Annotated in this window: 54 protein-coding genes (2 of these 54 running past the window's edge); 25 read left to right on the forward strand and 29 right to left on the reverse strand. The window is 60.9% G+C overall.

Features of this window, described 5'->3' with window-relative positions; translation table 11 throughout:
• Positions 1–47 carry the 3' portion of a molybdopterin oxidoreductase family protein gene (locus tag ACM6IM_RS24735; protein ID WP_414866557.1) on the forward strand. 2,059 nt of this gene lie to the left of the window's left edge, so 47 of the gene's 2,106 nt are visible here — the last part of the coding sequence; its start codon lies off the left edge, out of view; the stop codon is at positions 45–47.
• 97 nt (positions 48–144) lie between these two features.
• A complete protein-coding gene (gene grxD, locus ACM6IM_RS24740; protein ID WP_192305341.1) occupies positions 145–477 on the forward strand; it encodes a Grx4 family monothiol glutaredoxin in 333 nt (110 codons plus the stop codon).
• A 138-nt stretch (positions 478–615) separates the two neighbouring features.
• Here the strand turns inward: grxD and bfr are convergent, their stop codons facing one another.
• Entirely contained in the window at positions 616–1,089 is a 474-nt protein-coding gene (gene bfr / locus ACM6IM_RS24745) for a bacterioferritin (protein WP_192305343.1), read from the reverse strand.
• Between the two features lie 200 nt (positions 1,090–1,289).
• Positions 1,290–1,508, reverse strand: a complete 219-nt coding sequence (locus tag ACM6IM_RS24750) for a bacterioferritin-associated ferredoxin (protein WP_093430580.1) — start codon at positions 1,506–1,508, stop codon at positions 1,290–1,292.
• Between the two features lie 313 nt (positions 1,509–1,821).
• On the opposite strand from ACM6IM_RS24750, the gene ACM6IM_RS24755 reads away from it, so the two are divergent.
• On the forward strand, positions 1,822–2,424 hold the full coding sequence (locus ACM6IM_RS24755) for a peroxiredoxin (protein WP_192305345.1): 603 nt from the start codon (positions 1,822–1,824) through the stop codon (positions 2,422–2,424).
• 159 nt (positions 2,425–2,583) lie between these two features.
• On the opposite strand, the gene rnt is transcribed toward ACM6IM_RS24755, so the two are convergent.
• Positions 2,584–3,258, reverse strand: a complete 675-nt coding sequence (gene rnt / locus ACM6IM_RS24760) for a ribonuclease T (RefSeq protein WP_414866558.1) — start codon at positions 3,256–3,258, stop codon at positions 2,584–2,586.
• Positions 3,255–4,301 (reverse strand): dihydroorotase, encoded by a 1,047-nt coding sequence (gene pyrC / locus ACM6IM_RS24765; protein ID WP_201194092.1) that lies wholly within the window; start codon positions 4,299–4,301, stop codon positions 3,255–3,257. Before pyrC ends, rnt begins: the two co-directional genes overlap by 4 nt.
• Before the next feature lie 170 nt (positions 4,302–4,471).
• Here pyrC and ACM6IM_RS24770 point away from each other — a divergent pair, with 170 nt between their 5' ends.
• The gene (locus ACM6IM_RS24770; RefSeq protein WP_414866559.1) at positions 4,472–5,389 is read left to right on the forward strand and encodes a flagellar protein MotY; all 918 of its coding nucleotides are present in this window, start codon (positions 4,472–4,474) and stop codon (positions 5,387–5,389) included.
• Between the two features lie 129 nt (positions 5,390–5,518).
• Positions 5,519–6,736 (forward strand): argininosuccinate synthase, encoded by a 1,218-nt coding sequence (locus tag ACM6IM_RS24775; protein WP_093226480.1) that lies wholly within the window; start codon positions 5,519–5,521, stop codon positions 6,734–6,736.
• A 132-nt stretch (positions 6,737–6,868) separates the two neighbouring features.
• Here the strand turns inward: ACM6IM_RS24775 and ACM6IM_RS24780 are convergent, their stop codons facing one another.
• The gene (locus ACM6IM_RS24780) at positions 6,869–7,504 is read right to left on the reverse strand and encodes a hypothetical protein (protein ID WP_414866560.1); all 636 of its coding nucleotides are present in this window, start codon (positions 7,502–7,504) and stop codon (positions 6,869–6,871) included.
• A 486-nt stretch (positions 7,505–7,990) separates the two neighbouring features.
• Between ACM6IM_RS24780 and ACM6IM_RS24785 the strand changes: the two genes are divergently transcribed.
• Positions 7,991–8,617, forward strand: coding sequence for a response regulator (locus ACM6IM_RS24785; RefSeq protein WP_368555063.1), 627 nt, complete (start codon positions 7,991–7,993; stop codon positions 8,615–8,617).
• An 89-nt stretch (positions 8,618–8,706) separates the two neighbouring features.
• Here the strand turns inward: ACM6IM_RS24785 and ACM6IM_RS24790 are convergent, their stop codons facing one another.
• From ACM6IM_RS24790 to metG, 8 genes are all read right to left on the reverse strand, one after another.
• Positions 8,707–8,886, reverse strand: a complete 180-nt coding sequence (locus ACM6IM_RS24790) for a PA3496 family putative envelope integrity protein (RefSeq protein ID WP_192305355.1) — start codon at positions 8,884–8,886, stop codon at positions 8,707–8,709.
• Between the two features lie 107 nt (positions 8,887–8,993).
• Complete coding sequence (nth, locus tag ACM6IM_RS24795; RefSeq protein WP_192305357.1) at positions 8,994–9,632, reverse strand: endonuclease III; 639 nt, start codon at positions 9,630–9,632, stop codon at positions 8,994–8,996.
• 25 nt (positions 9,633–9,657) lie between these two features.
• The gene (locus ACM6IM_RS24800; RefSeq protein WP_414866561.1) at positions 9,658–10,167 is read right to left on the reverse strand and encodes an Rnf-Nqr domain containing protein; all 510 of its coding nucleotides are present in this window, start codon (positions 10,165–10,167) and stop codon (positions 9,658–9,660) included.
• Positions 10,160–10,771 (reverse strand): RnfABCDGE type electron transport complex subunit G, encoded by a 612-nt coding sequence (locus ACM6IM_RS24805; protein WP_414866562.1) that lies wholly within the window; start codon positions 10,769–10,771, stop codon positions 10,160–10,162. Before ACM6IM_RS24805 ends, ACM6IM_RS24800 begins: the two co-directional genes overlap by 8 nt.
• On the reverse strand, positions 10,768–11,757 hold the full coding sequence (locus tag ACM6IM_RS24810; RefSeq protein ID WP_414866563.1) for an RnfABCDGE type electron transport complex subunit D: 990 nt from the start codon (positions 11,755–11,757) through the stop codon (positions 10,768–10,770). Before ACM6IM_RS24810 ends, ACM6IM_RS24805 begins: the two co-directional genes overlap by 4 nt.
• Entirely contained in the window at positions 11,744–12,970 is a 1,227-nt protein-coding gene (gene rsxB / locus ACM6IM_RS24815) for an electron transport complex subunit RsxB (protein WP_414866564.1), read from the reverse strand. The genes ACM6IM_RS24810 and rsxB overlap by 14 nt, the downstream gene beginning before the upstream one ends.
• Positions 12,967–13,536 (reverse strand): Rnf-Nqr domain containing protein, encoded by a 570-nt coding sequence (locus ACM6IM_RS24820; RefSeq protein ID WP_414866565.1) that lies wholly within the window; start codon positions 13,534–13,536, stop codon positions 12,967–12,969. Before ACM6IM_RS24820 ends, rsxB begins: the two co-directional genes overlap by 4 nt.
• A gap of 141 nt (positions 13,537–13,677) precedes the next feature.
• The gene (gene metG, locus ACM6IM_RS24825) at positions 13,678–15,729 is read right to left on the reverse strand and encodes a methionine--tRNA ligase (protein WP_414866566.1); all 2,052 of its coding nucleotides are present in this window, start codon (positions 15,727–15,729) and stop codon (positions 13,678–13,680) included.
• Positions 15,730–15,914: 185 nt separating this feature from the next.
• Between metG and apbC the strand changes: the two genes are divergently transcribed.
• On the forward strand, positions 15,915–17,009 hold the full coding sequence (gene apbC, locus ACM6IM_RS24830) for an iron-sulfur cluster carrier protein ApbC (RefSeq protein ID WP_414866567.1): 1,095 nt from the start codon (positions 15,915–15,917) through the stop codon (positions 17,007–17,009).
• Positions 17,010–17,141: 132 nt separating this feature from the next.
• Here apbC and ACM6IM_RS24835 read toward each other — a convergent pair whose 3' ends face one another.
• The gene (locus tag ACM6IM_RS24835) at positions 17,142–17,900 is read right to left on the reverse strand and encodes an SDR family oxidoreductase (protein ID WP_201194073.1); all 759 of its coding nucleotides are present in this window, start codon (positions 17,898–17,900) and stop codon (positions 17,142–17,144) included.
• A gap of 164 nt (positions 17,901–18,064) precedes the next feature.
• Here ACM6IM_RS24835 and ACM6IM_RS24840 point away from each other — a divergent pair, with 164 nt between their 5' ends.
• The 4 genes from ACM6IM_RS24840 (at position 18,065) to groL (ending at position 21,576) form a co-directional block, all read left to right on the forward strand.
• Positions 18,065–18,796, forward strand: coding sequence for a HugZ family protein (locus ACM6IM_RS24840; RefSeq protein ID WP_414866568.1), 732 nt, complete (start codon positions 18,065–18,067; stop codon positions 18,794–18,796).
• 66 nt (positions 18,797–18,862) lie between these two features.
• Positions 18,863–19,339, forward strand: coding sequence for an FxsA family protein (locus tag ACM6IM_RS24845; protein WP_192305377.1), 477 nt, complete (start codon positions 18,863–18,865; stop codon positions 19,337–19,339).
• Between the two features lie 247 nt (positions 19,340–19,586).
• On the forward strand, positions 19,587–19,880 hold the full coding sequence (locus ACM6IM_RS24850; protein ID WP_192305379.1) for a co-chaperone GroES: 294 nt from the start codon (positions 19,587–19,589) through the stop codon (positions 19,878–19,880).
• Between the two features lie 49 nt (positions 19,881–19,929).
• On the forward strand, positions 19,930–21,576 hold the full coding sequence (gene groL, locus ACM6IM_RS24855; protein ID WP_192305381.1) for a chaperonin GroEL: 1,647 nt from the start codon (positions 19,930–19,932) through the stop codon (positions 21,574–21,576).
• A gap of 79 nt (positions 21,577–21,655) precedes the next feature.
• On the opposite strand, the gene ACM6IM_RS24860 is transcribed toward groL, so the two are convergent.
• Complete coding sequence (locus ACM6IM_RS24860; RefSeq protein WP_192305383.1) at positions 21,656–22,399, reverse strand: phosphatase PAP2 family protein; 744 nt, start codon at positions 22,397–22,399, stop codon at positions 21,656–21,658.
• 218 nt (positions 22,400–22,617) lie between these two features.
• On the opposite strand from ACM6IM_RS24860, the gene colR reads away from it, so the two are divergent.
• From colR to ACM6IM_RS24885, 5 genes are all read left to right on the forward strand, one after another.
• The gene (gene colR / locus ACM6IM_RS24865) at positions 22,618–23,301 is read left to right on the forward strand and encodes a two-component system response regulator ColR (protein ID WP_192305385.1); all 684 of its coding nucleotides are present in this window, start codon (positions 22,618–22,620) and stop codon (positions 23,299–23,301) included.
• On the forward strand, positions 23,291–24,568 hold the full coding sequence (locus tag ACM6IM_RS24870; protein WP_414866569.1) for a sensor histidine kinase: 1,278 nt from the start codon (positions 23,291–23,293) through the stop codon (positions 24,566–24,568). The genes colR and ACM6IM_RS24870 overlap by 11 nt, the downstream gene beginning before the upstream one ends.
• A gap of 149 nt (positions 24,569–24,717) precedes the next feature.
• Positions 24,718–25,386, forward strand: a complete 669-nt coding sequence (locus ACM6IM_RS24875; RefSeq protein ID WP_192305389.1) for a class I SAM-dependent methyltransferase — start codon at positions 24,718–24,720, stop codon at positions 25,384–25,386.
• A 4-nt stretch (positions 25,387–25,390) separates the two neighbouring features.
• Complete coding sequence (locus ACM6IM_RS24880) at positions 25,391–26,104, forward strand: lipopolysaccharide kinase InaA family protein (RefSeq protein ID WP_414866570.1); 714 nt, start codon at positions 25,391–25,393, stop codon at positions 26,102–26,104.
• A gap of 2 nt (positions 26,105–26,106) precedes the next feature.
• Entirely contained in the window at positions 26,107–26,334 is a 228-nt protein-coding gene (locus ACM6IM_RS24885; protein ID WP_192305392.1) for a hypothetical protein, read from the forward strand.
• 158 nt (positions 26,335–26,492) lie between these two features.
• Here the strand turns inward: ACM6IM_RS24885 and ACM6IM_RS24890 are convergent, their stop codons facing one another.
• The 5 genes from ACM6IM_RS24890 to ACM6IM_RS24910 all read right to left on the reverse strand — a co-directional run bounded on the left by ACM6IM_RS24890 (position 26,493) and on the right by ACM6IM_RS24910 (position 34,424).
• Positions 26,493–29,540: a multidrug efflux RND transporter permease subunit gene (locus ACM6IM_RS24890; RefSeq protein ID WP_414866571.1), complete on the reverse strand. Its 3,048-nt coding sequence runs from the start codon at positions 29,538–29,540 to the stop codon at positions 26,493–26,495.
• Between the two features lie 13 nt (positions 29,541–29,553).
• Positions 29,554–30,702 carry an efflux RND transporter periplasmic adaptor subunit gene (locus ACM6IM_RS24895; RefSeq protein WP_414866572.1) on the reverse strand — a complete coding sequence of 383 codons (1,149 nt, stop codon included), beginning with the start codon at positions 30,700–30,702 and terminating at the stop codon, positions 29,554–29,556.
• A gap of 90 nt (positions 30,703–30,792) precedes the next feature.
• Positions 30,793–31,890, reverse strand: coding sequence for a DUF1513 domain-containing protein (locus ACM6IM_RS24900; protein WP_414866573.1), 1,098 nt, complete (start codon positions 31,888–31,890; stop codon positions 30,793–30,795).
• Between the two features lie 14 nt (positions 31,891–31,904).
• Positions 31,905–32,969, reverse strand: a complete 1,065-nt coding sequence (locus ACM6IM_RS24905) for an imelysin family protein (protein WP_201194063.1) — start codon at positions 32,967–32,969, stop codon at positions 31,905–31,907.
• 27 nt (positions 32,970–32,996) lie between these two features.
• Positions 32,997–34,424 carry a di-heme oxidoredictase family protein gene (locus tag ACM6IM_RS24910; protein WP_414866574.1) on the reverse strand — a complete coding sequence of 476 codons (1,428 nt, stop codon included), beginning with the start codon at positions 34,422–34,424 and terminating at the stop codon, positions 32,997–32,999.
• A gap of 183 nt (positions 34,425–34,607) precedes the next feature.
• On the opposite strand from ACM6IM_RS24910, the gene ACM6IM_RS24915 reads away from it, so the two are divergent.
• Positions 34,608–38,903, forward strand: a complete 4,296-nt coding sequence (locus tag ACM6IM_RS24915) for a dermonecrotic toxin domain-containing protein (RefSeq protein ID WP_414866575.1) — start codon at positions 34,608–34,610, stop codon at positions 38,901–38,903.
• Between the two features lie 73 nt (positions 38,904–38,976).
• On the opposite strand, the gene ACM6IM_RS24920 is transcribed toward ACM6IM_RS24915, so the two are convergent.
• From ACM6IM_RS24920 to ACM6IM_RS24940, 5 genes are all read right to left on the reverse strand, one after another.
• Positions 38,977–40,332 (reverse strand): imelysin family protein, encoded by a 1,356-nt coding sequence (locus tag ACM6IM_RS24920; RefSeq protein ID WP_192305406.1) that lies wholly within the window; start codon positions 40,330–40,332, stop codon positions 38,977–38,979.
• Positions 40,333–40,564: 232 nt separating this feature from the next.
• Entirely contained in the window at positions 40,565–42,616 is a 2,052-nt protein-coding gene (locus tag ACM6IM_RS24925) for a putative bifunctional diguanylate cyclase/phosphodiesterase (RefSeq protein ID WP_201194057.1), read from the reverse strand.
• A 572-nt stretch (positions 42,617–43,188) separates the two neighbouring features.
• Positions 43,189–43,785: a superoxide dismutase gene (locus tag ACM6IM_RS24930; RefSeq protein ID WP_065949384.1), complete on the reverse strand. Its 597-nt coding sequence runs from the start codon at positions 43,783–43,785 to the stop codon at positions 43,189–43,191.
• A gap of 177 nt (positions 43,786–43,962) precedes the next feature.
• A complete protein-coding gene (locus ACM6IM_RS24935) occupies positions 43,963–44,565 on the reverse strand; it encodes a LysE/ArgO family amino acid transporter (RefSeq protein ID WP_192305410.1) in 603 nt (200 codons plus the stop codon).
• A gap of 6 nt (positions 44,566–44,571) precedes the next feature.
• A complete protein-coding gene (locus ACM6IM_RS24940; RefSeq protein WP_414866576.1) occupies positions 44,572–44,973 on the reverse strand; it encodes an ACT domain-containing protein in 402 nt (133 codons plus the stop codon).
• Positions 44,974–45,067: 94 nt separating this feature from the next.
• On the opposite strand from ACM6IM_RS24940, the gene ACM6IM_RS24945 reads away from it, so the two are divergent.
• The 4 genes from ACM6IM_RS24945 (at position 45,068) to ACM6IM_RS24960 (ending at position 48,941) form a co-directional block, all read left to right on the forward strand.
• Positions 45,068–45,961, forward strand: coding sequence for a LysR family transcriptional regulator ArgP (locus ACM6IM_RS24945; protein ID WP_201194051.1), 894 nt, complete (start codon positions 45,068–45,070; stop codon positions 45,959–45,961).
• Between the two features lie 54 nt (positions 45,962–46,015).
• Positions 46,016–47,008 (forward strand): NAD-dependent epimerase/dehydratase family protein, encoded by a 993-nt coding sequence (locus ACM6IM_RS24950; RefSeq protein ID WP_192305416.1) that lies wholly within the window; start codon positions 46,016–46,018, stop codon positions 47,006–47,008.
• 116 nt (positions 47,009–47,124) lie between these two features.
• Positions 47,125–48,000: an ATPase gene (locus tag ACM6IM_RS24955; protein WP_414866577.1), complete on the forward strand. Its 876-nt coding sequence runs from the start codon at positions 47,125–47,127 to the stop codon at positions 47,998–48,000.
• A 92-nt stretch (positions 48,001–48,092) separates the two neighbouring features.
• Positions 48,093–48,941 carry a cache domain-containing protein gene (locus ACM6IM_RS24960; RefSeq protein WP_414866578.1) on the forward strand — a complete coding sequence of 283 codons (849 nt, stop codon included), beginning with the start codon at positions 48,093–48,095 and terminating at the stop codon, positions 48,939–48,941.
• A 101-nt stretch (positions 48,942–49,042) separates the two neighbouring features.
• On the opposite strand, the gene ACM6IM_RS24965 is transcribed toward ACM6IM_RS24960, so the two are convergent.
• A complete protein-coding gene (locus ACM6IM_RS24965) occupies positions 49,043–50,497 on the reverse strand; it encodes an MDR family MFS transporter (RefSeq protein ID WP_414866611.1) in 1,455 nt (484 codons plus the stop codon).
• 356 nt (positions 50,498–50,853) lie between these two features.
• Here ACM6IM_RS24965 and ACM6IM_RS24970 point away from each other — a divergent pair, with 356 nt between their 5' ends.
• Positions 50,854–51,750 carry a helix-turn-helix domain-containing protein gene (locus tag ACM6IM_RS24970; protein WP_201194042.1) on the forward strand — a complete coding sequence of 299 codons (897 nt, stop codon included), beginning with the start codon at positions 50,854–50,856 and terminating at the stop codon, positions 51,748–51,750.
• A gap of 9 nt (positions 51,751–51,759) precedes the next feature.
• On the opposite strand, the gene ACM6IM_RS24975 is transcribed toward ACM6IM_RS24970, so the two are convergent.
• Both ACM6IM_RS24975 and ACM6IM_RS24980 read right to left on the reverse strand, forming a co-directional pair.
• Entirely contained in the window at positions 51,760–51,936 is a 177-nt protein-coding gene (locus ACM6IM_RS24975) for a hypothetical protein (protein WP_192305427.1), read from the reverse strand.
• A gap of 126 nt (positions 51,937–52,062) precedes the next feature.
• Complete coding sequence (locus ACM6IM_RS24980; protein WP_225606964.1) at positions 52,063–52,968, reverse strand: LysR family transcriptional regulator; 906 nt, start codon at positions 52,966–52,968, stop codon at positions 52,063–52,065.
• Positions 52,969–53,113: 145 nt separating this feature from the next.
• Between ACM6IM_RS24980 and ACM6IM_RS24985 the strand changes: the two genes are divergently transcribed.
• Positions 53,114–53,989 (forward strand): MBL fold metallo-hydrolase, encoded by an 876-nt coding sequence (locus tag ACM6IM_RS24985; RefSeq protein ID WP_414866579.1) that lies wholly within the window; start codon positions 53,114–53,116, stop codon positions 53,987–53,989.
• 34 nt (positions 53,990–54,023) lie between these two features.
• The gene (locus tag ACM6IM_RS24990) at positions 54,024–54,638 is read left to right on the forward strand and encodes an NAD(P)-dependent oxidoreductase (protein WP_414866580.1); all 615 of its coding nucleotides are present in this window, start codon (positions 54,024–54,026) and stop codon (positions 54,636–54,638) included.
• A 64-nt stretch (positions 54,639–54,702) separates the two neighbouring features.
• On the opposite strand, the gene ACM6IM_RS24995 is transcribed toward ACM6IM_RS24990, so the two are convergent.
• Positions 54,703–55,581 (reverse strand): LysR substrate-binding domain-containing protein, encoded by an 879-nt coding sequence (locus ACM6IM_RS24995; protein ID WP_192305433.1) that lies wholly within the window; start codon positions 55,579–55,581, stop codon positions 54,703–54,705.
• Positions 55,582–55,740: 159 nt separating this feature from the next.
• Between ACM6IM_RS24995 and ACM6IM_RS25000 the strand changes: the two genes are divergently transcribed.
• A protein-coding gene (locus ACM6IM_RS25000; protein ID WP_414866581.1) for a 5-guanidino-2-oxopentanoate decarboxylase crosses the window boundary here: on the forward strand, positions 55,741–56,048 show its 5' portion. Its footprint extends 1,330 nt past the window's final position; only the first 308 of its 1,638 coding nucleotides appear in the window; it begins with the start codon at positions 55,741–55,743; its stop codon lies off the right edge, out of view.

A 56,048-nucleotide genomic window follows, 5' to 3' on the forward strand; every position in this document is an offset into this window, starting at 1 on the left:
GCAACGCGGCGTTGAACGGTGTACCGGTCACTGTTGCCGCGGCTTGAACGGGTCCGTCGGAGAGGCCGAGCATGGCGCTCGGGTTTCCGTTACAATGCGCCACCGTGCCGACCCCTGAGTCGGAAAGTTCAGTCGAGGTGCTCCATGGATATCATCGAAACGATTAAAGAGCAGATTGCTAACAACACCGTTCTGCTTTACATGAAAGGCTCGCCGAATGCCCCGCAGTGCGGCTTCTCCGCGAAAGCTGCGCAGGCCGTGATGGCATGCGGTGAGAAGTTTGCGTACGTGGACATCCTGCAGAACCCGGAAATCCGCGCCAACCTGCCAAAATACGCCAACTGGCCAACCTTCCCACAACTGTGGGTGGCCGGCGAGCTGGTCGGTGGTAGCGACATCATGACCGAGATGGCTGCAGACGGTTCGCTGCAAACCACTATCAAGTCGGCTGTTGAAGCGGCGGCTGCCAAAGCCTGACCGACGCTTGCCTTCTCTCTTTGTGTAGGCGCGAGCGTGCTCGCTCCTGCAGTCCAAGAGGGAGCAACAAGCATGAAAAAGCCCCGCCTCTTCAAAGAGCGCGGGGCTTTTTATTGCGTCGAGATCAGCGGCGCAAACTTACTCGTCGCCCATCTGCGATTGCAGGTAGTTTTCCAGGCCGATCTTGTCGATCAAGCCCAGTTGGGTTTCCAGCCAGTCGATGTGTTCTTCTTCGGACTCGAGAATGTCTTCGAGCAGTTCACGGCTGCCGAAGTCACCCACGGTTTCGCAGTGCGCGATCGCGACTTTGAGGTCGGCGTGGCCGGTGCGTTCGATACGCAGGTCGCACTCGAGCATTTCCTTGGTGTGCTCGCCAATCTGCAGCTTGCCCAGGTCCTGCACGTTAGGCAGGCCTTCCAGGAACAGGATGCGCTTGATCAGCTTGTCCGCGTGTTTCATCTCATCGATGGACTCGTGGTACTCGTGCTTGCCGAGTTTGTTCAGGCCCCAGTCTTCATACATGCGGGCATGCAGGAAGTACTGATTGATCGCGACCAGTTCATTGGCAAGGATCTTGTTGAGATGCTGGATGACTGTAATGTCGCCTTTCATGATGGGGTCCTGCCCTGTATTAGCTGTCTATAAGGCAGAGTTTGAGCCGCATAATCAGGAGTGTCAAACCTAAGTTATTGAATAATATATGAAAATTAATCGGAATAAGAATGTTTGTGTTCCGCGTCTAGCCCGTAACCAATTGATTTGCAGACATAAAAAAACCGGACATCAAGTCCGGTTCTTTGGAAGTGGGGTGTTTATGCAGCGGTAAATTCTACCGGGTAGGGAATGGCGGCCTGGGCTGTCTGCAATTTGGTCAGGGTTTCGCGTACCACTTCCTTGGCCAGGCAGGCACATTTACCGCATTGGCTGGCTACGCCGGTAGCCTGACGGACTTCCTTGTAGCTGCAGCATCCTTCATAGATTGCATCGCGGATTTGACCGTCGGTGACGCCAGTGCAGAGGCAGACATACATAAGTGAAAACCGTCGCTGGTTGTGACTCAATTGCGATGGATCTTAATGTTAACGAGAATGATTGTCAAAGTGGTTTCTGACAGCTTTGCAGGATCGGGGGCCAGGACCGACGAACGGCTTTGTTCAGGCCATATGCCAGTCATCTTTGCGGCGCCCATTCAGCGCTCCGGTGAAAATCCGTTAAGGACAGCTTAAAAACGCAGTGTATGATGGCCGGTCCTTATGAAGGGGGTGAGTGTCACAGGGCTGTCGCCTGAGGGTGACAGGCTGGCACAAACCCGGAACTTCACGTTTTTACACCAGGAGATATTCAATGAGCGTACTCGTAGGCAAGCAAGCCCCAGATTTCACCGTACCGGCCGTCCTCGGCAATGGCGAAATCGTCGACAGCTTCACCCTGTCGTCGGCCATCAAGGGCAAATACGGCCTGGTGTTCTTCTACCCGCTGGACTTCACCTTTGTATGCCCATCCGAGCTTATCGCTCTGGACAACCGCATGTCGGACTTCAAGGCACGCAACGTGGAAGTGATCGCCGTTTCGATCGACTCGCACTTCACCCACAACGCCTGGCGCAACACGCCGGTCAACAATGGTGGTATCGGCGAAGTACGTTACACCATGGCGGCCGACATGAAGCACGAAATCGCCAAGGCCTACGACGTTGAGTCCGAAGGTGGCGTCGCGTTCCGTGGCGCGTTCCTGATCGACGACAAAGGCGTCGTTCGCTCGCAGATCATCAACGACCTGCCGCTGGGACGTAACATGGAAGAGCTGATCCGTCTGGTCGACGCTCTGCAATTCCACGAAGAGCACGGCGAAGTCTGCCCTGCCAACTGGAAGAAAGGCGACAAGGGCATGAATGCTTCGCCGGAAGGTGTTGCGGCCTACCTGACCGAGCACGCGGCTGCCCTGTAAGGCGCGTCAAGGCGTAAAAAAAACCGGCCATCATGGCCGGTTTTTTTATGGGCGGGAGAAACGCAGGTCCCTGAAGGAGCCGGCTTGCTGGCGATGAACGATGACGCGATCTGCATGTTAAACCGCGTCGCCTGCATCGCGAGCAGGCTCGCTCCCACATCAATCGTCGAAGTCTTCCCAGCCGCCCATTTGCTTCCAGCGATTGACGATGCCGCAGAACAGCTCGGCGGTCTTCTCGGTATCGTAGCGAGCCGAGTGAGCTTCCCGACCGTCGAAGTCGATGTCGGCTGCCTGGCACGCCTTTGCCAATACCGTCTGGCCGTAGGCGAGACCTGCCAGGGTGGCGGTGTCGAAGCTGGAAAACGGATGAAACGGGTTGCGCTTCATGTCAAGGCGCGCGACTGCGGCATTCAGGAAGCCCAGGTCGAAGCTGCTGTTATGCCCCACCAGGATTGCCCGCTTGCAGCCGTTGGCTTTCAACGATTTGCGAATGCCGCGGAAGATGTCCGTCAGTGCCGTTTCTTCACTCACGGCCATGCGCAGCGGGTGATCGAGCTTGATGCCGGTGAATTCCAGCGCGGCGGCTTCGATGTTGGCCCCTTCAAACGGCTCTACACGGAAGAAATAGGTGTGATCGGGATACACGAACCCTTTTTCGTCCATGCCGATGGTGGTCGCGGCAATTTCCAGCAAGGCGTCAGTGGCAGAGTTGAAACCGCCGGTTTCAACATCGACAACGACTGGCAGGTAACCACGGAAGCGCGCGGCCATCGGGTGGCGTGGACCGCTAGCGCCCGGACCGTCCTGTTCGTCGTCGAAATGGTCTTCACTCACGCGTTTTCCTCCAGCAGGCGCCAGCGCAGTTTTTCACCGGCGCGCAGCGGGATGACGGTCAGCTCGCCAAAGGGCAGGCTGGTTGGGGCGGTCCACTCGTCGCGGACCAGGGTGATGCGATCGGTGTTCGCCGGCAGGCCATAGAAGCGAGGGCCGTTGAGGCTGGCAAACGCTTCGAGCTTGTCCAGCGCGTTGCGTTGCTCGAACGCCTCGGCATACAGCTCGATCGCGGCGTAGGCGGTGTAGCAACCGGCGCAGCCGCAGGCCGCTTCCTTGGCATGCTGGGCATGGGGTGCCGAGTCGGTGCCGAGGAAGAATTTGTCGCTGCCGCGGGTGGCGGCGTCGAGCAGGGCTTCCTGGTGGGTATTGCGCTTGAGAATCGGCAGGCAATAGAAATGCGGCCGAATCCCGCCGACCAGCATGTGGTTGCGGTTGTACAGCAGGTGATGCGCGGTAATGGTCGCCCCGACATTGGCCGAAGCCTCGTTGACGAACTGCACGGCGTCGGCGGTGGTGATGTGTTCGAACACCACTTTGAGCGTCGGGAAACGCTCGACCACACGGCGCATGTGCTCATCGATGAAGATTTTTTCGCGGTCGAATACGTCGACATCGCCACGGGTGACTTCACCGTGGATCAGCAACGGCATGCCGACCTCGGCCATCGCTTCGAGCGCGGGAAAGATCTTGTCGATGCTGGTGACGCCAGAGTCCGAGTTGGTGGTCGCACCGGCCGGGTACAGCTTGGCGGCATGCACGAAACCGCTGGCCTTGGCCTCGCGAATCTCTTCGGGCTGGGTGCGGTCGGTGAGGTACAGGACCATCAACGGTTCGAAACGGCTGCCGGCCGGACGTGCAGCGAGAATCCGCTGGCGATAGCCGTCGGCTTCAGCGGCGTTGCGCACCGGCGGTACCAGGTTGGGCATGATGATGGCGCGACCAAAGGTGCGCGCGACATCCGCAACGGTATTGGTCAACACGGCACCATCGCGAAGATGAATGTGCCAGTCGTCGGGACGCAGCAGGGTCAGGCGGTCGGACATGAGGGGATTCCAGGCGGGTCAAACTGAGGGGAATGCTACCGGAAAAGACTCTCTCAGGCACTCGCTATCAAGTTTTGCCGCAAGCTTCCGATATCCAACAGGTATGCCGTAATTATGTATCGGTCTTTTTGTTGTAGAAGTCTTTTTTGTAAAAGCCAGTGGAGCCTCCCGTGCGCCAGCGTTATCTAGCCTTGCTCAGTGTGTTTGCCAGCCTTCCCGCGATGGCGCTCACTTTCCAGACCCGTCTGGAGAGCATCGAGTGGACGGTCGAAGGGGATAAGTTCGAGTGCCGCCTGACCCAACCGATCACCGATTTCGGTTCGGGTGAGTTCGTGCGTCGTGCGGGCGAGCAGGCCACGTTTCGCCTCAAAGCCTACAACTCGATGGTCGGCGGCGGTTCGGCGACCTTGCTGGCCGCGGCTGCGCCCTGGCAGCCGGGGCGTGGGGACATCAATCTCGGTTCGGTAAAGATCGGCAGCGGCAATGTGCTGTTCAACAGCTCGCAAGTCCAGGCGGGGCGCCTGATCAGTGGTCTCATGGACGGGCGCAGCCCGGTCGTTCGGCATTATTCGGGCGATGGCCGGGTGTCGGAAGTGCGGTTGTTGCCGGTCAAGTTCAGCAAGGCGTTCAACGACTATCAAGGTTGCGTGGCCAAGCTGCTGCCGAAGAATTTCGAGCAGGTCAGGCAATCGCAGATCGGCTTCCCGGGCGAAGGTATCGAACTCGATGCACACGCCAAGGCCCAGTTGCAGGTGATGCTTGATTTCATGAAGGCGGACCCGACGGTCAATCACATCGAGCTCGATGGTCACTCGGACAACAGCGGTAATCGCCTGACCAATCGTGAGCTGTCGCGACGCCGGGCGCTCGCGGTCATGGATTACTTCAAGGCCAACGGTGTTCAGGAATCGCAGATCACCCTGCGCTTCCACGGCGAACGTTACCCCTTGGCGCCCAACACCTCGGCAGCCAATCGGGCGAAAAATCGCCGGGTCAACGTCCATCTTGCGCGCGTGGCCCCCGTCGAGACGCCAGCGCCCCAGGTCACCGTGCCAGCGAGCCCGGCGAGCGCAGCGAAGACCTCCTGAGCGGCGCCTGATCGTCGCTCACTCGACATAATCTGTCGCTTCGTCGTCATAAGCTGTCGCGCCACTGTAAATTATTCTGCATGACCGGTAGACTTGACGGCTTTCCGTAGAACCCCGTGGAGTGATGGCATGGCGGACGTAAACAAGGTCGTTCTGGCGTATTCCGGCGGCCTGGACACTTCGGTGATCCTCAAGTGGCTGCAGGATACTTATAACTGTGAAGTGGTGACCTTTACCGCTGACCTGGGTCAGGGTGAAGAGGTCGAACCTGCTCGCGCCAAGGCACAGGCCATGGGCGTAAAAGAAATCTACATCGACGATCTGCGCGAAGAGTTCGTGCGAGATTTCGTGTTCCCGATGTTCCGCGCCAACACTGTTTACGAAGGCGAGTACCTGCTGGGTACTTCCATCGCTCGTCCGTTGATCGCCAAGCGCCTGATCGAAATCGCCAACGAAACCGGCGCTGACGCCATTTCCCACGGCGCCACCGGCAAGGGTAACGACCAGGTTCGTTTCGAACTCGGCGCCTACGCCCTCAAGCCGGGTGTGAAAGTGATCGCACCGTGGCGCGAATGGGACCTGCTGTCCCGTGAAAAGCTGATGGATTACGCCGAAAAGCACGCGATCCCGATCGAGCGTCACGGCAAGAAAAAATCCCCGTACTCGATGGATGCCAACCTGCTGCACATCTCCTATGAAGGTGGCGTGCTGGAAGACACCTGGACCGAGCACGAAGAAGACATGTGGCGCTGGACCGTCTCCCCTGAGAACGCACCGGACAAGCCGCAGTACCTGGAGTTGACCTATCGCAACGGCGACATCGTTGCACTGGACGGTGTCGAGATGACCCCGGCCACCGTGCTGGCGACCTTGAACCGAATCGGTGGCGAACACGGCATCGGCCGCCTCGACATCGTCGAGAACCGCTACGTGGGCATGAAGTCCCGTGGCTGCTACGAAACCCCAGGCGGCACCATCATGCTGCGTGCCCACCGTGCGATCGAATCGATCACCCTGGACCGCGAAGTGGCTCACCTCAAGGATGAGCTGATGCCCAAGTACGCCAGCCTGATCTACACCGGTTACTGGTGGAGCCCTGAGCGGCTGATGCTGCAACAGATGATCGACGCGTCCCAGGTCAACGTTAACGGCGTTGTGCGCCTGAAACTGTACAAGGGCAATGTGATCGTCACTGGCCGCAAGTCCGACGACTCGTTGTTCGACGCCAACATTGCGACGTTTGAAGAAGATGGCGGCGCCTACAACCAGGCCGATGCGGCGGGCTTCATCAAGCTCAACGCGTTGCGCATGCGTATCGCCGCGAACAAGGGTCGCAAGCTTTTCTGACTCGGTAGTCGAATGTGTGGCCTTGTGTTCGACAAGGCCACACATTAGAAAACAGGGATTTTCCTTCGGACATTGCGATTCATCTTTCTTCTTGTGTAAGAACAACTCCCGCCTGCTGCATTCCCGTTGATTCTAGAAAGCGACCGACCGTTGCACGTCAGAGGGGCGAGATTGCTCGATGAGCGTGACGTCCTGAGAGTTCAGGTTGTACGCGACGCAAAACGGCAATCCGCTGCGTTTCTTGATCTGTCTGAAAAAACTGAACGCCCCTTCTTTCAGGCCATTCTCCGATTCGCCACTGATGAGAAACACGACGACCCGTGCTGACTCCGCTTTGCCCGGATGCATGTTTTTCAGAAGCTCACGAAATTCCATCTTCCTGTTTATGCACCGCGCATCGACGATGTGCAGGTCTTTCAGGCGTTCCGGCAACTCAATGTGGTGCTGGACTGAAAGGTGTTTGCGTGGGCGCGTCCTGCCCTGTGGGCCTTGTGCCGTTTCCGGGCGCTCGGCCGTATCCAGTGCGTTGATGAAATGTTCTCCCTTTTCATAATCGGATGGCGCGTACAGCGATCGATAGTTGAAGTTGAGTGTGGCGAAGAACAGAAGCAGCAAGTAAAAAGGAAAGCTGATCAAAAACCAGATATAGACCTCTCGCTCTTCATTTTCGAGAAATGGCAGGGACACTGCCGCCGATGTTTCAGACAGTGTTGCGAATATGGCGATTACTGTCATGGGGTTGGTGATTCTTTGTTTTAAGTTCATCATGTTTTGCACTCATACAAGTTTATCTTTTCTCATTTTATTGATAGTGGGTGGGTTTATTGTTTTGCGGTCTTCATGTTAGCGGTGGATTTATAATTGTCATAGGGTTGCTTTGATTTTGTCCGGGTTATTGAAAGTCATTTGGTAAGCGTTCATGTGGGTGACGGGTAATGGACTGTGTTAATCGTGCACAGATGGGTATCATCAAGAGTAGCGTAACTATTGATGGGCGTTGCGCCGGCAGGGCGACTTATGAACGGGTTTGTGGGTTGGTAAATTGATACAAGAAATTGTTGAAGGGTGAAACGGCGTAAGGCAAATAAAGTTTCCAACGCGCAGGTTTCGCAGATTTCCTGTAAGAATATTCCGCGTTGTTTGTAGGGAATGTCTCTCGCTGCGGGTGGCCGGGGGGGGCGGCATGCCATGGGTGAAACGACTAGGCTATTGTGCGGGCTCTAAAAATTCGAACAGCGAAAATTGGACCTGCCCATGAATAAAGTGCTGATCGTGGATGATCACCCCGTCATTCGGCTTGCGGTACGTATGCTGATGGAGCGTCATGGCTACGAAGTCATTGCCGAAACAGACAATGGCGTGGATGCATTGCAACTGGCTCGTGAACATATGCCGGATATTGTCATTCTGGATATAGGAATACCGAAGCTGGATGGACTGGAAGTCATTGCGCGCCTGGTATCGGCAGCGTTGCCCATGAAAGTGCTGATATTGACTTCCCAGGCGCCTGGGCATTTTTCGATGCGTTGCATGCAGTCGGGGGCGGCCGGATATGTATGCAAGCAACAGGACCTCACTGAACTGCTCAGCGCAATAAAAGCCGTATTGTCAGGCTACAGTTATTTCCCCAATCAAGCGTTGCATACCGTTCGTTCCAGTTTGGGTAATGCCAGTGAAGCCGATATGGTGGATCGCTTGTCCGGGAGAGAGATGATGGTCTTGCAACAGTTGGCCCGAGGCAAGACCAATAAGGAAATTGCTGATGGAATGTTTCTCAGCAATAAAACCGTCAGCACTTACAAGACTCGCCTTTTATTGAAACTCAATGCGCGATCCCTGGTGGACCTGATCGAGTTGGCACAACGCAATGGGCTGGTGTGACGACACTCACGCATCAAGGGGCTTGCCGGGCGAGAGGTTCAAGATTTCCCACATAAAGAAAAGCCTCCGTTCAGGGAGGCTTTCAGGTGTCATAGGTCAAAATCGTAATCGGCCAATTGCTTTTGCAGTCGGCGCTCCTCCAGCAGGTTATCGATTGTGCGGCGTTTGCTCAGGTTGGTCTTTGCCACTTCAACCACAGGATCAGCGTCTTCGGCTTCACCCGGTGTGAAGTCGTCTTCTACGTCCAATTGCTCTTTACCAGTGCTCATAAGGTTAACTCCAGGCTTAGACTGCCTTTGGCGCTCCTTATATCGACAATCTCATTCCGGGTAAAAAAGATTTTTTCAATCGATAAATCAATAAACCTAATAGCGCTTCAATCGTCCGACGTCTTGTGCTTGTACTCGCACAGGTCTTCGATCCGGCAACTGCCACAGCGAGGCTTGCGGGCCAGGCAGACGTAACGCCCGTGCAGAATCAGCCAGTGATGGGAGTCGAGCAGGTACTCCTTCGGCACGAACTTCATCAGTTTGTTTTCCACCTCGACCACATTCTTGCCAGGTGCAATGCCGGTACGGTTGCTGACGCGGAAAATGTGCGTGTCCACGGCCATGGTGAGTTGGCGGAACGCCGTATTGAGCACGACATTGGCGGTCTTACGGCCCACGCCCGGCAGTGCTTCCAGTTCTTCGCGAGTCTGCGGTACTTCGCCACCATGACGCTCCACGAGCAGGCGGCAGGTCTCGATCACGTTCTTTGCCTTGCTGTTGAACAGACCGATGGTCTTGATGTACTCAGACAACCCCTCCACCCCCAGCGCATGGATGGCCGCAGGCGTATTGGCGACCGGGTACAGCCTGGCTGTCGCCTTGTTCACGCCGACATCGGTCGATTGCGCTGAGAGAATCACCGAGATCAGCAATTCGAACGGGGTGGAGTAGGCCAGTTCGGTCTTTGGTTCCGGGTTGTCTTCATGCAACCTGCGGAAAATTTCCAGACGTTTTGCAGCATTCATGGGCAGTGACTTTCCTCGAAAGCGATCAGTGTGAGGGGGTCGGGCGAGACCAGGCCTGCCAGGCGGCGATCAGCAGTCCCAACAAAATGAATCCACCGGGTACCAGGGCGGCCAGGTGCAGGCCGCTGTTGTCGAGCAGCTCGCGCAATACGCCCAACCCCAGCATCAAGGCACCGAACAGGCCACACAGGCGCAGGCGATCGCGCCATGGGGACTGGAAAAAGCCCGTGTGGTCCAGAACGACGCATTGCAGGGCGATCAACCCGGCATAGATCCCCGCGTGCCGATGCCACTGCAATGACCAGGCCTGTGCAGCAATTTCTGCGCACCCGGTCAATGTGGCTGCGAGCAGGACGCTGGCGATCAGGCGTGCAGGCGGGAGCAGCCTGTTGCGCAGGAGCTGCATGCCCAGGCCGAAGGCGCTGATGACCACGACGAACATCAAGTAGAGACCCAGCGCGGTCATCCAGGCGTCGGTAGCCCCTATGAGTGGGGTGAGCATCAGCGAATTCTGCAGTGTCGATGATTTATTCATGGAGGGGATCCCCGACCCACTGTTGCCGATGTTCGTCGAAATAGCGCAAGGCGTCGTGGATGGCGTTGATCACGGCGCGTGAAGTGATGGTCGCTCCGGCGATCTGATCGAACTGGCCCTGATCCTTTTTCAGTGCCCAGCCACTGTCGGCCGGCTCGCTTCGTGATTTGCCAGTAAATGCCTCGAGCCATGCATTGGGCCACTCGGCGATCCGCCCTCCCAGCCCCGGGGTTTCTGTTTGGCTGAGGGTTTTGACCCCGAGCAACCTGCCGTTTGTATCGATGGCGATCAGCAGGTCGATACTGCCCACATAGCCGGTTGCCTGGCTGCGCAGCAAAACGCTTTTCGGCTGGCCGGCCCGGGTCGCCAGGTAGCCACCCAGCAGTCGGCTGTTGGTCAACGCGGTATTGCCCAGTGGCAATGGCTGTTCAAGCGGTTGATTGTCGTAACTGTCGACCGGCAGCAGGTCCAGCAGGTTTCGGCTGTCGATCTCGCGTCGTTCAGCGGCGATGCGTGATGCGCTGACCTGTTGCGCAAGATAGGTCGCGCCCATTCCCAGGCTTGCCAGCAGCCCGACGATCACCACGCTCGACACTCGATTCATGGCGCCACACGCTCCTGTCTCGAGGCGACAAACCGCTCCAGCGCCGGTACGCAGAGGTTCATCAGCAGCACCGCAAATGCCACGCCGTCCGGGTAACCGCCCCATGTACGGATCAGGTACGTGAGCAATCCGACCCCGGCACCGAACAGCAGGCGGGCGCCGGGGCTTTTGGCGCCGGACACCGGCTCGGTGACGATAAAGAAGGCCCCGAGCAGGCTGGCGCCGCTGAGCAAGTGAAACAGCGGTGAACCGTGGGAGTCGGAACCGGAACCGTTCCAGCACACCAGGCTGATGATGAACAGGCTGGCGAGCATGCCGACCGGTGCATGCCAGCTGAACACCCGCCGTTGCAGAAGAAACAGGCCGCCGGCGAGAAACGCCAGGTTGATCCACTCCACACCGCGTGCGCCCAAATGGCCGAACGCCGGGCTGCGGGCGAAGAGTTCGTCGATGGTCAGGCTTTTGTTGATGCGCAGGCTGTCCAGGGCTGTGGCCTGCGCCCACGCATCCGGTGTCGGGCCGGGGATCAGACCGAACACTCGCTGCACGCTGCCGAACAGGTCCATGACGTGGGGCGACGGCCAATGGCTCATCGGCTGGGGGAATGTCACCAGCACCAGGGCCAGGCCGAGCATGGCCGGGTTGAACGGGTTTTTTCCGACGCCGCCATACAATTGCTTGCCGAACAGACCGAATGCCGCAGCGCAGACGGTCAGCCACCAGGGGCAATACGGCGGCAAGGCCAGGGCCAGCAGCGTTGCAGTGACCAGCGCACTGCCGTCGCTCAACACAGGAAGCAGTTCGCGCCCGCGCAGCTTCAGCACTGCCGCTTCAACGGCCAGTGCGGCCGTGCCTGCCAGTACCAGGTTGATCAGCACGCCCCAGCCGAACCACCAGAACGACACCAGAATGCCTGGCACAGTCGCCAGCAATACCAGTCTCATGGCCTGCTGGAGGCGTTCGTCGACCGGCTCAAGGGGCAACATAGCTATCCACCTGGCGCTCGGCTTCCTTCAGGCGAGCACGGGCCTTGTCCAGCAACTCGGCAGGGGTGTCGGTGCGTCGCTGCAGTTTGCTAACGTCGGCGCGCGCGTAGGCCAATTCGGTTTTCAATTGTCGAAGCCGGCTGTCAATGGGGCGCTTTTCGATGCGCACCAGATCCGGTATTGGCTGGTCGCTGGCGTCTTCCGTCGCATGCAGGTTTTTTTCGGCCTCGGCGAGGGCGCCTTCCAGGGCTTCGATCTTTACGGCGGGCGCATCGCTGGCTTGCGCTTTCTTGAGTTCGGCGCGGCGGGTGGCCAACTGGATTTTCGCCCGCTTCAACTCGGCATCCTTGGCTGGCGCTGGCGCTGGCGCTTCGGGTTTTGGCATTGACGGCAGGCTGTTCTCCAGTTGCAACAGGGCGTGTTCTGCGGCCTCGAACTGCTGTTGCAGGATGATCAGTTGCGACTGTTGTTCGAACGTCGGCGGATGCCCGAACGCCTTGAGCGATTTGTTCAGTTGCGTGCGGCTCATCGCCAGATCGATCCTGGCTTTTTTCAAGGCCGCGTCGGCATTCGCCGCTTTTTGTGCGCGGACCCTTTCCAGCGCCGCCTGAACCGGATTGAGTGCCGGTACATCGACCGGCTGAGTCACACGATTTGCCCGGGCGTGACGCTCGGCGAGTTTCTGCTCTTCCTCACGCTGCAGGCGGGCGTTGCGCCGTTCGAAGCGCTGGCGAGCGTGGTCGCGTTTGGCGGCCCGCGCCTGTTGCGCTTCAGGGCTGAAGGCCAGGCCTCCCACGATCGGAATCACGGTGGTCGCCGGCAACGGACGCATTTCGATGCAGTCCACAGGGCAGGGGGCTACGCACAGGTCGCAACCGGTGCATTCGTCGACGATCACCGTGTGCATCCATTTGGCCGCGCCGACGATGGCGTCGACCGGGCAGGCCTGGATGCACTTGGTGCAGCCAATGCACTCGGCCTCGCGGATATAGGCTATTTGCGCCGGGGCCGGGCCGCGGCTGACGTCCAGTTCCAGCACCGGGACTTTCAGCAGTTCAGCCAGGGCCGAAATGGTTTCGCTGCCGCCGGGCGGGCACTTGTTGATCGGCTCGCCCGAGGCAATGCCCTCGGCGTAGGGCTTGCATCCGGCGTGCCCACATTTGCCGCATTGGGTCTGCGGCAGCAGGGCGTCGATGCGTTGAATCAGACTCATGTTTTGATCAGTCCGTTGAATCCGAGAAAAGCCACCGCGATCAATCCGGCGCCGATCAGGTCGATTGGCAAGCCGCGAAAGGGCAGCGGAACATCGTTATCGAGGGTGCGCTGGCGCAAGTCGCAGAACAGACTCAGCACCAGCCAGAAACCCAGCCCGGCGCCAATACTCAGGGCCGTGGCGTAAAAAATGCCGTGGTCGTCACGGCTGTCGATCAGTGCCAGCCCCAACACGCCGGCATTACCGAGCAGCAACGGCCAGAGACCGTCGAACGACAACGTCGAAAACACTTTCGCCAATACCTTCAGCAGCGGCGCGATCAGCAGCACACTCAGGGGCAAAAACACGAACAACCGCAGCGAGTTCAGCCCCAGCGGCACCAACAGGCCAAAGTAGAGCGCATGGCCAAGCCCACCGACGATCAACATCAGGCAGGTCGTGGCAATCCCCAATGCATGGACCCGGCGTCGTTCGCTCGCCAGCAGCGAATCGACGCCCAACGACCAGTGCAACACGAAGTTGTTGATCAGGGCGGTGCTGATGAGTGTCAGAACAATCTCGGTCATGGTCGTGCCGGAAAAAGGAGGGCTTTTCAACGGGGTGGTCTAAAAAGCTTAGGCATTATCCGGCAAGGACGGAGGGTGGGCCAGATATGAAAATCCCACAGGCGCGCCAGGCACGACTGTGGGATCGGTCAGCGCAAGAACTTACTTGATGCGCTGGCCCGGCTTGGCGCCGCTGTCGGGGCTGAGCAGGTAGATTTCTTCACCGCCGGGGCCGGCCGCCATCACCATGCCTTCGGAGATGCCGAACTTCATTTTCCGTGGCTTGAGGTTGGCGATCATCATGGTCAGGCGACCGTCAAGCTTGGACGGGTCCGGGTAGGCGCTCTTGATGCCGGAGAACACGTTGCGTTGTTCGTCACCGATGTCGAGGGTCAGGCGCAGCAGTTTGTCGGCGCCTTCCACGGCTTCGGCCTTGACGATCAGCGCCACGCGCAGGTCAACCGCGGCAAAGGTGTCGAAGTCGATTTCCGGCGACAGCGGGTCCTTGGCCAGCTCGCCATTACCGGCCGGTGCGGCTTCGCCGGTGTCGGTCTGGCTGGCGGTCAGGTCTTCTTTCGAGGCGTCGGTCATGGCTTGTACTTTCACCGGATCGATTCGAGTCATCAGTGGCTTGAACTCGTTCAACTGATGGTTGCCGAGCAGGGTCGCGTGATCATTCCAGGTCAGCGGCGCGACGTTGAGGAACGCTTCGGCATCGGCGGCCAGCAGTGGCAGTACCGGCTTGAGGAAGATCACCAACTGGCGGAACAGATTGATGCCGGTGGCGCAGATGGCCTGGACTTCATCCTGCTTGCCTTCCTGTTTGTTCAGCGACCACGGGGCCTTGTCGGCGATCCAGGCGTTGGCGCGGTCGGCCAGGGCCATGATCTCGCGCATGGCGCGGGCGAAATCCCGGGCCTCATAGGCGTCGGCGATACCGGGTGCGGCAGCCAGGAAGGCTTCGGTCAGTTCCGGGGCCGCATTGCGGTCGACCATCAAGCCGGCATTGCCCTTGTGGATGAAACCGGCGCAACGGCTGGCGATGTTGACGACTTTGCCGACCAGGTCGGAGTTGACCTTTTGCACGAAGTCATCGAGGTTCAGGTCCAGGTCGTCGACGCCGCGGCTCAGCTTGGCGGCGTAGTAGTAGCGCAGGTATTCCGGCGACAGGTGCTCCAGGTAAGTCCGGGCCTTGATGAAGGTGCCGCGGGACTTGGACATTTTCTGGCCGTTGACGGTCAGGTAACCGTGCACGTTGATCCCGGTCGGCTTGCGGTAACCCGCGCCTTCGAGCATCGCTGGCCAGAACAGGGCGTGGAAGTTGACGATGTCCTTGCCGATGAAATGGTACAGCTCGGCGGTGGAGTCCTTGCCCCAGAACGCATCGAAGTCCAGCTCCGACGTACGGTTGCAGAGGTTCTTGAAGCTGGCCATGTAGCCGATCGGGGCATCCAGCCAGACGTAGAAATACTTGCCGGGTTCGTCCGGGATCTCGAAGCCGAAGTACGGCGCATCGCGGGAAATGTCCCACTGCTGCAGGCCGGCGTCCAGCCACTCGGCGATCTTGTTGGCCACGGCGTCCTGCAGGGTGCCGCTGCGGGTCCAGGTTTGCAGCATGTCCTGGAAGTCCGGCAACTTGAAGAAGAAGTGCTGGGAGTCCTTGAGCACCGGAGTGGCGCCGGAGATCGCCGACTTCGGGTCCTTCAGGTCGGTTGGCGCATAGGTCGCGCCGCACTTTTCGCAGTTGTCGCCGTACTGGTCCTCGGTGCCGCATTTCGGGCAGGTGCCCTTGATGAAGCGGTCGGCCAGGAACATTTTCTTTTCCGGGTCGAAATACTGCGTGATCGAGCGCGTGGCAATGTGCCCGGCGTCGCGCAGCTTCAGGTAGATCTGGCTCGACAGCTCACGGTTTTCTTCGGCGTGAGTGGAGTGGAAGTTGTCGAAGTCGACCAGGAAATCGGCAAAGTCGGCGCTGTGTTCGGCCTGGACATTGGCGATCAGCTGTTCCGGCGTGATGCCTTCCTTTTCCGCGCGCAACATGATCGCCGAACCGTGGGCGTCGTCGGCGCAGACATAAATGCATTGGTTGCCGCGGTGCTTCTGGAAGCGCACCCACATATCGGTCTGGATGTATTCCAGCATGTGGCCAAGATGGATCGAACCATTGGCATAGGGCAGGGCGCTGGTGACGAGGATCTGGCGTGGCTCGGACATGGGGCTCGGCTACTTGATGAAACGGAGGTCGGCCACTATAAAGCGCCGGCGACTATTTTTCACCCCCGGAACCGGACTCCGGGGACGGACAGCGCGCGTTCGTCACTTCCTGAAAGCATGCCGCGCGGACGTCAGAACAGGTACGATACCCGCCTGATTTTCCAGTCTTGCTATTGGAGTTGCCCATGAGCGCCGTCAATCGCGCAGCGGTGGAAGCCGTCCTTCGTCAATACACCGACCCTTATTTGAACCAGGACCCGGTCAGCGCCGGGTGTGTGCGCAGCATCGACATCCAGGGTGACCGCGTCAGTGTCCAGCTGGAGTTGGGCTATGCCGCCGGCCTGTTCAAGAGCGGCTGGTCGCAGATGTTGCAAATGGCCATCGAAGGCCTCGACGGCGTGGCCAGTGCCCGTGTCGAGATCACCAGCGTGATCGCCGCACACAAGGCTCAGGCACAGATTCCGGGCCTGGCCAACGTCAAGAACGTGGTCGCCGTGGCCTCCGGCAAGGGCGGCGTGGGCAAGTCCACCACCGCAGCCAACCTTGCGCTGGCCCTGGCTCGGGAAGGCGCCCGGGTGGGAATTCTGGATGCGGATATCTATGGTCCGAGCCAGGGCATCATGTTCGGCATTGCCGAAGGCACCCGGCCGAAGATCAAGGATCAGAAATGGTTCGTGCCGATCGAGTCCCATGGTGTCGAAGTGATGTCCATGGCCTTCCTGACCGACGACAATACGCCGATGGTCTGGCGCGGCCCGATGGTCTCTGGTGCACTGCTGCAACTGGTGACACAAACTGCCTGGGGCGATCTGGATTACCTGGTCATCGACATGCCGCCAGGCACCGGCGACATCCAGTTGACCCTGGCACAGAAAGTCCCGGTGGCCGGCGCGGTGATCGTTACCACCCCGCAAGACCTGGCGTTGCTGGATGCGCGCAAAGGCGTGGAGATGTTCCGCAAAGTCAATATCCCGGTGCTGGGCGTGGTCGAGAACATGGCCGTGCACATCTGCTCCAACTGCGGACATGCCGAGCATTTGTTCGGCGAGGGTGGCGGAGTGAAGCTGGCCGAGCAGTACGGCGTCGAGCTGTTGGCGTCGTTGCCGCTGTCGATGGTGATTCGCGAGCAGGCCGATGGTGGCAAGCCGACGGTCATCGCCGAGCCGGATAGCCAGATTGCCATGGTCTATCAGGAATTGGCCCGCCATGTCGGTGCGCGGATCGTGTTGCAGGAAGCCCTGTCGCCAGCCATGCCGAACATCAGCGTCAGCGACGATTGATCTTGACCGGTAAATGTTGAAAAAACGCTGGGAGCGAGCCTGCTCGCGATGTGAATCAACATTCAACAACCGTGTTGAATGGACTATAGCCATCGCGAGCAGGCTCGCTCCCACAGGAGGCTGATGCAGGATTTAGATGCGCAACCCGCCATCCATCTCCAGGATCCGCCCGGTGTAGTAGTCGTTTTCGAAGATGTACGCCGCCGAATGGGCGATCTCCTGCGGCTTGCCCATGCGCTTGAGCGGAATCCCGGCGGTCATCTTCTCCAGTGCTTCGGGCTTCATCCCCAGGGTCATTTCGGTTTCGATGAAGCCCGGCGCAATCCCCGCGACACGAATGCCGTAACGCGCCAGTTCCTTGGCCCAGGTCACGGTCGCCGCAGCGACACCGGCCTTGGCGGCGGAGTAGTTGGTCTGGCCGATGTTGCCGGCGCGGGAGATCGAAGAGATGTTGATGATGGCGCCGCCGTTTTTCAGCTCGACCATTTTCGCAGCGACTTCACGGGTGCACAGGAACACGCCAGTGAGGTTGACATCGATCACCGCCTGCCATTGCGCCAGGCTCATTTTGCTCATCTCGCCGTCCTTGACCTTGAGCAGCAGGCCGTCGCGCAGGATGCCGGCGTTGTTGATCAAGCCGTGGATCGCGCCGAAGTCTTCGGCCACCTGGGCAACCATGTGGGTCACCTGCTCTTCATTGGCGACGTTGCACAGGTAGGCGCGGGCTTCGACGCCCTTGGCCTTGCACGCGGCAACGGCCTGGTCGAGCTTTTCCTGGTTCAGGTCGACCAGGGCCAGCCGGGCGCCCTTGTCGGCGAAATACTCGGCCATGGAGCGGCCCAGACCCTGGCAACCGCCGGTGATAATGATTACTTTGTCAGTGAGTTGCATTGGCATGCCCCGGTAGCAGATGGAGTGGTTTTCCTTTCGAGCCAATCTCGATCTGCACCCTGCCGTGGCCTGGCTGCACATGAGAATTTGCCTCGATGGCGCCCTGGAACTTTCACCCGGCGCCTGTCCGTTTTTTCGACGGATTCTTTATAAGGAGTCATAAATTGAGCGTTGAAGCGGCCAAGAATGCCCGAGAATTACTTCTCAAGGAATACCGCGGGGTGCTCTCAACGCACTCCAAAGCCATGCCCGGCTTCCCGTTCGGCTCCGTGGTGCCCTACTGCCTGGACGAGCAGGGTCGCCCGCTGATCCTGATCAGCCGCATCGCCCAGCACACGCACAATCTGCAGAAAGATCCGAAATGTTCGTTGTTCGTCGGCGAACGCGGTGCCGAGGATGTGCAGGCCGTCGGTCGCCTGACTTACCTTGCCGAGGCGCAGCAACTGCAGGATGCCGCCCGGATCGACAGCGCGGCCGAGCGCTACTATCGCTACTTCCCGGACTCGCAGAACTACCACAAGGCCCACGATTTCGACTTCTGGGTGCTCAACCCGGTGCGCCACCGTTACATCGGCGGTTTCGGCGCGATTCACTGGATCGATCAACTGACCCTGGCGAATCCGTTCGCGGGCAAGGCAGAAGTCAGCATGGTCGAGCACATGAACGCCGATCACGCCAAGGCCATTGCCCACTATGTCGATCTGGCCGGCCTGCCGAAAAGCGAGCCGGCGCAACTGGCCGGCATCGACACCGAAGGCATGCACCTGCGCATCGGCCAAGGGCTCTACTGGCTACCGTTCCAAGCCCCATGTAATACGCCGACACAAGTGCGCGAAGCCTTGGTTTTCCTGGCTCACGCCGAGCAGTGGCCGAAAAATGCAGCGGTCGGCGCTTGAATTCACGAATCGGTGACGTCATCTAGGGAAGACTGGCAAGGCATTCTTGCGTTGAGGAACCATTTGATGCGCCCTTTTTTATTGCTCTTTGTACTGTTTCCGGTGTTGGAGCTGTTCGTATTCGTCAAGGTGAGCGGAGCGATCGGTTTTTTTCCGGCGCTGCTGCTGGTCATTCTCGGCTCGATGCTCGGCGTGTTCGTGCTGCGTATCGCCGGCCTGGCCACGGCGTTGCGTGCACGTGAAAGCCTGAACCGTGGCGAACTGCCGGCCCAGACCATGCTCGAGGGCCTGATGCTGGCGCTGGCAGGCGGCCTGCTGATCCTGCCGGGCTTCGTCACTGACGTGCTGGGCTTGATCCTGCTGCTGCCGTTCTCTCGCCGGTTGCTGGCCAACAAGATGCGTCAGCGCGCCGAAGAAGCGGCGGTCCGTCAGCGGGCCTTCGCCGATGACCTCCAGCCACGGGGCGGTCCTGCTCCGCGCGAGCCTCTGGGGCGTGAGCCGGAAGTGATCGAAGGCGAATTCGAACACCGTGACTCCAAGTAAATCGTTTCATCGGCACGGCACCTTCGGGTGCCGTGTTCGTTTTCGGGCCATCGATTAAAAAATTTCGTGTCCCGCCCTTGTAATAACCTTATGCGCCCTTATGTAACGGTCACCGCAAGGTTTCTGGCAATTGCGCCAGACAGACTTCAGCGGTTCGCTTGTCGAACCGCACCCGGCACCGCCGGACTTTGTTAAACCCGCCGGGACTACACCGGCCGATGAAAACCACAATTAGGAGAGATCGACAATGAAGCTTCGTCCTCTGCATGACCGCGTCGTCATCCGTCGCAGCGAAGAAGAAAAGAAAACCGCTGGCGGTATCGTCCTGCCAGGTTCGGCTGCCGAAAAAGCCAACAGCGGCGAAATCCTCGCCGTCGGCAGCGGCCGCGTTCTGGACAACGGTGAAGTGCGTGCACTGTCCGTCAAAGTGGGCGACAAGGTTGTGTTTGGTCCTTACTCCGGCAGCAACACTGTGAAAGTCGACGGCGAAGACCTGTTGGTAATGAGCGAGAACGAAATCCTCGCTGTTATCGAAGGCTGATTCCCCGCTCATTTTCCCGCTACTCCAAAGTATTTAAGGAATATCGATCATGGCTGCTAAAGAAGTTAAATTCGGCGATTCCGCCCGCAAGAAAATGCTTACCGGTGTCAACGTCCTGGCTGACGCGGTAAAAGCGACCCTGGGCCCGAAAGGCCGTAACGTGATCATCGAGAAGAGCTTCGGCGCTCCGACCATCACCAAGGACGGCGTTTCCGTAGCCAAGGAAATCGAGCTGGAAGACCGTTTCGAAAACATGGGCGCGCAGCTGGTCAAAGACGTTGCCTCCCGTGCCAACGATGACGCCGGCGACGGCACCACCACCGCTACCGTTCTGGCTCAAGCGATCGTCAACGAAGGCCTGAAAGCCGTCGCTGCCGGCATGAACCCGATGGACCTCAAGCGCGGTATCGACAAAGCGACCATCGCGATCGTCAAAGAGCTGAAGAACCTGTCCAAGCCATGCGCCGACACCAAGGCCATCGCTCAGGTGGGTACCATCTCCGCCAACTCCGACAACTCCATCGGCGACATCATTGCCGAAGCCATGGAAAAAGTCGGTAAAGAAGGCGTGATCACCGTTGAAGAAGGCTCGGGCCTGGAAAACGAACTGTCGGTTGTAGAAGGCATGCAGTTCGACCGTGGCTACCTGTCCCCATACTTCGTCAACAAGCCGGACACCATGGTGGCCGAGCTCGACGGCCCGCTGATCCTGCTGGTCGACAAGAAGATCTCGAACATCCGCGAAATGCTGCCAGTACTGGAAGCCGTCGCCAAAGCCGGCCGTCCACTGCTGATCGTGGCCGAAGACGTTGAAGGCGAAGCCCTGGCAACGCTGGTTGTGAACAACATGCGTGGCATCGTCAAAGTCGCAGCCGTCAAGGCGCCAGGCTTCGGCGACCGTCGCAAGGCCATGCTGCAGGACATCGCCGTTCTGACCGGCGGTACCGTGATCTCCGAAGAGATCGGCCTGAGCCTGGAAAGCACCACCCTGGAGCACCTGGGTAACGCCAAGCGCGTCACCCTGTCCAAGGAAAACACCATCATCGTTGACGGTGCTGGCGTACAGGGCGACATCGAAGCGCGTATCGCCCAGATCCGTGCCCAGGTGGCCGAGACTTCCTCGGACTACGACCGTGAAAAACTGCAAGAGCGTCTGGCCAAGCTGTCCGGCGGCGTTGCAGTGATCAAGGTTGGCGCTGGCTCCGAAGTCGAAATGAAAGAGAAGAAAGCCCGCGTTGAAGACGCCCTGCACGCTACCCGTGCAGCCGTTGAAGAAGGCGTGGTGCCTGGCGGTGGCGTAGCGCTGATCCGTGCCCTGCAGACCCTGGCCGACCTGAAAGGCGACAACGCTGACCAGGACGTGGGTATCGCTGTGCTGCGTCGCGCTATCGAAGCGCCGCTGCGTCAGATCGTTGCCAACTCCGGCGACGAGCCAAGCGTCGTGGTCGACAAGGTCAAGAACGGTCAGGGCAGCTTCGGCTACAACGCTGCAACCGGCGAGTACGGCGACATGATCGAAATGGGTATCCTGGACCCAACCAAGGTCACCCGTTCCGCACTGCAAGCTGCAAGCTCGATCGGCGGTCTGATTCTGACCACCGAAGCAGCGGTCGCTGATGCACCGCGTAAAGACGCTCCAGCTGGCGGCGGCATGCCAGACATGGGCGGTATGGGCGGCATGGGCGGCATGATGTAAGCCAGCCTTACCCCGTACAGAAAAACCCCGCCTGCGAAAGCAGGCGGGGTTTTTTATTGCTCCCTTTCCGATCAGCGTTTCAGGCGTTGGCGGGTGCGGCCTTGGTCACGGTTTCAACACGGGACGCCGGTCGGTACAAAATCCAGTAATACGACCCCAGGCAGATCAACCAGCAGAAAATCGCCGTCCACACGTTGTGCGAGAAAAAGTGCGCGCCTTGCATCATCCGGCTCACCGAAAACACCGTACCCAGTGCAAAGGCAAAGACGAAGGCCTGGCGGGCCAGGCGAGGACGACGGTCGCGCAGCACGAAGAACAGTGCAAACAGGGTGAAGCCGGTGGCGGCGTGACCACCGGGCCAGCAACGGCCGGGTTTGTCGGTAGGAGGGCGAGGGCTGAGCAATTCGCTGTATTTTTCGTGACCACCGAATTGCTCCAGGCTCCACGGACATTGCACTGCCGTCACCGCCTTGACCGGCGTGACGAACGAAGTCGCCAGGCCCAGGGACAACACCAGGCAGCCCAGTTCGCGTTTGAACGGTTTCAGCCGGGCGATGAAAAAGGCGCCGACGAAGCCGAGAATGGCGAACACCGAAAAGGCAATGACCAGTTGCTTGGCGCGGTCATGCAGGATGTCTTCGAGGAAATAACTGTGGCGCCCGATAAAGTCGCCGACGGTCGGGTCGTAGAACAGCGTGGCCAGGTCCATGTCCAGGGACGTCAGTTCGAGCAGCAGCAGAATGATCGCCGCAATGAGGGGAACGCCCAGGCACACCCGGAAATCCAGCGGGCGAGAGGCGGGGCGGGCGGAAGTCGAAACCATGGCAGTTCCTTGGTCGGTCAATGTTCTGGAAAGCGCAGCCGCGCGGAGTGTGAGCTGACGGGTGTCGCCTGTTTGTGAACCGATGGTGAAAAAGTCGTTAAGCGTCAAAAGGCCTGAAAAGGGGGCTTTTGCACTGCACGTGGTCCTAGCCCTGAGCCACACTTGGCCGTAAGCTGCGCGGGCCGAGACGGCCGTTACTGTGTACGGAGAAGGTGCCCATGCGAATTCTATTGGTTGAAGACAACCGCGATATCCTGGCCAATCTGGCTGATTACCTGGGGCTCAAAGGCTATACCGTGGATTGCGCGCAGGACGGTTTGTCGGGCCTTCACCTGGCGGCGACCGAGCATTACGACTTGATCGTGCTCGACATCATGTTGCCTGGCATTGACGGCTACACCCTGTGCAAACGCCTGCGTGAGGACGCCCGTCGCGACACGCCGGTCATCATGCTGACCGCCCGTGACCAATTGGACGATCGCTTGCAAGGCTTCAAGTCCGGTGCCGATGACTACCTGATCAAGCCATTTGCCCTCTCGGAGCTGGCCGCGCGGATCGAAGCGGTGATGCGTCGGGCCCAGGGCGGCGGTCGGCGCACACTGGAGGTCGGCGGGCTCAGCTATGACCTCGATACCCTGGAGGTCAGCCGCGAAGGTCGCCTGTTGAAGCTCAATCCGGTGGGCCTCAAGTTGCTGGCCGTGCTGATGCAAAAAAGCCCCCACGTCCTGCGTCGGGAGATTCTCGAAGAAGCCTTGTGGGGCGATGATTGCCCGGACAGCGACAGCCTGCGCAGCCATGTCCACCAATTGCGTCAGGTGATCGACAAGCCGTTCGCCAAACCGTTGCTGCACACCGTGCATGGTGTGGGTTATCGCTTGGCCGAGGGCCGTGATGGAGTTTAAGCAAAGCCTTGCTCAACGGATCATCATCGCCTTTGCGCTGATGAGCGCGCTGGTCGCCGGGGCCTTCGCCATGGGCATTGTCGCAACGGTTCACCTGGTGGAAGAAAAACTGATTTCCGCAGGCCTGGGCGGTGATTTGCAACGGCTGTTGCTGATGGACAGCGTCTCGGACTGGAGCCATCGCCCCGAGCCGGACCAGCTGTTCTATTTCAGCGGCGGGCCGGGCGACTTCGAGTTGCCCAAGGACCTGCGTCACCTCGATCCGGGTTTTCACGAAGTGTTCCGCGAGCAGCTGTCGTACCACGCGATGGTCGAAGTCGTCGACGGCCGGCGCTATGTGCTGCTGCAAGACCAGAGCGACTTCGAGGAGCGCGAGCGCGTGTTGTTCGCCGTTGTGCTGGTCGGCTTCGTGCTCAGCCTGGCGTTGGCGGTGTTTCTCGGCTGGATACTGGCACGCAAGGTGATGGCACCGGTGGTGCGGCTGGCGCGCCAGGTCCGTCACCGTGACCAGTTGCTGGGCCTGGCGCCACCACTGGCGCCGGATTATGCCGCCGATGAAGTGGGCGAGCTGGCGGTGGCTTTCGACGCCACGCTTGGTCGTTTGCGCCAGGCATTGACTCGGGAGCGCCTGTTCACCAGCGACGTCAGCCATGAATTGCGCACCCCCCTGATGGTGCTGGCCAGTTCCTGTGAGCTGTTGCTGGAAAATCCCGGTATTGATCAGCGCGGACGGGCACAGGTCGAACGAATCGCCCGTGCCTGTGAAGAAATGCGTGAACTGGTGCAAACGTTTCTGATGCTGGCCCGGGCTCAGCGCGAAGATGCCGGCATCGCGCCACAACAGTCACTGACCCAGGTCGCCGACGGGTTGCTCACTCTCTGGCGTGGGCCGATCGAAGCCAAGGGGTTGTCGCTGATCTTCGAGCCTGGCCATCCGCACGACACCCGTTACAACGCCACCCTGCTGCAGGCCGTCATGGGCAACCTGCTGCGCAACGCGCTGCACTACACCGAGCGCGGGTTTATCCGTTTGACCCTCACAGCCACGGGTTTCCGGGTCGAGGACAGTGGTGTGGGGATCCCGGAAGAGAAACGCGAAGCGATGTTCGAGCCGTTCGTGCGAGGCAATGAAAAACGCGGAGACGGTCTGGGCCTGGGCCTGTCGCTGGTACAGCGGATTTGCGAAAACCAGGGGTGGAGCGTCAGCCTGACTCAGATGGAGCCCAATGGCTGTCGCTTTCAGGTCGAGCTGGCCCCGGCGACCTGAAAGTTATGGCCCCCAGCCATCACGGACACCCTGTAAAACCTTGTAATAGTAAAGGGTTTTACATGACATTTTTTTCACAAAGGCATGACCTGTCGCTGACACGCCGCTCCCTAACGTAGGTGTCATCAGACGTTCAGGAGTGCCTGGTGATGGCCGGCCCGATAAAGCTCGATTTTTCCGAAAAGTACGACGATTCGCACGCGCAGAAATATTTGCGCAAACATCAGGACGGTTTGGGCCGTCGGTTGTCTCATTGGCGGGACGAACAACTGGCGCGCAAAGCATTGACCCTGGTCGGTGAACCCGGCCTGGTCCTTGATTTACCCTGCGGTGCCGGGCGTTTCTGGCCTTTGCTGGCGGAAAAACCCAACCGTGTGATCATCGGGGCGGACAACTCCGAGTCGATGATCAAGATCGCGCTCGAGGCGCAACCCGCCGAAGTGGTGAAACGGGTACGGCCTTTGCACACTTCTGCGTTCGACATCGATTTGCCTGATAACGCCGTCGACAGCATTTTTTGCATGCGCTTGTTGCACCACATCGGTGACGCCGAGCATCGACTGGCTATTTTGCGTGAATTCGAGCGGGTCAGCCGTGACAGTGTGATTCTGTCTCTATGGGTCGACGGTAATTTCAAGGCGTGGAAGCGCAAGCGTTCCGAGCTTAAGCGTGAGCAGGAAGGTTACCAAAATCGATTTGTGTTACCGGCTGCTACGGTTGAAAAAGAATTTGAGCAGGCGGGTTTCCGTATCCAGGAACAACTGGATTTTCTACCGCTCTATGCCATGTGGCGGGTTTATGTATTACGCAAGAGGTAACACAATGGCAGTGCAGTGTGCAGTAGAAGCAGACGTCGCCTCCGAAGATCGATTTGATCATTACTGGAATCAGCGCGGTGAATGGGTTGAAGAACCCAATGTTCGTCGTGGTGGTGAAAGCGGCGTACAGCGCGTCAAGGCAGCGGATGGCCAGTTGTTGTATGCCAAGCGTCAGACCGGGCATATCTACCGCAGCTGGCTGCACCCCTTCGGTCGCCCGACGGTTCTGCGTGAACGTGACGCGCTGATTGGCGTGAGCAAGATTGGCGTCCGTGTTCCCGAAATCGTTTTCTGCGGCGCGCAGCGCGATCCCGCCCACCAATGGCGCGCGCTGCTGGTGACCAAGTCGCTGGATGGTTTCGAGGAAATTGCCCATTGGTACGCCGGCGGCGGACGTGAGCGTCACGGTGACGCCGTGCATGACCGCGTGCTGAAGGACGTGGCCGAAAACCTGGCGCTCATGCACCTGGGCCGCTGGCAGCACAGCTGCCTCTACATGAAGCATATTTTTGTCCGGGTGACCGGGGAAGGCGAGGCGACCAAGGTTGAAACGGCTCTGATCGATCTGGAGAAGTGCCGTCAGCGTTTGACCGCCTATCGCGCGGCCTCCCATGACCTGAAGCAACTGCGCCGCCATTCGTCGTTCAGTGCGACGGAGTGGAAGAAACTCGTCTACTTTTACGAGACAGCGTTTGGCAGCGCTATCAAAGGTTTATAGCGATGAAACTAGAAATTGCGCGAGGTTTGTTCCTGCTGGGAGCCTTGGCAGTTGCTTCATTGGCGGTGGCGGCTTGGGAACAGCCGCGCACGCAGGTCCTCGGTTCAGTGAACGGGGACGCTCGATGCCCGCTGCCGCGGATTGCCAAGGCATCGGCTGCAACCCAACCCGATCATGATCTTCTGCTGTTCATGTTCGGACTCTCTCAAGGACTGAGGCCGCAAAGTTGACCCGATCGAAGCCCCCGAAAAGGCCTCGCTATTGCGAGGCCTTTTTTATGGTGCGCAAAAACACTTGGGAGCGAGCCCGCTCGCGAGGGTCGCCAACGATAAAGCGGGCTGGTTGATGGCCCGCCTTGTCTGGACGTTTCTCGCGAGCGGGTTCGTTCCTATGGATGGATTTGCGGATCAGTCGGTTTGTCCGGCTTGGCCAGCAGGGTATAGACGCACGGCAATACGAACAGGGTGAACAGGGTGCCGATCGACATCCCCGTGGCGATCACCGTGCCGATGTCGAATCGGCTGACGGCACCGGCGCCGGTGGCAATGATCAGCGGCACCATGCCGAACACCATCGCCGCGGTGGTCATCAACACCGGGCGCAGGCGGATCGACGCGGCTTCCTCGACGGCCTCGCGAGGCGTCAGGCCCTTTTCCTTGCGCAGCTGGTTGGCGAATTCGACGATCAGGATCCCGTGCTTGCTGATCAAACCGATCAGCGTCACCAGGCCGACCTGGGTGTAGATGTTCATGCTCGACCAGCCCAGGAACAACGGGATCAACGCACCGCAGATCGACAGCGGCACCGTCACCAGGATCACCAGCGGATCGCGGAAACTCTCGAACTGGGCCGCCAGGACCAGGAAAATGATCGCCAGTGCCAGGGCAAACGTCACCCACAGCGCACTGCCTTCCTGGATGTACTGTCGCGAGGCCCCGGCGTAGTCGACGGCGAAACCGGCCGGCGCTTCTTCCCGGGCGATCTGGCGCACCGCTTCGAGGGCTTCCCCCATGCTCACCAGCGGCACGCCGGAGAGAATCGCCGAGTTGAGCTGCTGGAACTGGTTCAATTGCCGCGGCCGTGCACGGTCGGTGACAGTGATCAGGGTCGACAGGGCCAGCAGTTCACCCTTTGTGTTCTTCACGTAGTAGTTGTTCAGCCAGTCCGGGTTGTCGCGGAAGGGCCGTTCGACCTGCGCGATGACCTTGTAGCTGCGGCCTTCAATGGTGAAGCGGTTGATTTCCGCCTCGCCCAGCAGTGTCGCCAGCGTCCCGCCAAGGTCCTGCATGGAGACGCCCATCTGTGCGGCCTTGGCGCGGTCGATGTCCACCACGACTTCAGGTTTGTCGAATGCCAGGTCAACGTCGACGAAGGCAAACTTGCCGGACTCCATCGCCCGCTTCTTCACCCGGTCCATCACTTGCAGCAACGACTCGTAATCGTTGGCGGTATTGATGACGAATTGAAACGGCAGCCCTTCGCCGGTGCCCGGCAGGGACGGCAGGTTGAAGCCGAACACCTGCAAGCCGGCAATGCCCTCGAGCTTGCCCTGGACCTCGGGCAGGATTTCCATCTGGGTGCGGTCGCGTTCGTTCCAGGGCTTGAGCAGGAAGCCGCCGACCCCCGATTGCACGCCGTTGAAGCCGTTGATCTGGAACGAGGAGTAGTACTCGGGAAACGCCTTGAAGATGTCGATGAATTCGTTGGTGTAGGCGTTCAGGTAGTCGAGGTTGGTCGGCTGCGGGGCATTGGCCAGCATGAAGATGATGCCCTGGTCCTCGTCCGGTGCCAGCTCCGACTTGGTGAAGGTGAGCAGCGCCGGAATCAGGCACAGCACGATGGCGGCAAACACCAGCACCACCGGGCGGGTGTTCAGCGTGCCGTGGAGCAGGCGCTGGTAGCGGCGTTTGAGGCTGTCGAAAATCAGGTCGAGGCGGTGTGCCAGGCCCGTGGGGTTTTCGTCGTGGCGCAGCAGCACGGCGCACATCATCGGTGACAGGGTCAGGGCGACGATGCCGGAGATCACCACCGCGCCGGCCAGGGTCAGGGCGAACTCCTTGAACAGCGCGCCGGTAAGGCCTGTCAGGAAGCCAATGGGCGCATAGACCGCCGCCAGGGTGATGGTCATCGAGACCACCGGCATGGCGATTTCCCGGGCCCCCTCGATGGCGGCATCCAGCGGCGTCTTGCCTTCCTCGATATGCCGGTGGATGTTTTCCACCACGACGATGGCGTCGTCCACCACCAGGCCGATGGCCAGCACCATGGCCAGCAGGGTCAGCAGGTTGATCGAGTAACCCATCATCTGCATGAAGAACATCACGCCAATCATCGACAGCGGGATCGTCACCACCGGGATCACCACCGAGCGCAGCGCACCGAGGAACAGGAACACGACGACTATCACGATCAGCACTGCTTCGAACAGGGTCTTGACCACCTCGTCGATCGAGGCCTGGATGAACAAGGTCGCGTCGTAGGCGATCTCGCCCTTGAGGTTCGGCGGCAACTGGGCCTCAAGGTCGGGCATGATCTTGCGCACTTCCTTGATCACGTCCAGCGGGTTGGCGCCGGGCGTGGCCTTGATGCCGATGTACACCGAGGGCGTGCCACCGAAGGAGCTGATGCTGTCGTAGTTCTCCGCGCCCATTTCCACGCGTGCGACATCGCTGAGCAGCACGCGGCTGTCACCCTCGACCTTGAGCGGGATCGCCGCAAAGGCCTCGGCGGACTTGAGTTCGGTGTTGGCGTTGATGCTGGTGACCACGTACTCGCCTTTCACTTCGCCGGCGGCGGAGAGGAAGTTGTACTGGCGCACCGCGTTGGTGACGTCGCTGGCGCTCAGGCCGAAACCGGCGAGCTTCACCGGGTCCAGCCACAGGCGCATGGCGAATACCTGGTTGCCAAGGATTTCGGCTTCGGCCATGCCTGGCAGCGTGGCCAGTTTGGGCTGGATGACCCGTGACAGGTAGTCGGTGATCTGCGGGTTGCTCAGTTCCTTGCTGAAGAAACTGATGTACATCAGTGCCGAGGCGTCGGCCGCTTCCTTGCTCAGCACCGGGTCTTCGGCGTCCTGGGGCAACTGGTTCTTCACCTCGTTGGCCTTGGCCAGAAGTTCGGTGAACAAACGGTCGCTGTTGGAACCGATGCGCGCGTAGATCGAAATCACCGAGAAGTTCTGGCGACTGACCGAGGTCATGTAGTCGATGCCTTCGGCGCTCGCCAGGCTCTGTTGCATCGGTTGGGTGATGTAGCCCTGGATGGTTTCGGCGTTGGCGCCGGGGTACGCGGTGGTCACCGTGATCAGGGCGTTTTCCATTTGCGGGTACTGGCGCAGCGGCAGCTTGCTCCAGGCCTGGAAACCCAGCAGCACAATCAGCAGGCTGACCACGGAGGCGAGCACCGGGCGGCGGATGAACGGGTCGGTAAAAGCCATGGGAATTCCTTGATCAGTCCGCACGCGGCGGGCTGTTCTTCTCGCCTAGGGTCTTGTCGTCGCTGATGGCAATGTGCGCGCCGTTGTCCAATTTGATCTGGCCGGCCGTGACCACTTGCTCGCCGCTGTGCACGCCCTTGGTAATCATCACCACGCCGTCGCGGCGTTCGCCGGTTTCGATGAAGCGACGTTCGGCGATCAGGATCGGTTCACCCTTGTCGTTTTTTTCCAGCTGGCCGTCTTCGGACTTTTTCTGCGCGACGATGTACAGCGAGTTGCCGTACAGCGTGTAGGTGATCGCGCTTTCCGGCACCACAACGCGCGGCTGCGGGTCGGGCAGCATCACCTGCAGGTTGGCGAACATCCCCGGCAACAACTTGCCGTCGGGGTTGGCCAGGGTGGCGCGGACCTGAACGTTGCGTGTGCTGTTTTCGACCTTGGGGTTGATCGCGCTGATGGTGCCGGGGAAGGTCTGGGCCGGGTAGGCCGCGACGATGATCTCCACCGGTTGACCAACGCCGATTTTCGGCACCGACTGCTCGGGCACGAAGAAATCGACATAGAGGCTGCTGAGGTCTTGCAGGGTGGCGATCACGGTGCCGCTGGCCAGGTAGTCGCCGATGTCGACCTGGCGAATGCCGATGGTTCCGGTGAAGGGTGCGGCGATACTCTTTTTGCCGAGGGCCGCCTTGAGCTGGTTGACCGTGGCCTTGCTTTTTTTCAGCACCGCCGACAGTCGGTCGAATTCGCCTTTGGAAATGGCCTGGCTGCCGACCAGTTGACTGCCACGACCGTAGTCGAGCTGGGCCAGCCCGAGATCGGCCTCGGCCGTTTCGAGCAGAGCCGATTCCACCTTGCTGTCGAGTCGCAGAAGCAGTTGGCCAGCCTTGACCTTCTGCCCCGACTCGAACTGCAAATCGATGACCGTGCCGTCGGTTTCCAGGCTCAGGTCCACACCCTGCAACGCCTTGAGCGTGCCGACCGTCGGCAATCGTGCCTGCCACGGCTGCTCGACAGCAGCGGCCACCGCGACACTGATCGGCGGCTTCGGCGCGGAGAAAGCCTGGATCATCGTATAGATGGAGAAGGCTTTGTAACCGGCCAAGACCAGCACGATCAACAGAACAATACCCAACATGATCAGCATGCGGCGACGCAGCATATTTCCATTTCCTTGGAGAAAATCAGGTGAGACAGTCCGGCACATTACTCCCTGTGCGAAGGCTATTCCAGTGACCGCAAAACGGCGTCTTCAGACCAGATGCAAATGGTTATCCCAAAGCCCCGCCGGCAGCTCCAGCGGTTTTGCAACAAGGTTTGTCTGGCGGCAATCGTAGTAGCGGCAGCGACCTTGTCCGGAGGTCACGACAAAGCCATCGGCCACTGCACCGACCCCGGCACAGTCAGGCAGTGGCGCATCCAGGCGCACGTCACCGCTGTCCAGGTCCCAGATGAAAAAGCGGTTGCCCCGGGGCGCCGTCAATGCCACCAGGCGCAGGTCGCTGTGCACCGCGACGCTGGCGGTGTAATGCCCCATGGCCTGCAATTGATGCTCGGGCACCGGGAACGCCACGAACGGCTGGCCGGGACGCTTGATGGCCAGCAACTCCGACGATTCGTGAGACGGGCCCATGAACTGCTGGCCGGCGACGATGGTGCCGTCGCTGGCAATGCCCAGGTGGCGCACGCTGTTCATCTGCTGCGCGAGGGTTTCCTTGCTCAGCAGAGTGCCATCGCGTTGCATCAGCACCAGGCTCGGCTCCATGGCATCGAGGTTCATCTCGACCCGGCTTTCGGCCTCGGTGCGAATGCCACCGTTGGCCACCACCAGGGTTTCGCCATCGGGCAGCCACGACACCTGGTGCGGTCCGATGCCATGGGTCGATATCTCGCCGCTGTGCACCAGACGTTCACCTTCGAACCGGTACACACCGAGCAGACCGCGCCCCGGATCGGACGTGTCGTTCTCGGTGGCGTAGAGCCAGTCGCCGCTGTTGTGAATCACCGCGTGGCCGTAGAAATGCCGGTTCGGCTGCGAGGTCACCGTCTGCAACAGCGTGCCGTCGCGCAGGTCGATCAGGTAGCTTTCGGTGCCGGGGCGCCGGGCGACGAACAGGGCAATCGGCCGTGTCGGGTGATCGATGATGTCATGGCAGCGCTGGCCGACCTGGGTGGCGAACACCCGGGTGCCGTCCAGCCGATAGCCGACGGCGTAATGCCTGCCATCGCCATCGTCCCGCGCCGAGAGCAGCAGCGGGCCGTGATCCTTTTGCTTGAACAGCTTCCAGCCGCCCAGGGTCACTGCGCCCAGCAGCAAACTACCTAACGTCAGAGCCTGTCGTCGCAGCATGGCACTCGCCCTCATCAGTCACCGTCGTTGGCGTTGAAGCCCAGTTGGATGCCCAGCGCCTTGGCCAGTTCGCCTTCGTGCAGGCGATGGACGACGTTGAGGCTATCGTAGATGTCGTTGAGTTGCTGGCGACCGGCATCGTCGCCGAGCATTTCGGTCAGCGAGCGCTGGTTGCTGGCGAACAGTTTCAGGGACGCGGCGTAAGCGGCATCGATCTTGTCGGCCAGGGGTTTCTGCTCGCTCGGCAACAGGCCGCGCAGGCCTTTGTTGTCCACGCCTTCCCACACGGTTTTGGCTGCGGCGAGGCTGGCTTCAAGGCCGGTCAGGGACGACTGGCTGCGCCAGGCATCGGCCTGGAACGGTTGCGGCACGCCTTTGGTCTGGCGGCCCATCGGCGTGCCGAGTTTCTTCTTCAGGCTGTCGAGCGCGGTGACCTGCACCCGCAGCAGGTCGGCGATGGCTTCGTGGGAATCGGCGTAGCGCTGGTTCGGAAACTTGCTCATCTGCGCGAGCATGCCATCGGTGTTGTTCCAGCTTTTGAGGATCTCTTCAGCCAGTTGTTTCTGACGCTCGCCGATGGCGATCAGCAGTGGGCAGTAGCGGGCTTTCTGTTCGGCGTTGGCCACATCGGGCTTGCTGTCGAACAGGATGTATTCGTAGGCGGACAGCCCTTGAACCACCACGCTGGACTTGGCGAGGGCCGCGGCATCGATCTGCGGCTGGGCGCTGACCAGTTGTTCGACCTGACGACCGACGAGGTTTTTCTTGTCCGGCCAGAATTGCACCTGCCAGGCGCGATTGCCCTCGGCCAGTGGACCGATCAGCAGCGGTTGCAGCTCGGCCCAGGCTTTTTGCGCGTGGAGGAAATCGGCGCGGGCGGTGTCGAGGCTTTCCTTGCCTTCGCAATAGGCCAGTGCACTGACGGCCAACTGCCGGTCAGCCTCGACCCAACGGGTGTAGGTCGGCAGGATCACCGATTTGGCGATGGCCGCCGAGGTGACGGCCTGCGGATCCTGGGGTGAGCACGCGCCGAGGGCGAGGGCGGCAAGGCTGGTGAACAGTAACTTGGGACGGAACATGTGAGGCTCCCGCTGATTCAATGCGTATTAAAGGGAATTCAAAAAGGCCAGCAACGCGGCGCGCTGCTCGGCATTGAAAGACAAAACCTGTTGCTGCGCCGCCTTCGCTTCGCCGCCATGCCAGAGCACGGCTTCGAGCAGGTTGCGGGCGCGGCCGTCATGCAGGAACTGGGTGTGGCCACTGACCGCTTGCGTCAGACCGATGCCCCATAACGGCGGGGTGCGCCAGTCGCGGCCACCGGCCTTGAATTCGCTGCGGTTGTCAGCCAGGCCGTCGCCCATGTCGTGCAGCAGCAGATCGCTGTAGGGGCGAATCACCTGATTGGCCAGTTCAGGCTCGGCGGCGTTGGCGGCGGTGGTGTACTGGGGGGTGTGGCAGGACTGGCAACCGGCCTGGAAAAACAGGTTTTTGCCGGCCAGCACGTCAGGCGCGCCGACGTCGCGGCGGGCCGGTACGGCGAGGTTGCGGCTGTAGAACAGCACCAGGCGCAGGATGTTGTCGCTGACTTCCGGTTCGCCATCCTGGCCATTGCCATTGGGCGCCTGCTTGCAGGCGGTCTGCGCGTCGGTGCAGTCATCGAAGGGCCTGAGACGGGTCGTGAGGCCCATATCACCGGAAAACGCGTGAACGTTCTGTTGATTGAGATTCGGTTGCCCGGCCTTCCAGCCAAATCGACCGAGGACGGTTTTCTGCTCGGCATCATCCCAGACCTGGTTCGGCCGGCCGGCGATGCCGTTGTTGTCTTTTGCCTGTGCCCTGGCATTGGCCAGGATCGCTTCCTCGGGGATGGCTTCGAGCAGGCCCAGGCCGATCATCGGCGGCGCGACCCGCGCGGAAAAACGCGTGTCCGGATGCATCGGGCCATAGCCCAGCTGGGTGATGTTCAGGCTGGGTTGGCGCAACTCGACCTCGGTGCCGTCCTTGAAGCGCACCGTCACGGGTGTGTAGTCGACCCGCACCTTGCCTTCCGGGACGACGCCGGGGATGGCCATGTCCTGGAATTGCCCGCCGTAGACCGGTTCCGGGACCACGCCGAGGCGTTCGATGACCTTCGCGTAGCCCGGCGCATCGGGTATCGACAGGCGTACCAGCATCGACACTGCGTTGCTGGCATCGGGCGCGGGTGGATGGCCGCGACCGTCCTTGATGTGGCAGTTCTGGCAGGCGTTGGTGTTGAACAAGGGGCCAAGGCCGTCCCGCGCGGTGGTGGTCGACGGGGCGATCACCCAGGGGTTGCGGAAGAAACTGTTGCCGACGCTGAAGTCCACGCGCCTGGACGGCGGCAGGTTGGCGGAGGGCAGGGAAAACGCGTTCTGGTCAGTCTTGCGCACGGTCGTGCTGCCACCGGACCGGGCTTCACCCGGTTCGGCTTGGGTAAAACGCGGGGCGTCATCGCAGGCACTCAGGCCCAGGGCCAGAAACAGCGCGGACAAGCGAAGAAGCAGCGAAGGCATCAGACATCCTGCAAGACGAGCAAAACAAGGGCGCAAAGTCTAACAGGGCAGGGCGGATTGAATAAGAGGAATTATCGTTTGCTTGACCCTGCGCAAGGGATGGACAAGGGATAGATATGTACCGCACCCGGGCAATGGCGCGTGGGCAGGATGCCGGTGATCTTTTTCCCGGAGTTTTGCGCCATGCAGCATGAAGTTCAAACCTCAGCGCGGACCGCCCTGGCGTCCGCCCGCGTCAGCCCTGCCCAGACGACCTTGCAGGAACGCCTGTCCGCGCTGGACGTGCAGATCGCCGAGCGGTTGGCCGCCAGGCCCCATTTCCACGCGTTCGTCGGCGAGGCTTTCGCCAAACACTTCGCCGGCCTGACACCCGCTCCCGACCTGCTGCGCAGCTTTATCAACAGTGATGAGCCGCCGCAGGCCGAGTCCTGCGCCGATAAGCCGGCCAACGCTTGCACCAACAGGGACGCCGGCCCGCAGCCCCTGCCACCGAGCCTGATGGACGCGGTGGTGCGGCGGATCGTCAGCGGGCAGGCTTCAAACTACGCCTCACGCAAGGTGCGCTTCGAACGCGCCTCCGAGGTGGGGGGTGAGGCGCTGCCGTACACCGCGCTCCAGCCGCCAGCGTTCGATGCCTTTCTCGATCAGTTGGCAGGCGGGTTGCCCGCGCAATTCAACCGCTATATGCAGCGTTACTGGGCGCAGCCCTGCAGCCCGACCGATGCGCGCACTCACCGGCAGTGGCTGGTGGCGACGCGTATCGAGCAACTGAAAACCGAAGTGGCCCTGCTCAAGGTCGACGGTTTGCTCAGCGCCAGCGCCGTGACCCTGTTCGAAACGGTCCTGCGCCATCCGGATGCACAGTCCCGGCAGACCCTGGAGGATGCTCGCCCCTGCGTGTACGCCGTTGCCCTGCAGGACGCAGAGGCCGACGCAATAACCCTGCACGGTGCATTTATCCTGACATCGCGGGACCCGCAGCATGCCCGGGTGCAATGGGAAAGCGAGGTGACCGCCCCGCAGGTCCGGCCCGTCGAGCGCAACGCTAACGTCGGCGCCGTGTTGCTGTTTACCCCGAACAACGGTCTGGAAGCCTTCGACTCGTTGGCCAGTCTTGACCGCGAGTTGCATCGACGCGTGAGCCACGCCATCGAGTTCGCCACGCTGCTGGCCCTGGTGGCCGACAAGGACCGGGCACGGGTGCTGGCCCTGCAGCGGCAGGCACCCGAGCGGGATCGGGTGAAATACCTCGAACGCCTGGATTCTCCCTTCGATTACAGCATCGAGTCGCAATGCCAAGGCATCGCCGAGAACCTCGCATCGACCTTCGCTCGCTATGTGAAGCAAGGCGTGCACGCGGACATGGCGAACATGCCGGGCGCCATCGACCGGGTGGCCGACCCGCGCCGCGCCTTCGAGGTCCAGCCGATTCTGGAAGCCAGGCTCAGGAAGCAATGCAAGGCCCGCCTGAGCGCGTTTCTGCAAGGCGCGAGCCGCTCCGATCAGGAAGCCTGGGCCCTCGCTTTCAGGCACTACACCGAGGCGCTGGCCAGCCTGCCGGAATATGAAGGTCTGCCGTCCTTGGCCCAGTTCAGTGACCGGCGCGAGCTGTTGGTCTACAGCAACCGGCAGTTGCGCGCGGCGCTTGAAACACAGTATGGCTTGACCGTGAACCCGGACGATATCGTCGTGCACACCCGCGAGCCCGAACTGCCGATCAACTCAATCCCCGCCGGAGCCCCCGGCACCTCCATCCGCAACCCGGGTGATTTTCGCTTCAAGCATCGACAGCGGACATTGACGGAGCTGGCGCTGGATAACCTCTCCGGCATTGACCACAACTTCACGCGTTACACCCGGCTGAGTATGAAAAACGTCGAGGCCGATCCACCGGAAAAGGCCGGCGCTTCCAGGACGCCGACAACCGAAGCGGCGAAGGCCTACGACGATTTGACCCTCCAGCAAGTCAAGGACCTGATCCGCAGCACCAACGTCGGTCAGGCCTATCAGGATTTTCTCAAGTCGAGCCTGGTCAGCTCGCCGGCAGCGCTTGCCCGCAAGCAGTCGTTCGCCGGCCTGATCGAGCGGCAACTGCGACTGGATGCCATCGAGGCCAGAATCAACGGCGATTTTCTCCCCGACCGCCTGGCGCGCGGCTTCCATTGGGTGCAGGTGGTTCTCGATGCGCCGGTGGACAACGACCAGCGCCAAACCGTGGAAGGTCATCGGGTCGTCGTTCAGTACCTGCAGCTGCGCGGACAACGCGTGCGCGGTGTGCTGTTGTTCGCCACCGCTTCGGCCGGGGTTGGCTCGGTCGTGGTTTACACCCCGGGAGCCCCGGGCGGCCGGGTATTTCATGAGTATCGCAAAGAGCGCCTGATGGTCGACTTCGTGCACAACAGTTCCTGGCGCGACTATCTGGCAGGGCGCGTGGATCGGGCCTACCAGGCTCAGGTACTGGGGACCCTCAAGGGCCGCGGCGATGTCTCGACGGTCAACATGACCGGTATCGCCGGCAACCTCTTCGAAGACGCGTACGAGGTCGAAGCGAATTTCGCGATCAACGATGCAGCGGCCCAGGTCACGACCACGCACCAGACCAATGTCGAGACCGGGCTGCTCATCGCCACTACCGTGGCCGATGTGTTGAGCATGGTGCTGCCGGTGCACGTCACGTTGCCCGTCGGCATCGCCAGGAGTCTGATCTCGGTGTTCAACGCGGTGGACGCCGCGCAGATCGGCGACCGTGCCGGCGCGGCGCACCACATTGTCAGGGCCCTGGCGGAATTTACCGGGGTGTTGATCGATGGGGTGATGGCGGCATCGATTCTGCGCGGCACGGGCGCGGGTGTCGCCACGGCCGATGCGAGTGGTCGAAGCCTGAATCCGCAAATGGCCCTGAAGGAAAAACCGCAGGGCGTGGTCGAGCTCAGCGGTTGGGAAGGCAAGGGCATCTACAGCAAGCGTTCGAAAGAGGGTAACGCCCGGCAGTACTTCCTCAATGACCGCAAACACTGGTATTCGATCATTGACGAAGGTTTCGAAGAGGCGTGGCGAATCCGGGATGCGCGCAAACCGTTGCAGATGCATTACGCGCCGATCCGCCGCACGTCCAAGGGACAATGGGAGATCGGCACCCACCCCGACGCGCCGGGGCTGGGCGGGGTTTCGCCCCAGGAGGCGCTGCGGGACCTGTATCCCTTCCTCAGTGAAGCGCAAGCCCGCCATGTGTTCGAGTCATTCACCTTTCCGCGAGGCCGGGAGATCGAGTTGGGGCTCAGTTTTGTCCAGCACCTGGGTTCAGGGATGGCGTTGGATTCGTTCAATCGTTACCTGCGGGTCAGCGACTCGCTCCTGCGCATGCGGTTGTCGGGACATGGCACGCCCAGCGGTTTTTCCGGGGGCGGGGTGGCTGTCGAGCCGTCCGCACCGGCTGTGCCGAGGGCAGGTCCGAGCCAGCCGCGTGCGGCCTCGCCATTGCCATCGGTGCCTGGCCGTGCGCCCGGTGAACGGTTTCTCGACTGGGGGCAACGGATCGAGGCGTCGGATCTGAATCTGCACAACACCGAGTTCGGCATCTACCGGCGCACCGGTGGCGATCCGGGGCGGGTGGGACGCGACTACATCAAGATCGACGAGCGCTATTACCCGATCCTGCCATCGGGAGAGAACGCGACACCGCATCTGGCGTTCATGTTCGACGACCGGCTCGACATCAACAGCTTCGCGCAGTTCGAGCACATGATCTGGACGGATATGCACAACCAGCCGCGATCGGTTTTTTTTGCCGCAGCCGATCAACGCTGGATCAATTCGTCCAGCCTGCTGTTCGAGAAGACCATCAGCCGCTACGTGGGGGACTCGTTTGCCACGTTCGGCCCGGCCAGTCAGCAACACATTGCCCAGGCGCTGTTCGACCAGGCGAACCCCAACGGCCTGACCGCGTCGGGTATCGCCAGCGTTTGGCGCACGTTGAAGGCCTGGAGCAGGCGATCGTCGGCGCCTGCAATGCCGGGTGATCCGTTGGTGATGCTGTCGGTCACGCCGAGAAACGCCGCCGGGCAGTGGCTGCTGCGGGACCCAAGCGCTGCCTTCAACCGCCTGGAACTCAAGTCCGTCGGGGCGGAAAGCCTGCTGCACGCGGTGATGCGCTCCGCCACCGAAGAGTCCTTGCGACTGTTGTTGAGCCAACGGCTGGTCGGCAGCGGATACCAGATGATTGCCGGTTATCGTCTGGGCTCTGAACTGTTGTTCCGCTGGCCAGGACATTCGCGGGTGTATTGGCTGTCGTTGCGCCGGGTGCTCGGCGACGTGGTCGATGGCAGCGCGCACGTGGTGCCGCAGCTCAACCTGATGGACACGGTGAGCCGCAACCTGGTGACTCAGGCCCAGGCTCGTGGGGATCTTGTGGCGCTGGTAGGGGGTGTTCGTCTGCCCGTCGCCGGCGCGGCGGTGAAGATCTTCATCATCCGCACTTGAGGCGGGGCAGGCAGGATAAAAAAAGCCCCGAACATTCGGGGCTTTTTCAGGACGCGTTGCTGAGCGGAATCGATCAGAACTCGTGGTCGGCGTTGTCCGGGTTCAGGTCGGTGATACCCAGTTTGCCAGCGGCCGCTTCGATCGAACCGGTCTGCTTGACCAGGGAGGCGATGGCGTCGCGCACGATCTGGTTGCCAGCGGCGTTACCGGCGGCGATCAACTGGTCGTAGTGCTCACCCTTGAGGGCGTGATCGACGATGACCTGCATCTTCGCTTCAGTGGCTTCAAGGTCGGCTTTCAGCGCGCTGTCGGCGGCGGGATCGGCCTTGGCCACCAGGGACGACAGGCTGGCGCCTGTCATCTTGGTGCCGTCGACGCGGGTGTATTCGCCCAGGTACACGTTGCGGATGCCCTTGGCATCGTAGAACTGCGAGTAGTGGGTGTTGTCGCTGAAGCAATCGTGTTCGTCTTCCGGCGAGTTGGCTTCCAGGGACACCTTCATGCGCTCGCCCGCCAGTTCGCCCAGGGACAGGCTGCCCATGCCGAACAGCATTTTGCGCAGGCCGGCTTCGGCCGGTTCGGCTTCCAGGACGGCGCGATAGTTGTCGGCCACGTTCGGCTTCCAGTTACCGACCATTTCTTCCAGGTCGCTGACCAGCAGCTGGGTCACCGCCTTGAGGTACGCGCGACGACGATCGTTGTGGCCGCCGGTGGCGCCGGCACCTTCCAGGTAGTCCGAAGCCGGACGGTTGCCGGCGCCAGGGCCGGTGCCGTTCAGGTCCTGGCCCCAGAGCAGGAATTCGATGGCGTGGTAGCCGGTGGCGACGTTGGCTTCGGAACCGCCCAGCTCGTTGAGGCTGGCGAGTTTTTCCGGCGTGATGTCCTTCACGTCGATCTTGTCTTCGCCCACCTGGATTTCGGTGTTGGCGATGATGTTGGCCGTGGCACCCGGGTTACCCAGGGCGTGCTCGTAGGATTTGTCGACGTAGTCGATCAGGCCTTCGTCCAGGGGCCAGGCGTTCACCTGACCTTCCCAATCGTCGATGATGGTGTTGCCGAAACGGAATGCTTCGCTCTGCAGGTAAGGGACGCGTGCAGCGACCCAGGCTGCCTTGGCGGCTTTGAGGGTGTCGGCGTTCGGCTTGGCGAGGAACGCGTCGACGGCGGTTTGCAGGGTTTTCGCGGTGGATTCGGCATCGCTGTAAACGGCGTAGACGATGTCGGCGTAATGCGCGACAACGGCTTTGGCGGCCGCTTCATCGACTTTGCCGGCGGCGGCAGGTGCGGCGGCTGGAGCAGCCGGGGCAGCGGCAGTGCTGGCAGCCGGCGCAGGTGCGGCAGCTTTTTCTTTGTCTTTACCTTCGCCACAACCGGCGAGGGAAATAGCGATGGCCAACAGACTGGCGGTAGCCAGAGGCATACGAATCATGGCGAACATCCTGCTTCGAGAGGGGGTGGAATGGCGCGCCCGGCGCGCAAAACTGCCACATAATGCAAATCTTTCGCATTATGTGTAAAGGGTTGTAGCTGGAAATATTTCCCATTCACGGGTGCCGTGTGTGGGAGCGAGCCTGCTTGCGATGAACCGCACGGCGCCGTGGTGCGTCAGGGAGGACGGGTATCGTTGACGCCCCTCCCGAGCAGGCACGCTCGCACAGCGATTACAAAATCGCTGCGTTACTGCGCTGGGCCTGCTTCATGTAGGCGCCCAGTTCCCGTGCCGGCAGGGGTTTGCTGTAGAAGTAGCCCTGACCTTCGTGACAGCCTTCGGAAATGATGTAAGCCTCCTGCTCGGCGGTTTCCACGCCTTCGGCAATCACCTGCATGCCCAGGCTCTTGCCCAGCTGGATGATGGCGCGAACGATGGTCGCGTCGTCGTCGTCATCGAGCAGGTCCTGAACGAAGCTCTTGTCGATCTTGATCTTGTCCAGCGGCAGGCTTTTGAGGTAACTCAGCGAGGAGTAGCCGGTGCCGAAGTCGTCGATGGCGATCAACGCGCCGGAGCGGCGCAGGCTCAGCAGGTGCTGGGCGGCGGTGCTGATGTCTTCCATCAGGCCGGTTTCGGTGACTTCCAGTTCCAGGCTGCGCGGCGGCAGGCGGTACATTTGCAGCAGGTTGTTGACCACCCGCGGCAGCTCGGCGTGGTGCAGTTGCACGGTCGACAGGTTCACCGCCATGCGCAGCTCGGTGAAGCCCTGGTCGTGCCAGTCGCGCAGTTGTTTGCACGCCTGGTCCAGCACCCACTCGCCGATGGCGATGATGGTGCCGTTCTGCTCGGCCAGCGGGATGAACAGGTCGGGCGGCACCAGTCCGTGCTCGGGATGTTGCCAGCGTATCAATGCCTCGACGCCCACCACGCGATGATCGCGGTAGCTGATCTGGGGTTGATAGACCAGGTAGAACTGATCCCGGGCCAGGGCATCGCGCAGGTCTTTTTCCAGCTCGCGACGACGACGCATCTCGGTGTCGACGCTGGCGATATAGAACTGATAACGGTTGCGCGAGCGGGTCTTGGCCAGGGTCATGGTCTGCTCGGCCTTTTGCAGCAGTTTTTCGGTGCTGTCACCGTCCTCCGGGAACAGGGTGATACCGATGGTGGCGCGCAGGCGGATCTCTTGATGATCGAGGGCAAATGCCGCTTCCAGGTCATCGAGAATGCTCTGTGCCAGCTCCGCCGCTTCGTAGGGTTGTTCGATATCGGCCTGGACCAGTGCGAACTGGTCGCCGCCGAGGCGGGCCAGGGCGCCGAGACGACCGCTGTGGGCACGCAGACGGTCGGCGAGGGCCAGCAGCAGTTGGTCGCCGGTCTGATAGCTGAACTGTTCGTTGATGCCCTTGAAGTCATCCAGGCCCACACACAACACCGCCACCCGGCGTTGCAGTTTGCCGGCGTCGACCAGGATCTTGTCCAGCTGCGTCTGCAATTGCTGGCGGTTCGGCAACCCGGTGAGGAAATCGTACTGGGCCATGCGCAGCAGGCTGTTTTCCGCCTCGTGGCGCAGATGCGTGTTGCGCTCGATGGATTCGAGCAACTGGTTGGCGGTGTTGATCCAGATCCCCAGTTCGTTTTTTTCGTGGCCCTTGAGCTGCGGGATCTTGTGCTCGCTGGGACGGTCCGGGTTGATTTCGGTCAGGTGCTCGATGATGCGCGACAGCGGCTTGGTCAGCAGCCAGTGATAGACCAGGTACAGCACCAGGCCCATGGCCAAGGCACGCAGTACGCCGGAAATGAAGATGATCACCGAGCTGACGATGAACCCCTGCCCGTAGGTGGCGGTGTCGAGGGTGATGCTCAGGTCGCCGTAGTACTCGCTGTAGGGGCCACGACCGACCAGTTGGGTGGTAAACGTGCGCTCCTTGCCCAGGATAAGGTCCGTCAGCCAGCGGCTGCTGGAGACCTGCAGATCACGGGACTTTTGCGCGAGCATGGCTTCATTGGGGTGGCCGATGGACGCCTGGCGCACGGCATCATCCTGAAACAGGCCTTCGATAACCTGCATGCCCATTTCCCGGTCCAGGCTGTAGACGGCCTGGGTCGAGGGATCGCGAAACATGTCGAGGATGCGCTGGGCATCACTGGCCACGGCCTGGTGTGTTTTATAGGCATCGAAAACGATCTGTGCGCAGCTCAAGACCACGCCGACGATCAATGCCGACAGGAGCACGACCCGGAGCAACTTCACCGACAAGCTGTTCTTGAGTTCCAGCTTCAAAGAGTCATTCCTTGTTCCGTGCAGGTAGCATCAAGTTGCCATGAGTATTGGCAATCCCGTGATGGCAGTCAAAGGGACAATCGAACACAGGAGCATTTACCTGTGGGGTTGGCCGAAATGCTGTTGCCTGGCGTATTTGCGCTGATTAGTACTGTTTCGGTAGTCGAGTCCTTCAACTTGAGGGGCGGGTCAGCTTATTTTCCTTCAGGTTGATGTTAGACGGCTATGGCGTTGGAGCAAGGGGCTCTGGGCGGGTTTCATTTTCGGCGTGTGTAGGGAGTTGTAATGAGTGTGGGAGCGAGCCTGCACGCGATGGGGTTTGTCAGATGATCATTCATAAGGACTTGCCGCGATGGCGGCCTGACAGCCGAGCTGATTTCAACAGGTGTACACGATCCCTGTGGGGGCTGGCTTGCCAGCGATGAGGTCAGCACATTCAATACCTTCATTGGCTGATCCACCGCCATCGCGAGCAGGCTCGCTCCCACCGAAGATCGTGCTCCAACACGCCTTGCTTACTGGCGCCCATAAAAAAACCCGGCCAAGGCCGGGTTTTTCGACTGGCGTCGAGCTTAAGCAGTGAAGGTCTTGCCTTCGAATTGCTCAGCCACGAATTTCCAGTTGACCAGGTTCCAGAACGCTTCGACGTACTTCGGACGAACGTTGCGGTAGTCGATGTAGTAAGCGTGTTCCCAGACGTCGCAGGTCAGCAGCGGGGTGTCGCCGTTGGTCAGCGGGTTGCCGGCGCCGATGGTGCTGGCCAGGGCCAGGGAACCGTCAGCCTTTTTCACCAGCCAGCCCCAACCGGAACCGAAAGTGCCGATGGAAGTTTTGCTGAACTCTTCCTTGAACTTGTCGAACGAACCGAAGGCTGCATTGATCGCTTCAGCCAGTGCGCCGGTTGGTTGACCGCCGGCGTTTGGCGCCAGACAGTTCCAGTAGAAGGTGTGGTTCCACACTTGAGCGGCGTTGTTGAAGATACCGCCCGAGGAAGACTTGACGATTTCTTCCAGGGTCTTGCCTTCGAACTCGGTGCCAGGCACCAGGTTGTTCAGGTTCACGACGTAGGTGTTGTGGTGCTTGTCGTGGTGGTATTCCAGGGTTTCCTTGGAAATGTGCGGCTGCAGGGCATCGTGGGCGTAAGGCAGCGGCGGCAATTCGAAAGCCATGATCATTCTCCTAATCAGGTCAGTTTGCGGTGGTCGCAAGGCCGATCACGGGCGGCCCGACAAAGCGCCAGGAGTTTGTACTCTTTGCGGCGCATCGACCGGATCATAGCACCGGGGGTGCGGCATAACCACGCAACAACTGTGTGGGATAGAGGTTCCAGAGCCTTTTGGAATAAATCACGCACTCACGATCAGTTGAGCCGCCACGGTAAACATCATCACCGCCACCAACAGGTCGAGGATACGCCAGGTGCTCGGCCGGGCCAGCCATGGGGCCAGCCAGGCGGCCCCCAGCGCCAGGGTGAAGAACCACAGCAACGACGCACTGGCCGCGCCGACGACATATGCGCCGGGCTCGGTCTGCTGGGCGCCGAGGGAACCGATCAGCAACACCGTATCCAGATAGACGTGCGGGTTGAGCAGGGTCACCGCCAGGGCGCTGAGCATGACCGCGCGCAGGGAGCGAACGGTCTGGTTTTCCCCCTGTTGCAGGCTCTGTTTCGAGCAGGCCCGACGCAGCGCGAGGCTGCCGTACCAGATCAGAAACGCTGCACCGCCCCAGCGGGCGACCGCGAGCAGGGTCGGGTTGTGCGCCAGCACGGTCGCCAGGCCGAACACACCGGCGGCCACCAACAGCGCATCGCAGACGACGCAGAGTGCCGCCACCGGCAGGTGATGTTCGCGACGCAGGCTCTGGGCCAATACGAAGGCGTTCTGCGTGCCGATCGCCATGATCAGTCCGGCGGCCACCAACAGGCCGTTCACATAGCTTTGCCACATAGACGATTACTCCGCGTTGGCTGCCAGGTCGCGCAACACCTGCATGGCGCGTTCGGCATCGGCCTGGCCGACGAACAAATGGTCGTGGTAGTACCCGGCGATCACGTTGCAACTGATGCCTGCCTGGCCCAGCGCCGTGGCGAAGGCGGCCGTCAGGCCGACGGCTTGCAGCGCCGAGTGCACGTTCAGGGTGATCCAGGCGGCGACGTAGTCGAAGTCGAACCCGGCCTGTTCAGCATGGGAGCGCTCCAGGATCACCGTCAGACCTTCCTGCTCGCGAAAACTGCCGATGATCTGCAGGCCGTCGGGCAACCGACCGTCGCGCAATGTGCAGAACACGTACTCGCCGGCGTTGAGTTGCGGGCTCATGCTTCGCAAAAGAGTTGCCAGTGATGTTTCGCCAGCCATACGGGTGTTCCTTTCAAAAGTTCTTGCTGGCCATTCTCCGTCTACAGGTTGTATAAGAAAAACCAATCCTGCTGATTACTCATTAGGAAAACTGATGTTCGACTATAAATTGCTCTCGGCCCTGGCGGCGGTGATCGAACAGGCCGGTTTCGAACGGGCCGCCCAGGTGCTCGGTTTGTCGCAGTCGGCCATCTCCCAGCGCATCAAGTTGCTGGAAGCACGGGTTGGCCAGCCGGTGTTGGTGCGCGCCACGCCACCGGCACCGACCGATATCGGCCGACGTCTGCTCAACCACGTGCAGCAAGTGCGCCTGCTCGAACGCGACCTGCAAACCCTGGTCCCGGCACTGGACGAGGAAGGCCTGCCGGAACGCCTGCGCATCGCCCTCAACGCCGACAGCCTCGCCACGTGGTGGGCCGAGGCGGTCGGTGACTTTTGCGCCGAGCAACAGGTGCTTCTGGACCTGGTGGTCGAAGATCAGACCGTCGGCCTCAAGCGCATGCGGGCCGGTGAAGTGGCCGCGTGCCTGTGTGCCAGTGAACGTCCGGTGGCCGGCGGGCGTAGCGTGTTGCTGGGCGCCATGCGTTATCGTGCGCTGGCCAGCCCGGCGTTCATCGACCGGCACTTCCCTCAGGGCGTGCGGGCCGAACAGTTGTCGAAAACGCCAGCCCTGGTGTTTGGCCCGGACGATTTCCTGCAGCATCGCTACCTTGCCTCTCTCGGGGTCGACGGTGGCTTTGAGCACCATCTATGCCCGTCATCCGAAGGCTTCATTCGCCTGGCCGAAGCCGGTCTGGGCTGGGGGCTGGCGCCTGAACTGCAGGTTCGCGAGCAGTTGAAACGCGGGGTTTTACGCGAGCTGTTGCCAGATAAGCCCATCGATGTCCCGCTGTACTGGCATCATTGGCGCAATGGCGGGCAGTTGCTGGGGCTGCTGACGGATCAATTGGTGCGCTCATCGAAGCAATGGCTCGTGCCGTTGGACTGAGCCGCAGCGTCAAGACCTCACGCACTACGCAAAACGAAATATTCGGAGCACTACATGAAGATTCTGGTCACCGGCGCAAGCGGCTTCATCGGCGGACGCTTTGCGCGTTTTGCCCTGGAGCAGGGCCTGGAAGTACGGGTCAACGGTCGCCGGGCCGAAAGCGTCGACCACCTGGTGCGTCGTGGCGCCGAATTCGTCCAGGGCGACTTGAGCGACCCGCAACTGGCGCGCGACCTGTGTGCCGACGTCGAGGCGGTGGTGCATTGCGCCGGGGCGGTGGGGGTGTGGGGGCGTTATCAGGACTTTCATCAGGGCAACGTGCAGGTCACCGAGAACGTGGTCGAGGCCTGTCTCAAGCAGCGCGTGCGGCGGTTGGTGCATCTGTCCTCGCCATCGATCTACTTCGACGGGCGCGATCACCTCGGATTGACCGAGGAACAGGTGCCCAAACGCTTCAAGCATCCGTACGCCGCGACCAAGTACCTGGCCGAGCAGAAGGTCTTCGGTGCCCAGGAGTTCGGCCTGGAAACCCTGGCCCTGCGCCCGCGTTTCGTGACCGGCGCCGGCGACATGAGCATTTTCCCGCGGTTGTTGAAGATGCAGCGCAAAGGGCGCCTGGCCATCGTTGGCAACGGGTTGAACAAGGTGGATTTCACCAGCGTGCAAAACCTCAACGAGGCCATGCTCAGCAGCTTGCTGGCCAGCGGCTCGGCGTTGGGCAAGGCCTATAACATCAGCAACGGAACGCCGATTCCGTTGTGGGATGTGGTCAATTACGTCATGCGCAAGATGGATGTCCCACAGGTGACCCGCTACCGTTCCTACGGCCTGGCCTACGCCGTGGCGGCGCTCAACGAGGGTGTGTGCAAGCTGTGGCCCGGGCGTCCCGAGCCGACCCTGTCACGCCTGGGCATGCAGGTGATGAACAAAAGTTTCACCCTGGACATCAGTCGCGCCCGGCATTATCTGGATTACGATCCGAAAGTCAGTCTGTGGACCGCCCTCGATGAGTTCTGCGCCTGGTGGAAGGCCCAGGACATCCGCTGAAACACAGACGGCCCGGATACTGAACCCCGCCCCGGTATCCAGGGTCAATCGATGCGGCTGACGGGTTTATACTCTGGCCCATAATGCCATCACCGGGTTTCACAAAGGTCGACTCAATGTCCATGCGTAACGATGCCAACGACGACTTCGATGATGTACCGAGCCTGCGGGCCGATGTCCTCGACGACGATGATTTTCCAACCACGGCGCGCACCACGGTCCATTCGCGCACGCCACCGGTGGTCAAGGTCAAGGCCGCGAGCACCGGCCCGTTGTGGGCGCTGGTCGGCGCGTTGTTCTTCGCCTTCGCCGGCCTGGCCTGGTGGAGTTTTCAGCAGATTTCGCTGATGGAACAGCAACTGGTGGCGACCCAGGAAAGTTTCGCGCGGATCAGTGAGGAAGCGGCGGGGCGCCTGCAGGACATTTCCGGCAAGGTGGTCGCCAGCCAGACCAACGTCACCAGCGACAGCGAAGCGCTGAAACTGCAAATCAAGCAGTTGGAAAGCAAGCTCCAGGACCAGAGCAAGCAGCAGCAGGGCGTTGTCGGCCAGACCACGGACCTGGACAAGCGCCTGGCGCAAATGACCGCGCAAACCAGCGAACTGGACAAGCGTCTGGCGCAGGCCAGCGCCCAGAACACCGAGCAACAGGCGGCCAACACGCAATTGCAGGCCCAGGTCAAAGCCTTGAGCGGCGAACTGGCGGCGCTGAAAAGCGCGCCGGCAGACACCGACAAGATCGACGCCCAGCTCAAAAGCCTTGGCGCCGACATTGCCGCCCTGAAAAAACAGGGCAACCCGAGTGCCGCCATCGAACGCCTGGAACAGGACATGATCGTGCTCAAGAGCGAGCAGGACAACCGCCCGGCCGCTGCGCCGGCGGCGTCCAACACCGCCGAATTCGACGCCTTCCGTAGCCAGGTCACCCGCAACATCAACACCCTTCAGGCGCAGATCCAGAATTTGCAGCAGCAGTTGCGCGCCAAGCCATAGGCAGCGGATTGTGACTGCTGTTTGCTGAATGTCCCTGCATGCCCCATTGCCGTCTACGCTCTTGAAACACTGACAAGAACGAGGGATGGGCAATGGGGTTTCTGCATCGGTTGGCCCTGCTGGGGGGCATGTTTTTGCTGTTTGCGGGGCAGGCACAGGCTGCTGCGACTGAAAAGGACGACAGCAAGGCGGCCATTGCCTTGCTGGAAAAGGCCCTGGCCTATTACCACGACAACGGCGACAAGGCGTTTGCGGCGTTCAGTCGCCAGGGCGAGTTCGTCGACAAGGATCGCTACGTGTTCGTGGTCGATACCCAGGGCGTGATGCTGGCCAGCGGCGGACCTTCCTCGGCATTGATCGGGCGCGATGTCTCCGAAGTCCTCGGACCGGACGTGCGCAAGGCCTTCCAGAACGCGCTGAAAGTGCCGGAGGGCAATGGCATTCAGGAGGCGGAATATCGCTGGCAGAACTGGTCCGATGGCAAGGTCGAGCGCAAGCACGTGTACTACCAGCGCATTGGCCAACGCATCCTGGCGGTGGGTTATTACCTGCCACGGGCCTCGGCAGAGCAGGCGATGGCGCTGCTGAACAAGGCGGCTGCCGACCTGACCCGGGACGAGAAGGGCACGCTGACCGCGATCAATTCCCTCAAGGGCGGTTACCTGCAGGATGACCTGTACGTGTTTGTCGTCGACCTGGACACCCAGCGTTATGTCGCCCACGGGACCAACCTGCGCCTGGTCAACACCGATTTCGGCAAGATCAAGGACCCTGAAGGCAAGCCTGTGGGTGAGCCGATCCTGGCGTTGATCGCCAAACAGGACTACGGCGAGTACGCCTACAAGTGGAAAAACCCGGTGACCGGCAAGGTTGAGGACAAGCACGCGTACCTGAAGAAGGTCGGGCATTTTCTGGTGGCGGTGGGTTACTACAGCCCTTGAGTCGGGGTGAGCGATGTCTGCCATCGCAAGCAGACTCGCTCTCACCTCTGCAAGGAGGTTCCCTGTGGGAGCGAGCTTGTTCGCGAGGCGGGCTATACGGTCTAGCGAACCTTGTCCTCGCGCCCGCGCAACACTCGGTTCGGCATCACAATCGCCGCTGCCAGCCCCAGCAGCGAGACCGCCGCGCTGACCAGCAGCAAATGCCGGAAGGTCGTCAGCAGCTCCGCGCGCAAGGCATTCTGCTCGTTCCCCGGCGCGGCGTTCAGGCCGTCGAGCAGGACGTTTCCGGAGTGCCCCTCGGTCAGCAGGGTCGAACCGGCCAGGTGGGAAAAGCTCGAATCCTGCAACAGTGCCAGCAGCAGTGCCGACATCAACGCCACCCCCACCGCGCCGCCCAGGGAGCGGAACAGGTTGGTGGTGCTGGTGGCAACGCCGATGTCGCGCTGGTCCACTGCGTTCTGCGTACCGACCAGCGACGTGGGGAACTGCATGCCACCCGCTATTCCGTTGAGCAACATGAACAGGCTGCTCAACCAGAACGCCTGCGGTGCACTGAACGCCATGCCCAGGATCGAAATCGGCATCAGGATCGCGCCCGCCAGAATCTGTGGCTTGTAACGACCGGTGACCGAGGTTCGACGACCGGCGAAATAAGCGCCAATCGGCAATCCCATCGCCAATGGCAGCAGGTGCAAGGCAGCGCTGTCGGCTCCGGCGCCGGTCACGCTCTGAAAACGCAGCGGCATCAGCACGATCAGCGAAATCGCCTGGAAGCTGGTGAAGAAAATCGTGCACCAGCACAGCAGGGCGTTGCGGTTGGCGAACAGGTGCATCGGCAGCAAAGGCTCCCGGGCGCGGCCTTCATGCCAGACGAAGACGGTCAGCACCGTCAGGGCCGCTGCAAACAGCCCGAGCACTTCGCTGCTGCGCCATGAATGTCCCTGTCCGACCTGGGTGATGCCGAGCAGCAGCGCGGTCAGGCCGATGATCATCAACAGCGTACCGAGGTAGTCGATGACGGGTTTGCGTTGGGGGATCGGCAGGCCCACCAGGTTGCGTCGGGCCACCCAGTACGCACCGAGCCCCAGGGGCAGGTTGATCAGGAACACCCAGCGCCAGGACAGGTATTCGGTCATGTAGCCGCCCAGCACCGGACCGGCGACGCTGGCCACCGCGTACATGCTGCTGAAATAACCCTGATAACGCCCGCGCTCCCGGGGCGGCACGATGTCGCCGATGATCGCCTGGCTGACCGAAATCATCCCGCCGGCGCCAATGCCCTGGACAATTCGCGCCAGCACCAGTTGCTCCATGCTCTGGGCCATGCCGCAGAACAGCGAAGCCAGGGTGAACAGCCCCATGCCGAACAGCATCAGCCGGCGCCGTCCATACAGGTCGCCGAGTTTGCCGTAGATCGGCACCGCCACGGTCATCGCCACCATGTAGCCGGAAATCACCCAGGCCAGCAGGCTGACATCCTTGAACTGTGCAGAAATGGCCGGCATTGAAACGGCGACGATGGTCTGGTCCAGCGCGCCGAGAAAGATCGCCAGCATCAGTGCAATCAGCACATTGCGAATGGCGGGGCTGGGCGCATCGGGCGGGTTCGGATGGGGCACGGAAAAACCTGCAGGCAGTGAGCTGACCGCCCAGTTCGAGGCGGTTGGAAATGCTCGCCAGTGTAAGTCGGTAGCAGGCTATTCGATAGCCTCGTACGGAAACCGCAGGTCATTTTCTCCTTGGATTTTTCTCAATGTGTCCCCCACGCACACCTCGGGTGAGGTATTTTCATGGGGCATGCGCACGCATTTTTCACTTGCGGGTCGTTCGACTGAGGGTGAAAACTGAGGAGCCCCCTGTACTGTCAATCGTGCAATTATCGCCCGCCACCTCCGAGGCCTGGATTGAAGTGATGAACAAGCCTGACCTGCCTTCGATACCGGTGTTCAAGCTTTACGGTGAAAGCCTCGACTGGCCGACACCGGACTTGCTGCACTGCGAAACCATCTCCAAGCGCAGTCGCGAACACCAGTGGGAAATCAAACCCCATCGCCACGCCGATCTATGCCAGTTGCTCTTCGTGTTCAAAGGTCAGGCAGCGCTTGAAATCGAAGGTCACCGTACGCAATTGGACGAGCCGGCGATCCTGGTCCTGCCGCCGCTGTCGGTGCATGGCTACCGTTTTTCCGAGGATGTCGAAGGCTTTGTCGTGACCCTGGCGGCGCCGTTGGTGGCCCACCTTCAGGCGCAACTGGGGCATTCGGTGAATGCCCTGGCCCAGGCTGACAGTTATCCGTCCGGCGCGGACAGCGATTACCTCAATAGCCTGTTCCAGGCGTTGCAGACCGAATACACCGGGCATCAACCGGCCCGGGAAATGCTCATGCATTCGCTGGTCAGTGTGATTCTGGTATGGGTCAGCCGCCAGGCGCTGTCGCGTCGCAGCGCCACCCAACGTCCGCAGCGCGCGCGGGAATACCTCAATGGGTTTATCCAACTGGTGGAGGAGACCTATCGACAGCATGTCAAGGTCGAGGACCTGGCGCATCGCCTGGGGATTTCCGTCTCCCACCTCAACGGCACGTGCCGGGAACTGGCGGGACAGCCGGCCCTGCAGATCGTGCACGAGCGCCAATTGCTCGAGGCCAAGCGGCTGCTGACCTACACCAGCATGACCATTTATGAGATGTCCGAGGTCCTGGGGTTTTCCGATCCGACCAACTTCACGCGTCTGTTCCGCCGCCGGGTGGGCATTTCACCCAAGGCGTTCCGCGACCGCTTGAAGGCCGATCAGGATCACGAGGGCTGAGCGCCGTCGTTAGCGCAGCGCGTTGAGGGTGGCGTTGTGGGGGATGCAACGCTCGAAATTGCAGCTGGCGTATTCCCGGGGCAGTTGTCGCAACTGCTCCACGCGCCAGGCCGCTGTGCCGTACAGCGCCAGCGTCGCCGCGCAGGTGAGGAATATCGCGAGGTATCTTCTTGTTTTGATGTTCATGGCGTTGACCTCTGAACTCATACCCATACATTGAGCATAGGTCAGGGGTGGTGAGTTGCCAGTCACGGGGCACTTGCTTTTGACCCGGTATTCAAAACGCTGATACCCCAATGTGAGGGGGCTTGCTCACAGCCCGATGTCCCAGGCCGGCTCTCGGGGAAACCGTTCCACCAGAAAATCCAGCAGGCTGCGCAACGCCGTCGGCATGTGTTTGCGCGAGGCGTATACCGCGTAGATGTTCATCAGCTGCGGCTCGGCCTGGGGCAACAGGCGCACCAGTTCGCCGCTGTGGATATGCGCGCCGGCCTGATAGGTGGGAAGCATCGCCACGCCCGCGCCGGCGATCGTCGCGCGCAGCAGCGTGCTGGCCTCATTGGCGCTGATGTTGCCCTGCACCGGGATCGACAGCGGTTCGCCGTCCTGCTCGAAATGCCACAGGCTCTTGCCGACATAGGAATGGGTCAGGCAGTTGTGCTGGCTGAGGTCCTCGACCCGCCGTGGCGCCGGATGCGCCTGCAGGTACGCCGGCGCGGCGCAGATCACCGAGCGACAGACCGTCAATCGCCGGGCAATGAGATTCGGGTCCAGGTCATTGCTGGTGCGAATCGCCAGGTCGATGCGTTCGTCCACCAGGTTCACCGTGCGGTCGAGCATCTGCAAGTCGATGCTGACGCCGGGATACCGTTGGACGTAGGCCGTCACCGCGTCGGCCAGTTGCGCCTGGGCGAATGACGTACTGACGCTGATGCGCAGCAGGCCTCGTGGCGCGTCGTCGGGTTCGCTGACGGCGGCCTGCATGTCGGCCGACAGTTCGAGCATCTGCCGGCAACGGGGCAGGGTTTCGCTGCCGGCGGTGGTCAGGCTCAATTTGCGCGTGGTGCGGTGCATCAGGCGGGCGCCCACCCAGTCTTCCAACTCGGCCAGATAGCGTGAAACCACCGGCCGTGACAGCTCCAGATGATCGGCGGCGGCTGACTGGCTGCCGAGGTCGACCACCGTGACGAACACCCGCATTGCTTGTAGACGATCCATGATTTGCCCGATTTCAGAAACAAACTATGTCGCAGCATCGCATTTTTTGTACTGAACCAGGCAACTAAGCTCTGCTCCATGGTTGGTTTTGTCCATCCCCTGGCGGCGCGTGCAGGGGGCGGGTTCACACTTTATGGAGCTGCACATGATCGGTTTCGCCTTTTTCCAACGTCTCTTTCTGGCCGCCAGCCTTGGTTTCGCCGTGCAGGCCAGCGCAGCGCCCCTGACCCTGGATGTCTACAACCCCGGCGAGCAGGCGATCTTCCCGGTGACCTCGGTGCTGGTCAGCGGCGAGCGGGACGCGATCCTGGTGGACGCGCAATTCGGCCGGGCCCAGGCCGCGCAAGTGGTGGACAAAATCCGCGCCAGCGGCAAGCGCCTGACCACCATCTACATCAGTCATGGCGACCCGGACTACTACTTCGGCCTGGACACCCTGACAGCGGCATTTCCTGAGGCCAGGGTGCTGGCCTCGCAGCCGACCGTGGATCACATCAATAAAACCGTCGAGGGCAAACTGGCGTATTGGGGACCGAAAATGGCGGCCGACGCGCCGGCTGAAACCATCGTGCCCGGCGTGCTCGAGGGCGACAGCCTGATGCTCGAAGGGCAGAAATTGCAGGTGGTGGGCCTTGAGGGCAAGCAACCGGATCGCACCTTCGTCTGGATCCCGTCGATCAAGGCGGTGGTCGGTGGAGTGGTGGTTGCGCAGAACATCCACGTGTGGATGGCCGATACCCAGACCGCGCAATCCCATGCCGACTGGTTGGCTACGCTGCAGGCTATCGAAACCCTGAAGCCGGACACCGTGGTGCCCGGTCACTACCTCGGTGAACGGGCGGGCGCCCTGGCATCGGTGCAATTCACCGCCGATTACATCAAGGCCTTCGACGAAGAAACCGTCAGGGCCAGGGATGCGGGCGCGCTGGTCGCCGCCATGAAAAAACGTTTCCCGGCCCTGGGCGAAGTCAGCTCGCTGGAGCTGAGCGCCAAAGTCGCCAAGGGCGAGATGAAGTGGTAACGCCCCTTTGAATTCAAGCCAACTGGAGTACGTCATGAGCAAGATCGCAATCATCGGTGCCACCGGCCGTGCCGGCAGCCAACTGTTGGAAGAAGCCCTGCGTCGTGGCCACAGCGTCACGGCCATCGCCCGCGATACGTCGAAAATCGGCGAGCGTGCCGGGGTGGTCAGCAAGAATGTCGACGTACTGGATGCCCAGGCGTTGCAAGCGGCGGTGACGGGCCATGACGTGGTGATCAGCGCTGCGCATTTCGCCACGATTCCGAGCGCCGCGGTGATCGAACCGGTGAAGAGGGCCGGGGTGAAGCGCCTGTTGGTGGTGGGCGGTGCCGGTTCGTTGTTGCTGCCGGATGGCACCCGCGTAATCGACAGCGAGGGTTTCCCCGAGGCCTACAAGGCCGAGGCCAGTGCCGGTGCGGTATTCCTCGAAGACCTGCGTCGGGAACAGCAACTGGACTGGACGTTCGTGTCGCCGTCGGCGGAGTTTGTCGAGGGTGAGCGCAGCGGTACGTTTCGCCTCGGCAAGGACGATTTGCTGGTGAGCAGTGCAGGGCGCAGCTGGATCACGTTTGCCGATTATGCGATTGCGCTGATCGATGAAGTGGAAACGCCAAAACACGTGCGGCAGCGGTTTACCGTCGGCTACTGACGATTGTTTCCCTGAATGTCGGCAGGCGCGAGCTCGCCCCTGCCGGAGGGGGGATGGAATGGGCTCAGCGCGCTTGAGCCTGTTCCACCAACCATGCCATCAGCTCACGCAATCGTGACGACGGCGCGGTCTTTTCCGGGAACACCAGGTAATACGCCAACCCGGTCTTCACCTTCAATTCAAACGGCATGACCAGGCGTCCGGCGCTCAGGTCGTCGCCGATCAGCGACCAGTCTCCGATCGCCACACCCGTGCCTTGGGACGCCATCGACATCGCCAGGTCGAGTGTTTCGAAATGCTGGCCCCTGGCGTTGCTCAAGTGCAGGTTCGCCGCTTTCAACCAGGCATTCCAGTCACGCTCATCCTGCGTCGGGTGCAACAGCAAATGCTGTTGCAGGTCAGCTGGCACTTGCAACGCCAGGGGCTCATCGAGCATCGAGGGGGAACACACCGGCGTCAGTTGTTCATCGAACAGCAGGCAGGAGGCGAGCGCGCTGTCCGGTGCGGCGCCATAGATCACCGCCGCGTCGAACTGCTCGCGTTGGAAATCCACGCCGTGCTTGACCGTGGTGGTCAAGGCCACCGGCACGTCCGGACGCTGTTTTTGCCACTGCAGCAGGCGCGGCAACAGCCAGCGCATGACACAGGTCGGCGCCTTCAGTTGCAGGGTTTCGCGCTTCTCGCCGATCTGCTCCACCGCCTCGTCGATCAGGCCGAAAACCTGCTGGACCCGTGGCAGCCATGCGCGACCTTCAGCCGTCAGTTCCAGTCCCCGTGCCTGACGGATGAACAATTCATAACCGAGAAAATCCTCCAGCCCGGCGATCTGCCGGCTCACCGCGCCCTGGGTGATGAACAGTTGTTCGGCGGCACGGGTGAAGTTGCAGCACTGCGCGGTAATCAGAAAAGTGTGCAGCGCCGGCAGGGGAGGCAATCGTTTCATTGGGATCCAAGGTATGACGTAAGGACATGGCTGGCATGATTTTTTATCCATTGTTGCGGCAACGTGTCGACCGTTCCAATGAGGCCATCCCTGGACCTGCCCATTTATCATAAACACAGCGCAGGCCCGGCGTCTCAAACGAACAAGAAGGGCAAAGACATGGCGACGTGTGGCGAAGTATTGGTCAAGTTACTCGAAGGCTACGGGGTCGAGCAGGTGTTCGGCATCCCCGGAGTGCATACCGTGGAGCTGTATCGCGGGCTGGCCCGTTCGAGCATCGACCACGTCACCCCACGTCACGAACAAGGGGCCGGTTTCATGGCCGACGGTTATGCCCGCACCCGCGGCAAACCGGGCGTGTGTTTTATCATCACCGGCCCGGGCATGACCAACATCACCACCGCCATGGGCCAGGCCTACGCCGATTCGATCCCGATGCTGGTGATCTCCAGCGTGCAGACGCGCAA

Source organism: Pseudomonas sp. IT-P12 (genome assembly GCF_949767465.1).
Classification (GTDB): Bacteria; Pseudomonadota; Gammaproteobacteria; order Pseudomonadales; family Pseudomonadaceae; genus Aquipseudomonas.

Coding starts and splice junctions, on each gene's coding strand:
- bfr (WP_192305343.1), bottom strand. CDS start 1,089: ATGAAAGGCGACATTACAGTCATCCAGCATCTCAACAAGATCCTTGCC.
- ACM6IM_RS24780 (WP_414866560.1), bottom strand. CDS start 7,504: ATGATGAACTTAAAACAAAGAATCACCAACCCCATGACAGTAATCGCC.
- ACM6IM_RS24980 (WP_225606964.1), bottom strand. CDS start 52,968: ATGGATCGTCTACAAGCAATGCGGGTGTTCGTCACGGTGGTCGACCTC.
- groL (WP_192305381.1), top strand. CDS start 19,930: ATGGCTGCTAAAGAAGTTAAATTCGGCGATTCCGCCCGCAAGAAAATG.
- ACM6IM_RS24990 (WP_414866580.1), top strand. CDS start 54,024: ATGAGCAAGATCGCAATCATCGGTGCCACCGGCCGTGCCGGCAGCCAA.
- ACM6IM_RS24905 (WP_201194063.1), bottom strand. CDS start 32,969: ATGTTCCGTCCCAAGTTACTGTTCACCAGCCTTGCCGCCCTCGCCCTC.
- ACM6IM_RS24885 (WP_192305392.1), top strand. CDS start 26,107: ATGAAACTAGAAATTGCGCGAGGTTTGTTCCTGCTGGGAGCCTTGGCA.
- rsxB (WP_414866564.1), bottom strand. CDS start 12,970: ATGAGTCTGATTCAACGCATCGACGCCCTGCTGCCGCAGACCCAATGC.
- ACM6IM_RS24975 (WP_192305427.1), bottom strand. CDS start 51,936: ATGAACATCAAAACAAGAAGATACCTCGCGATATTCCTCACCTGCGCG.
- ACM6IM_RS24875 (WP_192305389.1), top strand. CDS start 24,718: ATGGCCGGCCCGATAAAGCTCGATTTTTCCGAAAAGTACGACGATTCG.
- ACM6IM_RS24955 (WP_414866577.1), top strand. CDS start 47,125: ATGTCCATGCGTAACGATGCCAACGACGACTTCGATGATGTACCGAGC.
- ACM6IM_RS24965 (WP_414866611.1), bottom strand. CDS start 50,497: ATGCTGGCGATCTTTCTCGGCGCGCTGGACCAGACCATCGTCGCCGTT.
- ACM6IM_RS24890 (WP_414866571.1), bottom strand. CDS start 29,540: ATGGCTTTTACCGACCCGTTCATCCGCCGCCCGGTGCTCGCCTCCGTG.
- pyrC (WP_201194092.1), bottom strand. CDS start 4,301: ATGTCCGACCGCCTGACCCTGCTGCGTCCCGACGACTGGCACATTCAT.
- ACM6IM_RS24930 (WP_065949384.1), bottom strand. CDS start 43,785: ATGGCTTTCGAATTGCCGCCGCTGCCTTACGCCCACGATGCCCTGCAG.
- ACM6IM_RS24805 (WP_414866562.1), bottom strand. CDS start 10,771: ATGAATCGAGTGTCGAGCGTGGTGATCGTCGGGCTGCTGGCAAGCCTG.
- ACM6IM_RS24945 (WP_201194051.1), top strand. CDS start 45,068: ATGTTCGACTATAAATTGCTCTCGGCCCTGGCGGCGGTGATCGAACAG.
- ACM6IM_RS24820 (WP_414866565.1), bottom strand. CDS start 13,536: ATGACCGAGATTGTTCTGACACTCATCAGCACCGCCCTGATCAACAAC.
- colR (WP_192305385.1), top strand. CDS start 22,618: ATGCGAATTCTATTGGTTGAAGACAACCGCGATATCCTGGCCAATCTG.
- ACM6IM_RS24845 (WP_192305377.1), top strand. CDS start 18,863: ATGCGCCCTTTTTTATTGCTCTTTGTACTGTTTCCGGTGTTGGAGCTG.
- ACM6IM_RS24870 (WP_414866569.1), top strand. CDS start 23,291: ATGGAGTTTAAGCAAAGCCTTGCTCAACGGATCATCATCGCCTTTGCG.
- ACM6IM_RS24800 (WP_414866561.1), bottom strand. CDS start 10,167: ATGAATAAATCATCGACACTGCAGAATTCGCTGATGCTCACCCCACTC.
- ACM6IM_RS24785 (WP_368555063.1), top strand. CDS start 7,991: ATGAATAAAGTGCTGATCGTGGATGATCACCCCGTCATTCGGCTTGCG.
- metG (WP_414866566.1), bottom strand. CDS start 15,729: ATGTCCGAGCCACGCCAGATCCTCGTCACCAGCGCCCTGCCCTATGCC.
- ACM6IM_RS24895 (WP_414866572.1), bottom strand. CDS start 30,702: ATGCTGCGTCGCCGCATGCTGATCATGTTGGGTATTGTTCTGTTGATC.
- ACM6IM_RS24835 (WP_201194073.1), bottom strand. CDS start 17,900: ATGCAACTCACTGACAAAGTAATCATTATCACCGGCGGTTGCCAGGGT.
- nth (WP_192305357.1), bottom strand. CDS start 9,632: ATGAATGCTGCAAAACGTCTGGAAATTTTCCGCAGGTTGCATGAAGAC.
- ACM6IM_RS24960 (WP_414866578.1), top strand. CDS start 48,093: ATGGGGTTTCTGCATCGGTTGGCCCTGCTGGGGGGCATGTTTTTGCTG.
- ACM6IM_RS24850 (WP_192305379.1), top strand. CDS start 19,587: ATGAAGCTTCGTCCTCTGCATGACCGCGTCGTCATCCGTCGCAGCGAA.
- apbC (WP_414866567.1), top strand. CDS start 15,915: ATGAGCGCCGTCAATCGCGCAGCGGTGGAAGCCGTCCTTCGTCAATAC.
- ACM6IM_RS24755 (WP_192305345.1), top strand. CDS start 1,822: ATGAGCGTACTCGTAGGCAAGCAAGCCCCAGATTTCACCGTACCGGCC.
- ACM6IM_RS24900 (WP_414866573.1), bottom strand. CDS start 31,890: ATGCTGCGACGACAGGCTCTGACGTTAGGTAGTTTGCTGCTGGGCGCA.
- ACM6IM_RS24915 (WP_414866575.1), top strand. CDS start 34,608: ATGCAGCATGAAGTTCAAACCTCAGCGCGGACCGCCCTGGCGTCCGCC.
- ACM6IM_RS24920 (WP_192305406.1), bottom strand. CDS start 40,332: ATGATTCGTATGCCTCTGGCTACCGCCAGTCTGTTGGCCATCGCTATT.
- ACM6IM_RS24860 (WP_192305383.1), bottom strand. CDS start 22,399: ATGGTTTCGACTTCCGCCCGCCCCGCCTCTCGCCCGCTGGATTTCCGG.
- grxD (WP_192305341.1), top strand. CDS start 145: ATGGATATCATCGAAACGATTAAAGAGCAGATTGCTAACAACACCGTT.
- ACM6IM_RS24775 (WP_093226480.1), top strand. CDS start 5,519: ATGGCGGACGTAAACAAGGTCGTTCTGGCGTATTCCGGCGGCCTGGAC.
- ACM6IM_RS24750 (WP_093430580.1), bottom strand. CDS start 1,508: ATGTATGTCTGCCTCTGCACTGGCGTCACCGACGGTCAAATCCGCGAT.
- ACM6IM_RS24985 (WP_414866579.1), top strand. CDS start 53,114: ATGATCGGTTTCGCCTTTTTCCAACGTCTCTTTCTGGCCGCCAGCCTT.
- ACM6IM_RS24880 (WP_414866570.1), top strand. CDS start 25,391: ATGGCAGTGCAGTGTGCAGTAGAAGCAGACGTCGCCTCCGAAGATCGA.
- ACM6IM_RS24995 (WP_192305433.1), bottom strand. CDS start 55,581: ATGAAACGATTGCCTCCCCTGCCGGCGCTGCACACTTTTCTGATTACC.
- ACM6IM_RS24935 (WP_192305410.1), bottom strand. CDS start 44,565: ATGTGGCAAAGCTATGTGAACGGCCTGTTGGTGGCCGCCGGACTGATC.
- ACM6IM_RS24810 (WP_414866563.1), bottom strand. CDS start 11,757: ATGTTGCCCCTTGAGCCGGTCGACGAACGCCTCCAGCAGGCCATGAGA.
- ACM6IM_RS24970 (WP_201194042.1), top strand. CDS start 50,854: ATGAACAAGCCTGACCTGCCTTCGATACCGGTGTTCAAGCTTTACGGT.
- ACM6IM_RS24940 (WP_414866576.1), bottom strand. CDS start 44,973: ATGGCTGGCGAAACATCACTGGCAACTCTTTTGCGAAGCATGAGCCCG.
- ACM6IM_RS24790 (WP_192305355.1), bottom strand. CDS start 8,886: ATGAGCACTGGTAAAGAGCAATTGGACGTAGAAGACGACTTCACACCG.
- ACM6IM_RS24910 (WP_414866574.1), bottom strand. CDS start 34,424: ATGCCTTCGCTGCTTCTTCGCTTGTCCGCGCTGTTTCTGGCCCTGGGC.
- ACM6IM_RS24950 (WP_192305416.1), top strand. CDS start 46,016: ATGAAGATTCTGGTCACCGGCGCAAGCGGCTTCATCGGCGGACGCTTT.